The organism is Geodermatophilus obscurus, assembly GCF_900143215.1.
Classification (GTDB): Bacteria; Actinomycetota; Actinomycetes; order Mycobacteriales; family Geodermatophilaceae; genus Geodermatophilus; species Geodermatophilus obscurus_A.
The window spans coordinates 1-44,023 of record NZ_FRDM01000032.1 but is presented as its reverse complement, the minus strand read 5'-3'; the positions used below and the strand labels follow the sequence as shown (position 1 = coordinate 44,023).

The window sequence follows — 44,023 nt, the reverse complement described above, 5'->3', positions numbered from 1 at the left end:
CCGCCTGACGACAGCCGCGGGAGCATCGCAGCGAGCTCTGCGAGCGAGGAGCGGACCGCGGCGCGGAGTCAGGCCAGAGGACTCCGCCTGGAAGAGGACCCGCCTGCCCCCCGCCACTCGCAAGCTCGCGGCGGGACCCTGCAGGGGGGCCGCCGTCCTCCCCACCCCTCGCAGGCTCGCGGCGAGCCTCTGGACGGGGCCGTTCGCAACGCGGCCGCTCGCAACGCGGCCGCTCGGAACGCGGCCGCTCGGAACGGGGCCGCGGCGCGGAGCCGGTCCGGCAGCGGGGCTCACCCGGCCGGGGGACGGACACGGGCACCGGAGCGGGGGCCGCGCACCTGATCGGGTTACCGTTCCGTCGCGGCAGCGTGCCGCGATCGCCAGGACCGAGCCGGGGGGAGCCCGATGGACGCCGCTGGCGCCGTCCGCCCGGAGGTGGACGACGAGGCCGAGGTGACCCCGCGGGACCACCGGTACCCGGTGAGCACCCGCGTCGAGGACGTCACCAGTGGGGCGATCGTGGTCCGCCCCTCGGTCGGCGACTTCGCCGACCAGGAGGTCGTGCGGGTCGGTGACCACGTGCAGGTCATCTGGCGGGACTCCTCCAGCGTGTGGGCGTTGCCCGCGCAGGTGGCCACCGTCGAGCGCGGCGCCGCCCCCCGCTGGCACCTGACCGTCTCCGGGCCCGCGGAACCGATCCAGCGGCGCGAGGCGGTCCGCGCCCGCCTCGCGGTGCCGGTCACCGCGGTGCTCCACTCGGTCGACCTGGGGGGCGGGGTCCTCGACCTCAGCGAGGGCGGCATCCGCGCCGTCCTGGAGGGCTTCGGCCACCCGCCGCTGCCGGGCACCGTCGTTCCGCTGACCGTGCACCTGGAGGACGGCGACGTCACGTCGCGCGCCGAGGTCGTGTGGCACCAGACCCGCGGGACCCGCTGGTGGGTCTCGTTGCGCTTCCTCGACCTGCCCGAGAGGGAGCAGGACCGGGTGCGCCGCCGGGTGTTCCAGGCGATGCGCGAGGAGCGTGCCCGCACCTCCTGAGGGAGGGCGCCCGCCTGCGCGGCTCAAGGTCGGGCGGGATCTGCCGATGTACCAGCGGCGCCTGCTCGGAGACGCCGCAGGCACGGAACCGGGAGGTCCCCATGAGCGACGTCGGCGGCGACCGGCCGACCACAGGCACCGAGGTCCAGCTGACCCCCATCAGGAAGGGGATCTCGCTGACCGGGTCGGTCGAGACCGTCGTGGGCGCCGCGCTGGCCGACTCGAGACTCGTGGTCCGCCCGGACGCGCCCCAGCTCGCGAAGGCGTGGGCCATCAAGGCGGGCGACCGGGTCGAGGTCTTCTGGCGCGAGCTCGGGGTCGGCCTGGCCCTGCCGACCACGGTCGAGGCCGTCCTGTCCGAGGACGACGCCTGCTGGGAGCTGCGGGTCACCGGCCCGGCCGAGCCCAGCCAGCGCCGCCAGGCGGTGCGCGCCGGCGTGCAGCTGCCGATCCGGGTGCACGTCGCCGGCACCGACACGGTGGGGGAGACCGCCGACCTCAGCGAGGCCGGCTGCCGCGTCCTGGTCGACGGGTGGGGGCTGCCCCCCGAGCCCGGCCTGCCCGCGGAGATCGCCCTCGACCTGGAGGACGGCGAGCTGATCGCGCCGGCCCGGATCGTGCGCGTGCTGGTGCGCGGCGCCCGCTGGTGGATCTCCCTGGAGCTCCGGAACCCGTCCGAGCAGACGCGGGACCGGCTGCGGCGGCGGGTGTTCGCGGAGCTGCGCGCCGAGCGCGCCCGGCAGGCCGACGCCGACGAGTGACGTCTCACGGGGGACGGTCCGACTAGAAGCCCGACCAGCGGGATAGTCCCCGGGGTGTGACCGCCCCCGCCCGCCTGCCCGAGGCCCTGACGGCCCTGCGGGACGCCGTCGCGGCCGCTCCGCTCGGCCTGGCCACGCCGGGCAGCGAAGCGGCCCGCCGCGCGGCCCGCGGGGTGGTCGAGCAGGTCGACGACTACCTGCTGCCCCGGCTGCGCGACCTCGACGCCCCGCTGCTCACCGTCGTCGGCGGCTCCACCGGGGCCGGCAAGTCCACCCTGGTCAACAGCCTCGTCGGGGCGCCGGTCACCACTCCGGGCGTGCTGCGGCCGACCACCCGGGCGCCGGTGCTGGTCTGCGCCCGGACCGACGTGGCGGCCTTCGAGGGCGACCGGGTGCTGCCCGGCCTCGCCCGGGTCACCGGCGGGGCCGGCGGTCCCGGCACGCTGCAGCTGGTGCCGCGGGACGACGTCCCGCCCGGCCTGGCGCTGCTCGACGCCCCGGACGTCGACTCGGTGGTGGAGACCAACCGCGAGCTGTCCGCCCAGCTGCTGGCCGCCGCCGACCTGTGGGTCTTCGTCACCACCGCGGCCCGCTACGCCGACGCCGTTCCGTGGGACGTGCTGCGGACGGCGCAGGAGCGCGGCACCGCGCTGGCCGTCGTCCTGGACCGGGTGCCGCCCGGCGCCGCCGGCGAGATCGCGCCCGATCTGGCCGGGATGCTCGACCGCGCGGGCCTGACCGGGGTGCGGCTGTTCGTCGTCGAGGAGCGGCCGCTGGTCGACGGGTTCCTGCCCGAGGACCAGGTCGCCCCGCTGCGCGGCTGGCTGCACGCGCTCGCCGCCGACCAGGAGCAGCGCGCCGCCGTCGTCCGGCAGACGCTGACCGGCGCCCTGGCCAGCCTGGAGGACCGGGTGGCCGGCATCGCCGCCGCGGTCGAGGAGCAGGCGCTGGCCGCGACCGCGCTGCGGGAGGCAGCGGCGGCGGCCTACACGGCGGCCTACGAGGGCATCGACGAGGGCGTGCGCAGCGGCAGCCTGCTGCGCGGCGAGGTGTTGGCCCGGTGGCAGGAGTTCGTCGGCACCGGGGAGTGGATGCGGTCGCTGCAGAGCTCGATCGGCCGGATGCGGGACCGGGTCGCCGCCGCGCTCACCGGCCGCCCCTCGCCGGCGGCCGAGCTGCAGGGCGCGCTGGAGACCAGCGTCGAGACGCTGCTGCGCGCGGAGGCCGACCGCGCCGCCGAGCGCACCGTCACGACCTGGCGCGCGCTGCCCGGCGGGGCACCGCTGCTGGCGGCCGCCGACACCGACCTCGACCGGGTCTCGCCGGACTTCCCCGAGGCCGCCGCGGCGCAGGTCCGCGACTGGCAGGGCTACGTGCTCGACCTGGTCCGCGACCAGGGCGCCGACAAGCGCACCCGCGCCCGGGTGCTCTCCTGGGGCGTCAACGGCGCCGGCGCCGTCGTCATGGTGGCCGTCTTCGCGCACACCGGCGGGCTCACCGGCGGCGAGGTCGCGGTGGCCGGCGGAACGACGGCGCTCGGCCAGCGGCTGCTGGAGGCGGTGTTCGGCGACGCGGCCGTGCGCTCGCTGGCCGCCCGCGCCCGGGAGGACCTGCAGGCCCGCGCCGACGCCCTGCTGCGCTACGAGCAGGACCGGTTCGACGTCCTCGTCGACGAGACCGGGCCCACCCCGGACGCCGCCGCCGACCTGCAGGCCGCCGCGGCCGCGCTGACCGCGGCCCGGGACCGGGCATGAGGGGACGGACGCCGCCGCTGGCCGACCGGCTGGCGGCGTTGCGCGAGGCGGTCGAGGTCGCCGACGGTCGCCTCGAGGTGCCCGAGCTCGGCTCGGCCCGGGGCCTGCTCGCCAAGGCCGGTGCCCGCGAGGCGCTCGGCGACGCCACCGTGGTCGCCCTGGCCGGCGCCACCGGCAGCGGCAAGTCCACGCTGTTCAACGCGCTGTCGGGCAGCGAGGTGAGCACCCCCGGCATCCGCCGGCCGACCACCGGCGTCGCGCACGCCACCGTCTGGGGCGCCGACGACGCGACCGACCGGCTGCTCGACTGGCTGCAGGTGCCCCGCCGGCACCGGCACCCTCCCGAGCCGGCGCTCGACGGCCTGGTGCTGCTGGACCTCCCCGACCACGACAGCGTGCGGCTCGAGCACCGGCTGGAGGTCGACCGGCTGGTGCAGCTGGTCGACGTGCTGGTGTGGGTGCTGGACCCGGAGAAGTACGCCGACGCCGCCGTCCACGAGCGCTACGTGGTGCCGCTGGCCGGGCACGCGGGCGTGCTGCTCGTCGTCCTCAACCAGGTCGACCGGCTCGACGCCGCGGCCGCGCGGGCCTGCCTGGCCGACCTGCGCGGGCTGCTCGACCGCGAGGGCTTGGCGGACACGCCGCTGCTGGCCGTCTCGGCGCGCACCGGCACCGGCCTCGGCGAGCTGCGCGCCGACCTGGCCAAGCGGGTGACGGCCCGGCGGGCGGCGACCGACCGGCTCGCCGCCGACGTCCGGGGGGTCGCCACGGCGCTGGCGGCGCACTGCGCTCCGGACGGCGGGGGAGGTGTGGGCCGGGCGGAGCGGGAGCAGCTCACCGACGCGCTGGCCGACGCGGCCGGGGTGCCCGCGGTCACCGCCGCCGTCGAGCGGTCGGTGCGCCGCAGCGGGACGGCGGCCACCGGCTGGCCGCTGGTGCGCTGGACCCGGAGGCTGCGCCCCGACCCGTTGGAGCGGCTGCACCTGGGACAGGGCACGGGCGACGACGGGGCGGCGGTGGCCCGCACGTCGCTGCCGGCCGCCGGCGCGGTGCAACGGGCCGGGGTGACCCGGGCGGTGCGCGCGGCACGGGATGCCGCCGGCGAGGGCCTGCCGCAGGCGTGGCGGGACGAGCTGCGGCGCACCGTCGAGGTGTCGGAGGAGCAGCTGGCCGACCGGCTCGACCGGGCCGTCGCCGGCACCGACCTCGGCCCGCCGCGCACCCCGCTGTGGCAGCGGGCGGTCGGCGGGTTGCAGTGGCTGCTCACCCTGGTCGCGCTGGCGGGGGCGCTGTGGCTGCTGGCCCTGGTGGTCCTGGGCTTCTTCCAGCTCGACGACGTCGTCCCGCTGCCCCGGGTGGAGGGGCTGCCGTTGCCCACGCTGCTGCTGGTCGGCGGGTTGCTGGCCGGGGCGCTGCTGGCACTGGTCGCCCGGCCCCTGGTCGGGCTGCGCGCGCGGCGGCGGGCGCGGCGGGCCGAGCAGCGGCTGTACGCGGCGGTGGACGTCGTGGTGCAGGAGGAGGTGCTCGCGCCGATGGCGGAGGTGCGCGAGGGCCACCACCGCTACTGCACGGCGGTGACCCGGGCGGGGAGGTGAGTGCCGGAGGGCCGGTGACGGCCGACTCCGGCCTCCGGCGCCGGGCTCCCCGAGCTCAGTCGGTGCTGCGGGGGACCTCGGGTGCCCGCGGCTCGGGCACCCGGTCCTGCACGGGCTCCAGCGGGTGCAGGCCGTTGGGCAGCAGCGCCCAGACGTGCTTGCGGCCGGGACGGCTCTCCCAGCCGTAGGACGTGGAGAGCTGGGCGACCAGGTGCAGGCCCATGCCACCCAGCGCCGGGTCGCGGTCGACGGCGGGCACGGGTGGGCGGTCGGGCGCCTCGTCGCTGAGGTCGAGCAGCCAGCCGTCGGTGCCCGCGACGACGAGCGCGCGCACCGCGCCGCCGCCGTGGCGCAGCGCGTTGGACGCCAGCTCCTCGAAGACCAGCAGCAGCCCGTCTCGCGCGTCGTCGGTCGAGGTCGAGCAGACCGAGGGGTGGGCGATCCTGGCGCGCAGGTCCGCCCGGACCCGGGAGACGACGTGCATCGCCTCGAGCTGCCAGTGCCACACGTCGCCCCCGAGAGACGGCACGGGTGCGTGCGGCCACGGCTCCTGGCCCAAGGCAAACCTCCTCCGCCGTCGCTGGGCGAGTGGGCCGGGTGGAACCCACGGCCGGCCCTCCACCCCATCCTGACCGAAAGGGCCGTTTCCTGCAGCGGCGGACCCCCGAGGCCGGATCCGGCCCCCGGACGGCGCCGGTCGGGAGCACACTGGCCGCGTGCAGGACCTGTGGCGCGACCTGAGCCAGGTGGTGTGGGCCGACCGTCCCCTCGACGACGTCCTGGGGGAGGTGACCGGCATCGCCGCCCGCACCATCCCGGGCGCGGAGTCGACCTCGATCACGCTGGTCCGCGGCGACCGGGCGTTCACCGCCGCGCACACCGGGGAGATGGCCCTGGCCGCCGACGAGATGCAGTACGAGCGCGGCCACGGGCCCTGCATGGACGCCGGTCGCGCCGGCGTCGTGATCCGGATCGACGACATGCGCGCCGAGCAGCGCTACCCCGACTACACCGCCCGGGTCGTCGGCGTCGGCGTCCGGAGCTCGCTGTCGATGCCGCTGCCCTACCAGGGCAGCACGATCGGGGCGCTCAACGTCTACTCGTCGCAGCTGGCCGCCTTCGCCGCGCCGGAGTCGGAGGAGGTGGCGACGGCGGTGGCCGAGGCGGTCGCGGTCGCGGTCGCCAACGCCGACGCGCACCACCGGCTCGCCGACCACGCCCGCAACATGCGGCTGGCGATGGAGTCGCGTGCGGTGATCGAGCAGGCGAAGGGCGTGCTCATGGCGCAGCGGCACGTGGATGCCGACGCGGCGTTCGAGCTCCTGCGGGAGGCCTCGCAGCGCTACAACCGCAAACTGCGGGAGATCGCCCAGGCCATCGTGGACGGCACCCGCGAGGGTCGCGTCCGCTAGCCGGCCGATCGGGTCAGCGCCGCCATGCGGCTGACCAGGAACTCCACCGCCGCGGCGCTGTCGACCGTCTCGGCCACCTCCACCGCGGTGGGGGAGTCCGAGACCGTGCGCCGGTCCACCAGCGTCTGCCCGCGGCCGGCCCCGAGGGTGGTGTCGACCACGACGTCCCGCCGCACCGTGCCCAGCGTGCCCGGCACGATCGCCTCGGTGAGCGCCAGCGCGTCGTGCAGGACGACGCCCGAGGTGCCGTAGCTGGTGCGGGCGTGGTCGACGTACTGCTGCAGGATCGCGGCGGCGGCCTCCCCGACCGGGCCGGCCGCGGCGAACCGGGCGATGCCGTCGTCGTCGAGCACGGTGGGCAGCGTGACGTCCAGCCCGACCAGCACGGCGGGGACGCCGGAGCCCAGCACCCGCTGGGCGGCCTCCGGGTCGGCCCACACGTTGAACTCCGCGGCCGCGGTCACGTTGCCGCCGCGCGCGGCCGAGCCACCCATGAGCACCAGCCGGCCGATCCGCTCGGCGGCCTCGGGGTAGGTGGCCAGCAGCAGCGCGACGTTGGTCCACGGCCCGATCGCGGCCACCGTCACCGGCGCCTCCGCGGCCAGCAGCACCTCGGCCAGCGCGACCACCGCCGGGCGCGGGTCCGGCGCGGCCGGCGAGGGCTCCAGCCGGACGCCGCCCAGGCCGGTCCCGCCGTGCACGTGGCCGGCCCGCTCGGGCTGCCGGTACACCAGCGAGTCGCGGGCCCCGGCGGCCACCGGGACGTCGGAGCGCCCGGCCAGGTGCAGCACCCGCAGGGCGTTGTCGGTGGTCTGCGCCAGCTCGACGTTGCCGTGCACCGTGGTGACCAGGCGCAGGTCCACCTCCGGGCTGGCCAGCGCCAGCAGGATCGCCAGGGCGTCGTCGATGCCGGGGTCGGTGTCGATCACGAGGGGGGTCGCCACGGCTGCCGATCCTGTCAGTCGCGCGGAGCGCCCCCATCCGCGCTCGGACGGCGTCCCAGCAGCATGCTGAAGCCCACGAGGAAGGCGACCAGCGGCTGCCGGAACGCCCGCTCGGCGTACACCGCCGACCCGCCGGCGCGCGGGTACTTCGTGGCCAGCTCCGCGTAGGACGCGGCGGTCAGCAGGGGCCAGGAGCAGCGCGACCAGCAGCGGCACCCAGATCGCCCCGCCGACCTCGGCGGCCACCTCACCGGCCAGCGCGTAGACCCCGGCACCCAGGACGTCGCCGAGGATGAACAGGAGCAGCAGCCCCACCGCGCCCGGCAACTCCGCGTCGACCGGTGCGTCCCGGATCCGACACGCCGGGCGCGTCGGGTCGCGTCCCGGGGTGACCGACGCCCTGGCCAGCACCTTCCACGCTCGGGAGCGGTGATCGTGTCGACAAGGGGTCGCCCGCCGAGGGGGGTCACCGGCCGCCGCGGACGGCCGTCGCAACGGTTCGGTCACGCGCCCTCCGGGAGGTGTCGCAGGAGGCCGTCGCGAGGTGCCGTCGTCCCTACCGTTCTCGTTGTCCGCAGCACCTTCCCCGGCTGCGGCACCACCTCCAGGAGGACGTCATGGCGAACGACCGGGCACCGTCCCCGCGTTCCTCGCGCACGACGGACGACCTGACCCTCGGCGGTCTGCTCGACGTCCTGGACCGGGCCGAACCGCTGCCCGCGCGGCGCGGGCCGCGCCCCCGCCGCGCGGCCGTGCACCGCACCAGCGGCGCCTCCCGGCCGGCCGCCGTCCGGCCGGTCCCCGTGCCGGCCGCGCGCCCCCGGCCGGTGCCCCCGGCCCCGGCTGCGCCGGCCTGGACCGCGCCGGCCTGGACCGCGCCGGCTGCTGCCCCGGCGCCGCGGCCGGGGCTGCGCGCCCGGGTGCGGGGCCTGGTCCGCCGGCTGGCGCTCTGGGGCGCCGGCCCCGACGGCGCCCACCTGGCGTGGGGCCGCCCGGCCGCGACCGCCCCGGCACCCCGCCCCGACGGCCCGGTGGTGCTGACCGAACTGCCGAACACGCCCACGATCCGGCCCGCGGCGCCTTCCCCCGCCGCGGCGCTCCGTCCGGCCCGGTACCCCTGGCCGGCCGCCTCCGCCCGCGTCCCGGTGGTCGCCCCGCTCGCCCGGCAGGTGCCGGCACCGCGGCCCGTCCCCGCACCGAGGACCGCGCAGGGGAGCAGCCCGCCGGGAGCCGCACGGGCCTCCGCCCCGGCCCGGGCGCGCGGTGACCCGCGACCTCCTCCGGCCCGGGGACAGCCATCTGGCTGAGAAAGGGCCCCGTCCTCCGCACCGCCTCCCGGCCACGGCCGCCGCCACCGCCTCCTCCGGTGGCCGCGACCGGAGCCCGGTGGTCCTCGCTCCTCCCGACCGCCCCCGCACCGCCCCTGGCTGTCCCCCGACGGGAGTCCTCCCGCCGCCCAGACGTCCCTGCTCCACCGGTACCCGCCTCGACCCCCCGCCGACTGCGCCCCACGCAGCGCGCGGACCCTCCCGGGAGGCGGCGACCGCGAGCGGCACGGCTGTCCGGCGACGGAGACCGTCCGACGGGACGACAGGTCCGCGCCGGTACCCGTTCCCCCGGGTCTCTGACCGGCACCGACCTGGCCGGGTGCCGTCCGGGGCCGGGTCGCCGGCCGCTCGCCGGTGCCGGGAGTCGACCGCAGGGAACCGCCCGGGCACGCGGCCCGGAGGCAGTGCGCCGCAGGACGAGCTCCGCACGGGACCCCGCCGTCCCCTCCCGCCGACGGCGGGCGCCCCCCGGACCGGGGCGCCCGCCGTCGGCCGTCCCGTGTCTGCTGTGTGCAACACCAGGTGTCACATCTGGCACAACGGGTGGCCCCGAACCCTCGGGCGTGAGACAAAAGGAGTGCGCGTCCCGGTGCACCGACCGGGTAACACGGACGGAGTCCCGTCGTCCGTGCCCGCCCCGAGGATGCGAGTGAGTCGACCGTGAACCTGGATCGGACGGCGGCGGAGACCGGGGACCCCGATCCGGAGGTGGCGGCCACCCGCCTGCGCTTCGACCTGGCCATCGACGCGGCCGGGATCGGCAGCTTCGACTGGGACCTGGTCTCGCGCAGGCTGGCGTGGGACGACCGGCTGCTCCAGATGTTCGGCTACGACCGGGCCGGCTGGCCCGGGACGATCGACGCGTTCGTCGAGCGGCTGCACCCCGACGACGCGCCCCGCACCGTGGCCGCGCTGCAGCACGCGATCGACACCTGCGGGGAGTACGACGCCGAGTTCCGGGTCGTCCTGCCCACCGGGGGGACGCGCTGGGTGCAGGGCCGGGGCCGGGCGCTGGCCGACGAGAGCGGGATCGCCGTCCGCCTGCTCGGCGCGGCGTACGACACGACCGAGCACCGCCGGGCCGACGCCCGGGTGGCCCGGGTGCTCGAGTCGATGAACGCCGCGTTCTTCGCCCTCGACCGGAACTGGCGGTTCACCTACGTCAACGGCGAGGCCGAGCGGGTGCTGCAGCGCTCGCGCGGCGACCTGCTGGACGGCGACATCTGGCAGCTCTTCCCCGCCGCCGTGGGCAGCGACTTCGAGGTGCACTACCGCGGGGCGGCGGCCACCGGGCGCGAGCGCGTGTTCGAGGCCTACTACCCGGCGCCGCTGGACGCCTGGTACGAGGTCCGGGCGTGGCCGGGGCCCGACGGGCTGTCGGTCTACTTCCTCGACGTCACCGAGCGCCGGGCTGCCGAGGAGCGGGCCCGGGTGAGCGCCGCCCGGCTGGCCCTGATCGCCGAGGCGGGCGCGGTGACCGGCGAGAGCCTGGGCTCCGGTGCGGGGGAGGACGCCGCGCTGCAGCGGCTGGCCGAGGCCGTCGTCCCCGTGCTGGGGGACTGGGTGATCGTCAGCCTCACCGGCGAGGACGGCCGGATGCGCGACGTCGGCAGCTGGCACACCGATCCGACGCTGCGGGCGACGGTCGCGCGCTACGCGGAGCTGCGCCTGGCCGCCCTGCAGCCCGACGCCCCGATCCTGCGGGCGCTGGCCTCGGGCCGGACGCTGACCGTCCCCGACGTGGGCGCGGCCGTCGGGCGCACCCTGCCCCCGGGCGAGGTGAGCGACGTGTTCTGGGCCCTCGACCCGCGCACGGCGGTGACGCTGCCGATGGCCGCCCGCGGGCGCACGCTCGGTGCGCTGAGCGTCTACCGCTCCGCCGGCCGGCTCGCCGCGGACGAGGACGACGTCGCCACCGCCCAGGAGGTCGCCGCGCGCGTCGCGCTGGCGCTGGACAACGCCCGTCTCTACGAGCAGCAGCGCCGGCTGGCCGAGGGCCTGCAGCGCAGCCTGCTCAGCGCCCCGCCGACGCCGGACTCCGCCGAGATCGTCGTCCGCTACCGGCCGGCGGTGGAGGTCGCCCAGGTCGGCGGCGACTGGTACGACGCCTTCGTCCAGCCGGCGGGCACGACGATGCTCGTCATCGGGGACGTCGTCGGCCACGACACCGAGGCCGCGGCGTCGATGGGCCAGCTGCGCGGGCTGCTGCGCGGCATCGCCTACCGGGCCGGCGTCGGGCCGGCGCAGGTGCTCAGCGACCTCGACCGCGCCGTGCAGGGGCTCGGCATGCGCACGATGGCGACCGCGGCCGTGGCCCGGGTGGAGCAGACCCCCGAGCAGCGGGACGCCGGGCTCACCACGCTGCGCTGGTCCAACGCCGGGCACCCACCGCCGCTGGTGCTGCACACCGACGGCCGGGTGGAGGCGTTGGGAGCCGAACGGTCGGACCTGATGCTCGGCGTCGACCCGGCGGCGCGGCGCACCGAGAGCGTGGTCACCGTGCGCCGCGGGGCGACCCTGCTGCTCTACACCGACGGCCTGGTGGAGGGCCGCGACCTCCCGCTGGACGAGGGCATCGGCCGGCTGCGCGCCGCACTGGCCGACCTCGGCGACCAGCCGCTGGAGCAGCTGTGCGACGCGCTCATCGAGCGGCTGCGCCCCGAGGGGCTGCAGGACGACATCGCGCTGGTGGCGATCCGCCTGCACCCGCAGGGCTGATCGAGGACCCCCGCCGCTCACGAGCTCAGGGCACGCCGGGGCTACGGGACGGGGCCATCCGCTGGTACGCACCCGCGGTCGACGCGTGGGCACGCCCTCACGCGCGCGGTTCGCGACCGACCGGCTGCCTCGGCTCGTCGAGCAGCGGGGTGGGGGCACGCAGCGGCACGGAGACGGGGGCGGCGGCCGTGACCGACAGCGCGGCACCGTCCACGACGACGGTCACCGGCTCCCCGCCGCGCACCAGCGTGACCGTGGTGCCCTGCCGCGTCGTCTCGACGCGGAGCAGCCTGCCGCGCCAGGTGACGGAGTAGGCGGTGCGGGAGAGCGAGGACGGCAGCAGCGGCGCGAGCTCGAGGTCCTCGTGGTCCTCCCGCAGCCCGCCGAGACCGGCGACGAACGCCAGCCACGCCCCGCCCACCGAGGCCAGGTGCAGCCCCTCGGCGGTTCCGCCCTGGACGTCGCGCAGATCCACGAGGGCGGCCTCCCGCAGGTAGCGCAGGGCGAGGTCGGGGTGCTGCGCCTGGGCGCACACGACCGCCTGCACCGCGGCCGACAGCGAGGAGTCCCGCACGGTGCGCGCCTCGTAGTAGTCGAGGTCGCGCGCCACCTCCTCGGCCGTGAACTCGTCCCGGCACCACCACAGCGCCTGGACGAGGTCGGCCTGCTTGAGCACCTGCCGCCGGTAGAACGCGGCGTAGTGGTGGTGCTGCTGGACGGGGTAGGCGTCCCGCCGGTCCTCGAACGGCCACTCCTCGTAGGCCGTGAAGTTGTCCTTCATCGGGTGCACGCGCAGGCCCTCGTCCCACGGGACGTGGACGGCCTCCGCCGCCGCCCGCCAGGCGGCGGTCTCGGCGGAGTCCACGCCCAGCTCCGCGGCGCGCGCCTGCAGCCGCCGGCACGCGTCGGCGGCGCGCCGGAGGTTGGCCCGGGCCATGAGGTTGGTGAAGACGTTGTCGTCGACGACGCCGGTGTACTCGTCCGGCCCGGTCATGCCGAACAGGTGCCAGCCGCCGGCCGCGTCCTCGTGGCCCAACGACATCCACAACCGCGCCGTCTCGACCAGCACCGCCAGGCCCCCGACCGAGTCGAGGTCCGCCCCCGTGACGTTCTGGTAGAGCCAGAAGGCGCGGGCGACGTCGGCGTTGACGTGCATCGCCGCCGTGCTCGCGGGCCAGTACGCGGAGACCTCACGCCCGGTGATCGTGCGCCACGCGAAGGCCGCGCCCGCCAGGCCCAGCGTCCGGGCGCGCTCCCGGGCGGAGTCGATCGTCTCCGCCCGCCACCGCAGCAGGCGTGCGGCCGCGTCCGGGCGCAGCAGCGTCAGGGCGGGCAGGACGAACCCCTCGACGTCCCAGAACGTGTGGCCGCTGTACCCCATGCCGGTCAGGCCCTTGGCGCCGACGGGGGCATCGGAGATGCAGGCGGCGGAGCAGCAGAGCTGGAAGATGGTGTAGCGCAGCGCCTGCTGGAGCTCGGGGTCGCCGTCGACCTCGACGTCCGCCGTCGCCCACAGCTCGTCGAGCACGGCACGCTGCCCGGCGAGCAGACCCTCCCACGCGAGGTCGAGTGCGGAGCTCACGGCTGCCGACGCCTCCCCGACGACGGAATCCGGTCCGGCGTCGTACGACCAGCTGTACCCGACGAACTTGACGATCGAGACGCTCTCGCCGGCGTGCAGGTCGGCGGCGACCGTGGTGACGACCCGGTGCCGGTCGTCGTGCGTGCTCACCCGCCCGCCGTCGACGTCGTGGCTGACCGCAGCGGCGACCGTGATGCCCGACCGGCGGGTCCGTGACGCGAAGGCGCCACCGCTCGCCTCGCGAGCGGTGGCGAGCGTCTCGAAGGCGGAGTCCAGGGCCTCCGCGACGCGCGGGTCGTCGTTCTCCACGCCCGTGGGCGTGATCTCCCCCGCGACCAGCTCGGACCGCACGACGACGTGCGCGGGCCCGTCCAGGGCGCGGACCTCGTACCGCACCGCGCAGACCGACCGCTCCGCGAGGGACACGACCCGCCGCGAGGACACCTCGATCGTCGTGCCCGACAGCGCCGTCCAGCGCACGCGGCGGTCGAGGGTGCCGGCGCGCAGGTCCAGCGTGCGTTCGTGGACCTGCGGCCGGACCTCGCGCACGTCGAGCGGGATCCCGTCGACCAGCAGGCGCAGCGGCGTGCCGTCGGCGACGGTGAGCAGCGCCTCCCCCACCTCGGGGTGCCCGTAGCCGCCCTCGGGATAGGACAGCGGGTGCGTCTCGTAGACCCCGGACAGGTAGGTGCCACGCATGCCGAAGGGCTCGACCTCGTCGAGGGTCCCCCGGATCCCGAGATAGCCGTTGGAGAGACTGAAGACCGACTCGGTGACGCCGAGCGTCTCGAGGTCCACGTGCGGCTCGCGGACCAGCCACGGTTCGGTGTCGAGGGTCGGGGCGCTCACCTGCGGTCCTCGCCTGCGTCGTCCGGGAACGGGCCGGACGCCGAGGGCCGGCGTCCCGCCCCCTGTCCTACCGGTCAGCACTTCCCGGCGCGATCCGGACGGCGCCAGGAGCCGGTCAGGGCGCGAGCACGGCCCAGACGTGCTTGGCGCCGGCGGTGACGTACCAGCCGTGGTCGGTGGCCAGCTCGGCGATCAGGTAGAGCCCGAGGCCGCCCTCGCTGGGGTCGCGGCCGACGGCGGGGGACGGCGGGGTGCCCGGAGCGCCGTCGCGGACCTCGATCAGCCAGGCGTCGGGGAGGGGACGCACCGAGGCGCGGACGTGGCCCCCGCCGTGCCGCAGTGCGTTGGAGGCCATCTCGTCGAGGGCCAGGACCAGCCGGTCGCGCAGGTCGGCAAGCCCCGGGGCGGAGAGGTGGGCCCGCACCTCGGCGCGGACGACGGGCAGCTCGGCCACGGACCCGAGGTCCCAGGCGAAGCGGTCGGGAGCCGCCGGCGGCCGGGCGGCCGGCCAGAGCGCCCGGGCCGTGTCGCCTGTCACGCCGTGGTCACCTCACGTGCTCGTTCCCGCCCGGAGGCGCACCCTGGCCCTCGCCCGGCGGGCGCGACCGACCGACGGCCCGCGGGCGAGCCGAACACCTGCATATGGGTCTGCCGGGGCGGCCCCAAACATCGTGAGACAGGGGTCACAGGGAGTCGCCACCCGGGCACGGCGGCCGGTGGGCGGTCCGAGCGTCAGGCCAGGGCCGCCAGGTAGTCCCGGGTGATGGACGGGTCGCGCATGACCGGGCCCATGACCGCGACCCCGTGCGCGCCGGCGGCGAGCAGCGCGGGGACGTCGTCCGGGCCGACCCCACCGAGCGCGTACACCGGGGGCCCGAGGGGCTGCAGGCGGGCGAACCCCGCCACGCCGAGGGCCGGGCCGTAGCCGGGCTTGGACGCCGTGGGGAACACGGGGGAGAGGAAGGCCCAGTCGCAGCCCTCCGCGCGGGCCTGCACCAGCTCGGCGGCCGAGTGGCAGGAGCGGCCGACCAGCGCCGGGCGCGGGTCGGGGAACGGCTCGGCCGCGGCCAGGTGGACCGCGCCGTCGCCACCCGCCCCGGCGGTGACCAGCAGGCCGCCCACCGGGTCGAGCACCGACAGCAGCTCCGCGGCGAGGTCGGCGCGCTCGTCGGCGGGCAGGTCCCGGTCCCGCAGGACCACGGCTCGGGCCCCGGCGTCGACGGCGGCGGCCACGACGGCGGCCAGCGGCCCGGCCGCCTGCGTCCGGTCGGTGACGACGAGCAGCCGCGGCAGGCGTGCTGTGCTGTCCGTCGAGCTCGCGAGCTCGCTCACAACTCCGGCAGGCCCTCGAAGGACGTCGATGCCTCGGCGTGCCAGCGGCGCGGGATCCGGCCGGCGAGCTTCGCCAGCCGGCCGCCCTCGACCGCCTGCCGCATGGCCAGTGCCATCCGCTCGGGGTCGCGGGCGCGGGTGACCGCGGAGGCCAGCAGCACCGCGTCGCAGCCCAGCTCCATCGCCAGCGCGGCGTCCGAGGCGGTGCCGATACCGGCGTCCAGCACCACCGGGACGTCGACGCCCTCGCGCAGCAGCGCGATGTTGTGCGGGTTGCGGATGCCCAGCCCGCTGCCGATCGGCGAGCCCAGCGGCATGACCGCGGCGCACCCGGCGTCGGCCAGCCGACGGCCCAGGATCGGGTCGTCGGTGGTGTAGGCGAGCACGGTGAAGCCGTCGGCGACCAGCTGCTCGGCGGCGTCCAGCAGCTCCACGGCGTCGGGCAGCAGGGTGTGCTCGTCTCCGATCACCTCGAGCTTGACCCACGGCGTGCCGAACGCCTCGCGGGCCAGCCGCGCGGTGAGCACGGCCTCGCGGGCGGTGCGGCACCCGGCGGTGTTGGGCAGCAGCCGCACCCCGCAGCGGTCGAGCACCTCGAGCATCGACGCGCTCGACGACGCCTCCACCCGGCGCAGCGCGACCGTCACCAGCTGGGTGCCCGAGGCCCGCACCGCCGCCTCGAGGGTCTCCAGGCTGGGCACGCCGCCGGTGCCCAGCAGCAGCCGGGAGGTGAAGGTCTCGCCGGCGATCCCGAACGGGTCGGCCGCCTCCTCGCGGGCGAGGGCGGGTGCGAGCTCGGACGTGGACATGGTCAGCCTCCTGCGGTGGGCGCGAGGACCTCGAGGGTGTCGCCGGGGGAGAGCCGGGTGGCCGGCCAGCTGCTGCGGGGGACGACGTCGCCGTTGAGCGCCACGGCGACCCGGTCGTGCCCGCCGCGGCGGGTGGCGACCAGGTCGGCCACGGTGGCGTCCTCGGCCAGCTCGGTGTCCTCGCCGTTGACGGTGATCTGCACGACGGCTACCTCCCGAAGCGGTCGGCGGTGAAGGGGACGGCGACCTCGGGCAGGACGCCGGTGGCCAGCAGCTCGGCGGTGACCTCCGCGGTCACCGGGGTGAGCAGCACGCCGTTGCGGTGGTGCCCGGTGGCCAGCACCAGGCCGGGCAGCGGGCCGGGGCCCAGCAGCGGGGCGTTGTCCGGGGTGCCCGGTCGCCACCGGGCCAGCGTCTCGACCAGCTCCAGCTCGCTGATCCCGGGGACGACGTCGATCGCGTCGTGCAGCAGGTCGTGCACCCCGCCGGCGGTGACGGTCGGGTCGAAGCCGCGGTCCTCGGTCGTCGCGCCGACGATCAGCCGGTCGCCCGCGTAGGGCACCAGGTAGACCTGCCGGCCGCGGACCACCGCGCGCACCGTGCCCTCGAGCAGGTCGCCCGCGCCGGCCAGCCGGAGGATCTGGCCCTTGACCGGGCGCACCGGCAGCGGCGGCATCCCGGGCAGCGCGCCGCTGTGCGCGCCGAGCGCCAGGACGACCGTCCCCGCCGCGACGGTGCCGCCGTCGGCCGTCTCCAGCCCCACCGCCCGGCCGCCGTCGACCCGCAGTGCGGTGACCCGGTCGCGTACCAGGCGCACCCCGGCGTCCTGGGCGGCCCGCAGCAGGGCCGCGTGCAGGGCCCGACCGTCGACGGAGTGGTCGCCGGCGACCAGCAGTCCGCCGCGGACCCGCGGGGTCAGCGACGGCTCGCGGCGGCGGGCCTCCCGCGGGGTCAGCCGCTCGGCGTCGAGGCCCAGCTCCCGCTGGTAGGCGTGCAGCGCGGTGAGCTCGCGGACGTCGTCCTCGTCGAAGCCGACGACCAGGGTGCCGGCGGTGCGCAGCCCGACCGGGGTGCCGCCGGCCCGCTCGACGTCCGCGGCGAAGGCCGGCCAGCGCTCGACCGATGCCAGGCCCAGCCGCAGCAGCGCCTCCTCGCGGTAGCCGGCCTCGGTGACCGGGGCGAGCATCCCGGCCGCGGCGGCCGATGCGCCGGTGCCGGGGGAGTCGTCGACGACGGTGACCGACAGGCCGCGCTGGGCCGCCCGCCAGGCGGTGGACAGCCCGATGAGCCCGCCGCCGGCGACCGCGACGTCGCTCACGACCGCCCGCCCCTCAGCACCGCCGGCAGGCGGACCAGCGCGGTGAGGGAGGCCGCGACCGCCAGGCTGACGAGGGACGCCGACCAGCCGTTGGCCGGGTCGATGCCGAGGTCGGCCTGGCGGGCGGTCCACCACGCCGTCCAGCCCGCCCCCGGACCGGAGAAGGAGGTGGGCAGCGTGAGCTGGTAGGCGAGGAAGCCGGCGAACCACGGCAGCAGGAGCAGCGGCCGGGCAGGGGCGGTGTCGGAGGTGTCCCAGGCGCCGCGCGGGGTGAGCGAGTAGGCGACGGCGAAGACGCCGACCAGCGGGACGAAGATCGCGCCGATGAGGAAGAGGAACGGCTCGTAGGCGGCGATGTCGAAGGTCAGCGCCAGCAGCGTGGCGGCGGCACCGACGCACACGGCGAGCAGCCGGCGGTCGGCGCGGGCCACGATGTTCTGCGCCGACACCGCGGTCGAGTAGACGTTGGCGAAGGCCTCGTCCAGCTCGACGGAGACGAGGACCAGCACGGCTCCCGCCCCGAGCGGAACGGCGAGCAGCGCGTCGATGACGTCGAGCCCGGAGCTGCCGTAGGCGGCCAGCGCGAGGACGCCGAGGGTGAACATCGCGACGGTGGCCAGGCCGTAGCCGGCCGCCGCCCCGGTGAAGGCCGCCCGCCCGCTGCGCACGTGCCGGGTGTAGTCGGCGACCAGCGGGAACCACGAGACCGGCAGGGCGATGACGATGTCGGCCGCCGTCCAGAACGACGTCGCCGCGCCCTCGGTGAGCGGCGGCAGCGGCTCGGCCAGCACCTCGACGAACAGGTAGACGACGGCGGCCAGCGCCGCCCAGACGGCGTAGCGGGCCAGCACCCGGGCGACGCCGAGCGGGCGGAGCGCCATCGCGGTGGCCAGTCCGCCGGCGACGAGCACGAACGGCCAGCGCGGCGCGTCGAGGACCCGCGACGCCGCCTCGGCGATGATCACGATCTCGAAGGTGGCCCAGCCGACGCACTGCACGAGGTTCAGCGCGGTGGGCAGCGCGGAGGCGTGCCGCCCGAGCAGCCCGCGCAGCAGCACCATCGTCGGGACCCGCTCCCGGGCACCGGCCGCGGCGGCCAGCCCGAGGAGGACGGCGCCGATCGTGGCGCCGACGACGATCGCGCCGATCGTCGTCGACAGTGGCCGGCCCGGGAGGACGACGAACACCGCGGCGACCGGCAGCAGCAGGCTGACGCCGAGGTTGGCCCACAGGCCGAACGTGTCGCGCAGGCCGAGGGTGGCGGCGGGGGCCTCGGTGAGGGTGAGGGGCGCGTCCCCGGTGGACGTGCTGGTACGGACGTCGCCCGAGGTGCTCATGGTCGCTCCCTACGCCGGCATTACCCGGTCAGGTTCCAGCGGTCGGCGACGCGTCCAGTCGCCCTCTCAGCCCGGTCCGCCCGAGCTCCCGCACATGGCGCTGCCCACCATAGGCGCACCCACCGGTCCACGCTGCGGTCCCTGCAACCCCGCCGCGTACGGTCGCCGCCGTGCCGGTCGCCGACCTCCTGTCCCGTCATCCCGATCTCTGGCGGGGAGCGACCCGCCACCCGTTCCTCGGCGCGGTGCGCGACGGGACGATCCCCGTCGCGGCCTTCGACACCTGGCTGGTGCAGGACGCCCGGTTCGTCGCCGACCTGCTGCGCTTCCAGGCGCGGCTGCTGGCCCGTGCGCCCCGGCCGGCGCAGGCGGTCCTCGCCGGCGGGCTGGTCGCGCTGGTCGACGAGCTGGCCTGGTTCGAGGAGCAGGCCGCCGTCCGCGGGCTGGACCTCGCCGTCCCGGCGCTGCCCGCCACCACTGCCTACGCGGAGCTGCTGGAGCGGCTCGACGCCGCCGACGTCGGGACGGCGCTGACCGCGCTGTGGACCATCGAGCGCACCTACCTCGACGCGTGGTCGCACGCGCGGCCCGGTGCGCCGGAGTACCGCCCCTTCGTCGAGCACTGGACGCTGCCCGGGTTCGCGGGCTACGTGGCCGGCCTGGAGACGGCAGCGGACGGCGTCCCCGCGCCGGACGCCGACGGGGTGTTCACCGAGGTGGTCGCCGCCGAGACGGCCTTCTGGGACATGGCGGTGGCCGCGTGACGCTTTCTGCCGACCTCTGGACGGCCAACGCCGACCTCGCCGCCGAGGCGCTGGCGCACCCGTTCGTCACCGGTATCGGCGACGGGACGCTGCCGCGGGCGGCGTTCGCCGGCTACGTCGCCCAGGACGCGTTCTTCCTCGAGTCCTTCGCCCGCGCCTACGCCGTCGGGATCGCGCACAGCCCCGACCGGGCCACCCTGGACACGTTCGCCGACCTGCTGCTCGGCGTCCGGCAGGAGCTGGCGCTGCACACCGGCTACGCCACCCGGTGGGACATCGACCTCGCGCGGGTCGAGCCGCTCCCGGCGACGCTGGCCTACACCGACTTCCTGCTGTCGACGGCGTTCCTGGGTGGGATCACGCTGACCGCGGCGGCGATGACCCCCTGCATGCGGCTCTACGCGCACCTGGGCCGGTCGCTGTCGCCGGAGTCGGCCGGGGACTACGTCGAGTGGGTCACCACCTACGCCGACCCGGGCTTCGAGGAGCTGGCCGCCACGCTGGAGCGGCTGCTCGACCAGCACGCCTCCGACGTCCCTGCGGTGCGGACGGCGTACCGGCGGGCGATGCAGCTGGAGGTCGGCTTCTTCGACGCCTCCTGGCGCGTTTCACGGGAAACCGGGTGATCATGGCGCCGCGACCACTCGGGATCGCGTCCGGGTGGTCCTGGCGCCATGATCACGGGGCTCAGGACGCCGGGAAGAGGCGGTCGAGCCGGTAGCGGACGACGGCGAGCGCGTCCTCCACGGTGCGCTGCTGCCCCAGCACGCTGCTCACCAGGCCGTTGGTGAGTGCGAGCAGGCTGACCACCTCGATCCGCGGATCCCGATCGCTCGACACCTGTCCGTCCTCGATGGCGCGGGTGAGGACGCCGGTCAGCCACCGCTCGAGCGCATGGGGCGCGTACTGGCCGTCGACGGCGTTCGCCGGGTCGGTCAGCCCGGCGGCGTAGTAGGCGGTCCAGGCCAGCTGGTCGGCGCGGCTGTCGTCGTCCGTGGGCAGGATGGCGCCCAGTACCACCTCCAGCACCGTCCGTGGTGGCAGCCCGCTGCCCAGAGCCGCAGCGCGGTCGCGGACCCTCCGGTCGAGGCGCGCAGTGAGCTCGGCGAGTCCCGAGGCCATGAGGGTGCGCTTGTCGGTGACGTAGTACTGCACCAGGCGCAGTGAGACGCCGGCCTCTGCGGCCACCTCTCGCATCGACGCTGCCTGCAGCCCGCGGGTGCTGGCGATCCGCAGCAGTGCGGCGGTCAGCTCACGCCGCCGTTCCTCGTGGTCGACCCGCCGGGGCACACGCTCTCCTTTCATGGTACAGCTGCACCAGCTTTGTGGTACGACTGTATCTCAACGTTCCACGGGAGGTCGCGTGACCGTCCAGACTGCCCGTTCCGGTGGGCTCGCCATCGCCTACGAGGTCCTCGGCGAGCCCGACGGTGAGCCGCTCCTGCTGGTGATGGGCCTGGGTGCTCAGATGGTCGGCTGGCCGGACGGGTTCTGCACCGAGCTGGTCGCACGCGGCTTCCGCGTCGTCCGGTTCGACAACCGCGACGTCGGCCTCTCGACCCACCTCGACGGCCCCGTGCCGAAGCGGGCCTGGTCGCGCGTTCCGGCCACCTACACGCTGTCGGACATGGCCGGTGACGCGGTCGCGGTGATGGACGCCGTCGGCTGGCCGGCCGCGCACGTGGTCGGTGCCTCGCTGGGCGGGATGATCGCCCAGCTGCTGGCCGTCGAGCACCCCGACCGCGTGCTGTCGCTGACGTCGGTCATGTCGAAGCCCGCGCCGCAGATCGGCCGTATGCGCGCGCGGACGACGATCGCCCTGGTCCGGAGGGCCAAGCGGCTGGCGGAGGAGCACGGCCGCCCGACGACACCGGAGGCGATGGCCGACTTCATGGCGGCCATGCAGGAGGTGACCGGCTCGCCGGCCTACCCGGCGGACCGGGAGGACCACCTGGAGATGCTGCGGGTGGCCATGGGCCGCGACGACCAGGGCGTGACCGGACCGGGGGCCAAGCGGCAGGGCGCGGCCGAGCGGGTCGCCCGCGACCTGCGGGCCGAGCTGGCCTCGGTGCAGGTGCCCACGCTCGTGGTCCACGGCGACAGCGACGTGGTGATCCGGCCCGTGGGTGGCGAGGCGACGGCTGCGGCGGTGCCGGGCGCCCGTCTCGTCGTCCACCCGGGGATGGGCCACGAGCTGCCCCGGGCGCTGTGGCCGCGGATCGCCGATGACATCCGCGCCGTCGCAGGCGCGGCCCGCACCCGAGGAACCGCGGCGTCCCCTCGGGGTCGCGGTGCGCCGGGTACTCCGCGGTCGGCCCGGAGCGCTGGTTGACTGGCCGCATGGTCGCGCCGATCCCTGAGCCGGACCCGAGCATCGATCCCAACGAGCCGGTGCCGGACGATCCGGGTGAGCTGCTCCCCGACGCCCCCGAGCCCCTCCCGCCCCCGCCGATCGAGCCGACCCCCGACGACCCCGGCGGGGATCCGGGCGGCGTGCCGGAACCCGCATGAGATCTCGTGGCTGTCGGCCTCGCTGCAGGGTCCCGCCGCGAGCTTGCGAGGGGCGGGGGGCAGCGAGGTCCTCTCTCAGCCGAGGACGAAGCCCAGCAGCAGGTGGCCGTTCAGGCCGATGATGAGCGCCGCGACCACCGCGCCGGCGACCGTGGTGACCCGCCGGTTCACCCAGCCGCCCATCAGGTCGCGGCGGCTGGTCAGCCACAGCAGCGGCACCAGCGCGAAGGGGATGCCGAAGCTGAGCACCACCTGCGACCAGACCAGCGCGGTCGTCGGGTCGCCGCCCAGCACGAGCACCAGCAGCGCGGGGGCCAGGGTGATCAGCCGGCGGGCCAGCACCGGGATGTGCCGGCGCAGGAAGCCGGCCATCACCACCTGGCCGGCGTGCGTGCCGACCGACGACGAGGCGAACCCCGAGGCCAGCAGCGCGAGCGCGAAGGCCAGCGCCGCTCCGGCGCCGAGCTGGTCGCCGAGCCCGGCGTGCACGCCCTCCAGCGAGCTCGCGTCCTGGCCGCCGGTGAACAGCTGCGCGGCGATGACCAGCATGGCGGCGTTGACCAGCCCGGCCAGCCCCATGGCCAGCAGCACGTCGAGCCGCTGCGCCCGCAGCAGTCGGCGCCGTCCCTCGTGCGTGCGCCCGGCGGTGACCGCGTCGCCGTAGCGGCCGGGGGTGAGCGCGGAGTGCACGTAGATGACGTGCGGCATCACCGTCGCGCCGAGGATGCCGGCGGCCAGCACCAGGCTGTCGGGGCCGGCGAAGGAGGGCACCAGGCCGCCGGCCAGGCCGCCCATGTCGACGCCCGAGCCGACGAGCGTGTAGCCGAAGCCCAGGCCGATGACCAGCAGCAGGCCGGTGATGACCCGCTCGAAGGGCCGGTGTCCGCGGGACTGCGCGGCCAGCAGCACGAAGGCCACGACGGCGGTGATCAGCCCGCCGATGGGCAGCGGGACGCCGAACAGCAGGTTGAGCGCGACCGCGCCGCCGACGATCTCGGCCAGGTCGGTGGCGATCGCGACCGCCTCGGCCTGCAGCCACAGCCCTCGGGTGACCGGTTTTGGCAGCTGCTCGCGGCAGTTGGTGGCCAGGTCCCGGCCGGTGGCCAGCCCCAGCTTGGCGGTGAGGCTCTGGATGAGCATCGCCATCAGGTTGGCCGCGACGATCACCCACAGCAGCGTGTAGCCGAAGGCGGCGCCGCCGGAGAAGTTGGTGGCGAAGTTGCCCGGGTCCACGTAGGCGACCGCGGCCACGAACGCCGGGCCCAGCAGCGGCCAGATCCGGCGCCGGCCGCTGACCTGCGGTGGTCGTCTCGGGGTGCCGACCAGCGTGGTGGGCAGGACGGCGGCCTCGGTCTTGGAGAGGTACACGGCGGCCTCGCAGGAGCGGGTGGTCCCAGCGGGTGGGCGGTCGCTCCTGGACTGCCCACCGGGGGTGTCACGCCGGGGCCAGCCCGTGGCCCGCGGGGGCCGAGGTGAGGCTGGCCTGAGGAGCCGACGCCCGGGGGCGGGCACGCCTGCCCGCGACCCCGGACCACGGTCAGGCGACGACCAGGCCCTGGGTGGCCGAGCGCGCCGTGGTGAACCGCCGGGTGACGTCGGCCCGGTTGACGACGTTCCACCAGGCCGCGATGCAGTCGTTCTTCACGTTCCGGTACTGCAGGTCGAACGCGTGCTCCCACATGTCGAGCATGAGCAGCGGGACCAGGCCGACGGCGAGGTTCCCCGGTGGTCGTCGAGCTGGAAGACGAGCAGCTCCTGGCCGACCGAGTCCCAGGCGAGGATCGACCAGCCCGACCCCTGCACGCCGCCGGCGACAGAGGTGAAGTGCGCCCGGAAGGCGTCGAAGGAGCCGAACTGGTCGTCGATGGCAGCGGCCAGGGCCCGTCCGTGGCCCGGGAGGGCCAGGAGCGGCTCAGCCGCCGACCTGCCGGGTGGCGCGCCCCACGAGCTCCTCGATCCGGCGGGCGTGCGCGCCGTGCCAGTAGACCCGGCCGCACGCCGGGCAGCGGGAGAAGTCGTCGAAGGTCCGGCGGGTGCCCGGGAGCAGCCGGTCGGCGACGTCGGCCTTCGGCACCGGATCGAGCCGGGCGCCGCAGGCGGTGCACCGGGTCAGCGGGGTCAGGGACGGGGCGAACCGGTCGAGGACGTCGGCCAGCTGGTCGTCCGGCCGGCTGCCGCGCACCAGCGCCCCGGGCACCCCGCGCCGCATCAGCAGACCGCGGTCCTGGGTGAGCAGCACCCGCTCCTCGGCGACGGCCCGGGCGGCGAGGTCGGCGTCGTCGGCGTCGTTGGACCAGGCGGCGTCCAGACCGAGCAGCCGCAGCCGGCGGGCCAGCGTGCCCACCCCGACGTCGAGCAGGAAGCCGCCGGGCCGCCCCGGCTGCGGGCGCGGGACCGGGTCGACCGCCAGCACGGCGCCGGGCCGGGTGCGCGCCGACAGCAGCACGGCCGCGCCGTCCACCCGCACCTGACCCACCTCGGTCAGCGGCACGCCGGCGGCCTGCACCAGGTGGGCGACCGTGGCGTCCGGGTCGTGCCCGAGCGGGCGCTCGCCGGCCGCCCGGAACCGCGGGGCCAGCAGCCACCGCAGGTCCGGGTCGAGCCGGACGAGCACCGTCACCCCGCGTCCGCTCCGTCCACGGACGTCCTCCTACCCGGACGGCGACGGCGGATACTTGAAGTCTCAAGCAAAAGAGCGCACACTGGACGGCGTCGTCTTCGTCCCCCAAGGAGCCCGCCGTGCCCGTCCAGCGCCTCAACCACGCCGTCCTCTACGTCCGCGACGTGGAGCGCAGCCTCGCCTTCTACCGCGACGCCCTCGGCTTCCGGGTGACGACCGAGATCCCCGGCGCCGCGGTGTTCCTGCAGGCCGAGGGGTCGACCAACGACCACGACCTGGGCCTGTTCCGGGTGGGCGCCGCGGCCGGCGCCTCCGAGGCCGGCCGGCGCACCGTCGGCCTCTACCACCTGGCCTGGGAGGTCGACACGCTCGCCGAGCTGGCCCGCGTCCGCGACGCGCTGCTGCAGGCCGGCGCGCTGGTCGGGGCCTCGGACCACGTGACCACCAAGGCCCTCTACGCGCAGGACCCCGACCGGCTGGAGTTCGAGGTCTCCTGGCTGGTCCCGGCCGCGCTGATCACCCCGGAGCTCACCGAGGGCGCTCCGATGACCGCCCCGCTGGACCTCGACCGCGAGATCGCCCGGTACGGGGCCGACACCCGCGGCGGCGTGGGGGTCTCCGTTCCGGCTTGATCGTCCGGGGAGCATGGCTTCCCGTGGAACCGGTCGAGCTCGACGTCGGCGCGCTGCGCCTGCGGCCCTGGCGGGAGGACGACGCCGCCGAGGTCCTGGTCGTCCAGCAGGACCCGGAGATCCGGCTGTGGGCCGGAGGCGTGACCTCCCGGGAGGAGGCCGGCGCCCTGCTGCGGCGCCTCATGGGGCAGGAAGGCCGCGTCTCGTGGGCCGTCACCGGCGCCGGTACCGGCGAACTGCTCGGCTCGGTGTCCGTGCACTCGATCAAGCCGGCACAGGGGAACGCGCAGATCGGCTACTGGACCGTTCCCGCCGCCCGCGGCCGCGCGGTCGCCGCCCGGGCCGTGGACGCCGCCTGCCGGTGGGCTTTCGCGACCGTTCCGCTCGAGCGGGTCGAGCTGTGCCACGCCGTCGAGAACGCCGCCTCCGGCCGGGTGGCGGAGAAGGCCGGCTTCACCCTCGAGGGGCGGCTGCGCCGCTCGTACCGGTACGGCGATGGGGTCCGGCACGACGAGCTGCTCTGGGGCCGGCTGGCCGACGACCCGGCGCCCGACCTCGGCAGCCGCAGCTGACCGGCGTCGCTCAGCGTCTCTCGCGCGGGAGGTGCCCGGCGGCCGGCGAGGAGGGCTGCAGCGCGCCGGCCCGGGCTCCGAGCAGGTCGTCCGCCGAGCCGTCGAGGGCGTCCAGCGCGTCGCGGATGCGGCGCTCCTCGAACGAGAAGTGCGACTCCGCGATCGCGGCGAGGCCGTCGAGCTCGCCGGCCAGCGACGGGTCCCCGGAGCCCGCGATCTCCTCCACGCGCGCCACGATCCGGGCGATGGACACGTGGTCCTCGGCCATCTTCTCCAGCAGTGGCGTCAGCTCGGGGAACCGCGCGGCGAGCGCCGGGAAGGCGCCGGCCTCCTCGCCGGTGTGGTGGCGGGTCAGGGCCGCGCAGAACGCCAGGCAGTGCACGGCGAGCGGCCGGCCGGGGTCGCGGACGCCGTCCTGCAACCGGCGCAGCTCGGCGCGCAGGGAGTCGTGGATGCGGACGAGTTCGTCGCCGAGCGCGGTCAGGCGGGCGGGACGGGGAGAGCGGGACACGCAGGACCCCGGGGATCGGGCGCCTCCATGCCTGACGCTGTCCGCCACCGGCACGCGACGCTGCGCCCTGCCTACCGGCCCGGGTCGCGCCGTGGCAAGCCTTGCGCCGCGGCAAGCCTCAGAGCGGAACGGCGAGCTCGCAGCTCTCCAGCGCCGCGCGCAGGTCGCGCCGCCACGGCGCGAGCCCGGCCCCGGCGAGGACGACGTCCCGCACGAACGCGTGCCACACCGGTGCCCGGCGCACCATGCTGTGCCCGCCGGCGATCGTGAACCGGGCGATGTGCGCGCCGGCCTGCTGCGCGCGGACGGCGAAGTCGGCGGACAGCGCGGCCGGTACCCAGCGGTCGCCGCGGCCGTGCAGGACCGCGACGGTCTGCCCGCGCAGGTGCCCGACCGGCTCGCCCGGCGGCGTCCACGGCGCGAGCGCGCAGACCGCGCCCACCGAGGCGTCGTCACCGGCGCGCAGCACCGCGCGGCCGCCCATCGAGTGGCCGACCAGCACCACCGGGACGTCGCCGTGCCGCTCCCGGAGCTCGCGGAGCGTCCACCGGACGTCGGCGTACGCGTCGGCGGCCACCCCGTTCCAGCCGGCCACCCGGTAGCGCAGCAGGTAGGTGCCCAGGCCGCGGTCGCCGGCGGAGGCCCGCACGAACTGCTCGATGGCGCGCATCCGCAGCAACGACAGCGCCCGCTCCTGGGGCGGCTGCACGCTGGCCACGGTGCCGCCGTGGCAGAAGACGGCGAGCGCCCGGGTCGGCCCCGCGGCCGGCTGGTGCTCCAGGCCCGGGCGCTCGCCGCCGGTGGTCACCGGCGGCGACGCCCGCCGCGGAGCGTCGCACGGGCGCGGTCGCCGAGGTCGCCGGCCTTGTACAGCGCGCGGGTCACCTGGGTGGCCCCGGTGCGCCGCTCGAGGACCTGCGCGGCCCGGCGCAGCAGGCCGGTGGCGAGGGGGACGACGACGGTGAGCAGCAGCCAGGTGCGCAACCGGCTGGTGAGGAAGAGCCACATGATCGGCATCCTGCCCGCATCCGGCGCGGGCAACCGTCGGCGAGCCCGGCCGGTTCCTCATCCGCCTCTCATCCTGGTCGGGCACGATCTGCCCGTGTCCCGAGTCCCACGTCGACGGCCCTGGTCGGCGGTGCCCGTCGCGGTGACGCTCCTGCTCGTGGGGGCGAGCGCGCTGCTGGCCCGGGAGGGCTCGCCGCTGACCACCGAGCGCGGGCAGCTGCGCACCTACCTCGACGTCTTCGACGAGACGAACCTGCCGACCTGGTGGGCGGCGAGCGTGCTGGTGGCCGCCGCGCTCGCCTGCGGAGTGGTCGCGGCGCTGTCCGGGCCCGGCGTCGCGCGGCGCCGGTGGTCGCTGCTCGCCGGGCTCACCGCGGCGCTGTCGGTCGACGAGGCGACGGTGCTGCACGAGCGGCTCGACCGCGCCGTCCTGCCCTGGCTGAGCCCCGAGGACTTCCCCTACCTGTGGGTCGTGCCGGGCGCGGTGCTCGGCCTGGCGGTCGTCGTCAGCGTCGTGGGACTCACCCGGGCCGCACCCGCGCCGGCCCGCCGCCGGCTGCTGCTCGGCTTCGGCCTGCTGCTGGGGTCGGCGCTCGGCGGGGAGGTGGTGCAGGGCCTGCTCGTCGCCGAGGGGCTGCTGGGCCGGCCGTTCGTCGTCGCCTACCACCTCGAGGAGCTCGGCGAGACGCTCGGCGCGGTCGCGCTGCTGGCCGGCGCGGTGCGCATGATCGACGTCGTGCGGGAGCCGGCCGGCGTCCGGCTCCGGCTGAGGACCGCCGTCCCGCCGTCCTCAGTCGGGGTCGGGCGCCAGGCGGACGACCATCTTCCCGACGTTGCCCCCGCGTAGCAGGTCCAGGAAGGCGGGCACCGCCTGCTCGATGCCCTCGCGGACGGTCTCCCGGACCACCAGGTCGCCCGAGCGCAGCCAGCCGGTGACCGTCTCGGTGAACTCCGGGCGCAGGTCGGCGTGGTCGCTGACGAGGAAGCCGCGCAGGGTGAGCCGCTTGCCGACCATCAGGCTCATGTTGCGCGGCCCGGGCGGCGGCTCGACGGCGTTGTAACCGGAGATCGAGCCGCAGAGCGCAGCCCGCCCGTGCACCCGGAACGCGCCGATCGCGGCCTCCAGGTGGTCGCCGCCGACGTTGTCGAAGAACAGGTGGATCCCGTCGGGTGCCGCCTCGGCCAGGCCCCGCGCCACCCCGTCGCGGTAGCTGAAGGCGGCGGTGAAGCCCAGCTCCCGCAGCCAGGCCACCTTCTCCGCCGACCCGGCGCTGCCGATGACGCCGGCCGCGCCCCGCAGCCGCGCGAACTGGCCGACCAGGCTGCCGACCGCGCCGGCGGCGCCGGAGACGAACACGTCGTCGCCCTCGCGGAAGGCGCCGATCCGGAACAGCCCGGCGTAGGCGGTCAGGCCCGGCATGCCGAGGACGCCGAGGTACCAGGACGGCGCGACGCCCTCCGCGGCCGGCAGCCGGGTCACCGCGGCGGCGTCCAGGACGGCGGTCTCGCGCCAGGCGGCGTCGGTGAGGACGAGCGACCCCTCCGGCAGCTCCGGTGCCCGCGAGGCGACCACCCGGCCGACGGCGCCGCCCTTCATCACCTCACCGACCTCCCACGGCGCCGCGTAGGACGGCCCCGAGCGCATCCGGCCGCGCATGTACGGGTCGACCGACATCACGACCATGCGGACGACGACCTGGTCCTCGGCCGGCTCGGGGACCGGCACCTCCACCAGCCGGAAGTCCCCGGGGGTCGGCTCCCCGTGCGGCCGGGCCGCCAGGTGCCACTCGCGCGTCGTCGCAGCCATGCGCCGATCCTGCATGCGCCGAGGCCGGCCCGCCCGGTTGATCCACCGGCCTACGCTCGGAGCATGTTCTTCTCCCGGTCCAAGACCCAGCCGGTGGCTCCTGCGGACGCGCTGCCGGGCCGCTCCACGCCGCTGCCGAACGTCCCGGAGCTGCACGCGGTCAACGGCAACCGCATCCAGCCGCCGTTCCCCGACGGCATGCGGACCGCCGTCTTCGGCGCGGGGTGCTTCTGGGGCGTGGAGAAGGTCTTCTGGGAGCAGCCGGGCGTCTACTCGACCGCGGCCGGCTACGCCGGTGGCCACACGCCCAACCCGACCTACGAGGAGGTCTGCTCGGCGCAGACCGGCCACACCGAGGTCGTGCTGGTCGTCTTCGACCCGGCGGTCACCTCCTACGAGCAGCTGCTCAAGGTCTTCTGGGAGGACCACGACCCGACGCAGGGCATGCGCCAGGGCAACGACGTCGGCACCCAGTACCGCTCGGCGATCTACGTCCAGGGCCCGGAGCAGGAGGCCGCCGCCCGTGCCAGCCGCGAGGCGTTCCAGCAGCGGCTGACCGCGGCCGGCTACGGCGAGATCACCACGGAGATCGCGCCGCTCGGCGACTTCTACTACGCCGAGGACTACCACCAGCAGTACCTGTACAAGGTGCCGGGCGGCTACTGCCCGATCCACTCGACCGGCGTCTCCTGCCCGGTGGGCCTCTCCGGCGTCTGACGAGGACCCCCGGCCCCCGCCACTCGCAGGCTCGCGGCGGAACCCTGCAGGGGGCCGATGGCTGATGGTCGATGCTGATGGCGTGAGCGTGCTCGGAGCACTGCGGCGGGAGCCGGACGTCGAGGCGCCGGACCTGGTCGCCGTCGACGCCACCGACCGGCTGCTGCTCGACGAGGCCGCCGGGCTGCTCGCCGCGACCGGCCCCGGTGAGGTCGCCGTCGTCGACGACTCCTACGGCGCGCTGACCCTGGGCGCGGTCGCCGCCGGCGCCCGCGACGTCCGGGTGCACCAGGACCTGCTGGTCGGCGAGCTGGCCCTGGCCCGCAACGCCGAGCGGACCAGGCTGACCGGCACGTACCGCTCGCTGCTGCTGGGGCCCGGGCTGGCGGACGGCGCCCGGCTCGTGCTGGCCAGGGCGCCGAAGTCGCTCGACGCGCTGCGCGAGCTCACCGAGGTGGTCGCCGGGTCGGCCGCGCCCGATGCCACGCTGCTGGTCGGCGGGCGGGTCAAGCACATGACCCACGCGATGAACGACGTGCTGGCGCTCGGGTTCACCGACGTGCACGCGACGCTGGCCCGGCAGAAGTCGCGGGTGCTGGTCGCGCGCGGGCCCCGGCCGGGCGTTCCGTCGTCCTTCCCGCGCCGGCAGCAGCACCCCGACCTGGGGCTCACGGTCTGCGCGCACGGCGCGGCGTTCGCCGGCACGAGGGTGGACGGCGGCACGCGCGCCCTGCTCGCTGTGCTGCCCCGGATGGCCCCCGACGCCCGGACGGCGCTGGACCTCGGTTGCGGCACCGGCGTGCTGGCCGCCGCGCTCGCCCTCGCCCAGCCGGAGCTGACCGTGCTGGCCGGTGACCAGTCCGCGGCGGCGGTGGCCTCGGCGACCGAGACCGCGGCGGTCAACGGGGTGGCCGACCGGGTCCGGGTGGTGCGGGACGACGCGGCGTCGTCCGTGCCCGACGCGAGCGTGGACCTCGTCGTCTGCAACCCGCCCTTCCACCTGGGCGCAGCCGTGGTGACCGGCGCCGCCGACCGGCTGTTCGCCGCGGCGGGCCGGGTGCTGCGGCCCGGCGGTGAGCTGTGGTGCGTCTACAACAACCGGCTGCCGCACCGCGCCGCGCTGCGTCGGCTGGTCGGCCCCACGCAGGTCGCCGCGTCCGACCGGCGCTTCACCGTCGTAGTCTCCACCCGCCGCTGGTGAAGGACCCCGTCCTCCCCACCCTTCGCAAGCCCAGGGCGGGCCCCGGGACGGGGCCCGTGGCGAGCCTCTGGTCGGGGCCGGCTCGCCCGGGCCGGACGGCCCTGGCTGACCGGCCCCGAGCAGGCCACGGTCGGGGGGCATGACGACGACCGAGACCCCGCCCGTCGACGCCACGACCGCCCTGGCCGAGCGCCTCTTCGACGGGGTGATCGCCACCCTGGAGCTGGCCGCGGTGCACCTGGGCAGCGAGCTGGGCTGGTACCGCGCGCTGGCCGAGGCCCCCGTGACCGCGCCCGAGCTGGCCGAGCGCACCGGCACCGCCCCGCGGTACGCCCGCGAGTGGCTGGAGCAGCAGGCCGTGGCAGGCCTCCTCACGGTGGACGACGAGGCCGCCGGACCCGACGAGCGGCGCTACACGCTCCCCGAGGCGCACCGCCCCGTCCTCGTCGACCGCGACGACCTCGCCTTCATGCCGCCGTTCGCCCACGTCGCGATGGCGTTCGCCCACAACGTCCCTCGGCTGCTCGAGGTCTACCGCACCGGCGAGGGGCTCTCCTGGGCCGAGATGGGCGACGCCCGCGGCGCCCAGGCTGCCGGCAACCGCGCCTACTTCCTCGGCCCGATGGCGAGTCAGGACCTCGCCTCGGTGCCCGAGATCGACGCGGCGCTGCGGGCCGGCGGCCGGGTCGCCGACGTGGGCTGCGGCATGGGCTGGTCCGCGATCGGCATCGCCCGCGCGTACCCGCAGGCCCGCGTCGACGGGTACGACATCGACGAGCCCTCCGTCGAGCAGGCCCGGCGCAACGCCGAGGAGGCCCGCGTCGCCGACCGGGTCCGGTTCACCACGGTGGACGCCGCGGCCGCCGGGGAGCAGGGCAGCTACGACCTGGTCACCGCCTTCGAGTGCGTCCACGACCTGGCCGACCCGGTGGCGGTGCTCGCCGCGATGCGCCGGATGGTCCGCCCGGGCGGCACCGTGCTGGTCGTCGACGAGAGGGTGGCCGAGCGGTTCACCGCGCCCGGCGACGAGGTCGAACGGCTGATGTACGGCTTCAGCGTCACCTGCTGCCTGCCCGATGGGCTTTCCACCCGGCCGTCGGCGGCCACCGGCACGGTGATGCGCCCGTCGGTGCTGGAGGGCTACGCCCGCGAGGCCGGGTTCGCCGGGGTCGATGTCCTGCCCATCGAGCACGACGTGTTCCGCTTCTACCGGTTGCGCGCGGAGGCGTGAGCGCGGCCACATTACGGAACCAGAAAGGGCCCGACCCGGGTCCCGTTGCGCTGTAGCGGCTCCAGCACGGTGCCGAACAGGGGACCACGGTGCGCACGGGCGCGCCTCCCTCTCTCGCAGGAGTGCCGGCATGGCGCGCAACGTCTGGTCCGACCGTCCCCTCGGCGTCAAGCTCGCGGCGCTGGTCGCCGCGGGCGCCGTCGTCCTCGCCGTCTTCGCCGTCCTCACGGTGCAGGCGCTGCGCGGCACGGGTGAGCGCACCGAGGAGCTGCTGGCCACCACGCACGCCACCGGGGCGGCGCTGGAGGCGGACATGATGCACGACGCCGTCCGCGGTGACGTGCTGCAGGCGATGCTCGCTGGCGCCGGCCCGGAGTACGCCGCGGCGGTCGCCGACCTGGCCGAGCACGGGCAGACCTTCCGGGACAGCCTGGCGGCGGTGGACGCCGACGAGCTGGGGGGCGACGTGCACGCAGCCGTGGTCGAGGTCGGGCCGGTCGTGGAGGAGTACCTGGCCACGGCGCAACGCGTCGTCACGCTGGCCGGTCAGGACCCGGTCCAGGCGCGCGTCGCCTACTCCGAGTTCGCGGCCGCCTTCTCCGTCCTGGAGGACGCGCTCCCCGCCGTCGGCGACGCCGTCGCCGGCCACGCGGCCGCCGCCGCCGAGCACGCCGCCGACCAGCGGAGGTCGGCGACCACGCTGGCGATCGTCGTGGCAGTCGTCGGGGTCCTCGTGCTGGCCGTGCTCGGCCGGTTGGTCACCCGCTCGGTCGTGCGGCCGCTGCAGCGGGTCGGCGCGGTGCTGACCGCGATGGCCGACGGCGACCTGCGCGGCTCCACCGGCGTGACCAGCCGCGACGAGGTGGGCCGGATGGCGGCTGCGCTGGAGGCCTCGATGGGCAACGTGCGCGCCGTCCTCACCTCGATCGGCGCGACCACCGGGACGCTCGCCTCGGCGACCGAGGAGCTGTCCGCGACCGCCCAGGACATGACCCGGCTGGCCGACGAGTCCTCGGCGCAGAGCGGGATCGTCGCCGACGCGGCGGGCCAGGTGTCGTCCAACGTGCAGACGGTGGCGGCCGGATCGGCGGAGATGGGCGTCTCCATCCGCGAGATCGCCCAGAACGCCAGCGAGGTCGCCCGGGTGGCCGCCCGGGCGGTCGACGTCGCCGGCACCACCAACGCCACCGTCGCCAAGCTGGGGGAGTCCTCGCTGGAGATCGCCGGCGTGGTGAAGACCATCACCGCGATCGCCGAGCAGACCAACCTGCTGGCCCTGAACGCCACCATCGAGGCGGCCCGCGCCGGGGAGGCCGGCAAGGGCTTCGCCGTCGTCGCCAACGAGGTCAAGGAGCTGGCCCAGGAGACGGCCAAGGCGACGCACGACATCACCGCCCGGGTCGAGGCCATCCAGGGCGACACCGAGGGCGCGGTCCGGGCGATCGGGGAGATCGCCCAGATCATCGGGCTGATCAACGACTCGCAGGGCACCATCGCCGCCGCCGTCGAGGAGCAGACCGCGACCACGACCGAGATGAACCGCAACGTGGCCGAGGCGGCGCAGTCCGCCAGGCAGATCGCCGAGAACATCACCGCCGTCGCCGGTGCGGCGAACGCCACGACCCACGCGATGACCGACGCCCGGACGGCGATGGACGAGGTGGCCCGGATGGCCTCGGCGCTCAGCGCAGCGGTGCAGCGCTTCCGGTACTAGGGCCTGCCCTGCGGATCACGTGCGCTGCTGGACATGTCCCGGGGAGCGGCTGGAGGGGACAGTTGCGGGGCTTCGTCGCCGCCGATGTCGTCGTCCCGTCGGCACTGTCCCGGCACCCGCGATGAGTCGCCGTCTCGGACCGAGTCTGATGGGGCATGGCGACCGGAGTCATCGACCCCAGGTACGGCGATGCGTCAGCGACCCCACCACCGTGGGCTGCGATCGAGCGCCTCCTGGTGGACGCGCAGCTCTACTGGATCATCACCGTCCGTGCGGACGGTCGTCCGCACGCGGTACCGCTCGTGGGCGTCTGGCAGGACGGCGCCTTCGCGTTCTGCACGGGCTCCGATGAGCAGAAGCAGCGCAACCTGGACGTCAACGCGCACGTCGCGGTGACGACCGGCAGCACCGGGGCGAACGGCTGGAACAGCGGGAAGGACGTCGTGGTCGAGGGCACTGCGGTGCGCGTGACCGATGCCGAGGCGCTGCGGGCGCTGGCTGCAGCGTGGTTCGCCGAGTACGGCGACGACTGGAGGTTCGACGTCCGCGGCCAGGAGTTCGTGGAGCTGAGCGACTCCGGCGCCAGCACCCGGGGCGGGGCATGGGTGTACCGGGTCGCCCCGGACAAGGTCATCGCCTTCGGCGACGGGCACGGCCAGACGACGTACCGCTGCTGAGTCCACGGCGGGGCGCTCCCGTCCTCTGCCGTGATCAGGAGTCGTCACAGAGCCCCTCCGCCGCTGCGGGCGGACTGGTCGGTGCGGCTTCGGAGATGCAGGTGTCCCGGAGCGGGCCGCTCAGGACCATCCGCGAGGTGTCACTCACCGCCGTCGGGGCGCGTGTCGTCGGGCACGCCCGGCGGGTCCTCGAAGAGGTCGCCGCGATCGAGCGCGCCGCCGAGCAGACCCGCGGCGACGCGCGGATCGGCTACACCTGCGCAGCGCTCGGGCAGCACACCACCGCGGTGCAGCGGCGCCGCACGCCTACGCACCGTCCTGCCGAGGCGCCGGCGCGCATCCGCAACCGGCGGGTGTCGGGAGCGCGGGCCTGGGCACCGGGCGGAACGGCAGGCAGGCTGGCCGCATGAGGACCCCGAGCACCCTGCCGCCCGCCGTCCGCAGGGTGCTGCCCTGGCTGCTGCGCTGGTGGGCGGTGCAGGCCGTGCTCGCCGTCGCCGGCCGGCTGGTGGCCCGGCGCAAGGACGAGGGCGACGAGAGCACCGCCGGCATCCGGCGGGTCGTCGCGCTCGGCGGGGTGGAGCTGCGGCCGGTCAACCCGGAGCTCTCGCGGGTGCGGCTGGACCTGCTGATGGCCGGGGCGCGGCTCGACCTCACCGCCGTCCCCAAGGTCCCCGGCGGGGTGGACCTCACCGTCCGGGCGCTGATGGGCGGGGTCGGGCTGACCGTGCCGGCCGGCTGGAAGGTGTGGTGGGACAGCCGGGGCGTGGGTGGCGTCGGCTTCGCCCAGGACGACGGGCTGGTGCACACCGACGACGAGCGCGGCGCCGACCTGCGGGTGCACGCGATCGTGCTGCTGGGCGGCATCGGCATCGAGGGGGCGCCGCAGGACGACAGCTGGGGCCGCTGACGCCGCCGGTCAGCAGACAGGCTGCTGCTGACGTTCAGGTCCACCAGGGTGTGCCGCGGGCTGCTGCGGTCCACCGAGACCACGCGGACCTCCGCCTTGCCGTGGTGGCGCTCGGCGGCCTCGCGGACGTCGAAGGAGAGCACCACCTCGGGGTAGAAGGTGTCCCGCCCCTGCCCGGCGAACCACGGACCGGCGGCGAAGACCAGCCGGTGGGCGCCCGGCGCGGTCGCCCCCTCGGCCAGCCGGCACCGGCCGTCGGCATCGGTGACCCCCTCGGCCACCAGCTCCTCACCGGCGAACAGCCGGACGGTCATCCCCGCCGCCGGCCGCCCCAGCACGGAGTCCAGCACGTGCGTGGAGACGCTCACGACTGCTCCGGCTCCGTTCCGGACTCGTTCCGCTCCTCGCTCGCTGGCCCTCGCTGCGATGCTCGCTCGTCCGTCACGTTCGCGGACACGAGCTCCCGCACCCGCAGCGCGGTGATCTCGGCCAGCTGACCGGTCACCTCGGTCCGCTCGGTCTCCTCGTCGTTGGCCAGCCTCCGGCGCAGCTCGGCCAGCAGCTCCTCCGGTGAGCGGCCCGCCGCGCGGACGAGGAACACCCGGTCGAAGCGCTCTTCGTACTCCCGGTTGCCCTCGGCCAGCGCGGTCCGCACCGCGTCGTCCGCCGAGCCCACCGCGCTCTGCTCCCGGCGGGACGCCTCCGCCTCGGGCGAGGAGCCCTCGGGCCGGTCGCCGATCCGCGGGTGCACGGCGATCGCCAGCTCGACCTCCTCCCACGGCAGGCCGCGGACGACGTCCTCGGCGCGGGCGACGAGCGCGTCGACATCGGGATAGGGCCGGCCGGCCACCACCTCCGCGGCGAACCGGGGCGCGGCGTTGCACGCCCGCAGGGCCTGGACGGCGCGGTCGGCGGGCTCGGCGTTGAAGTCGTCGAGGGCGGCCATGCGCCGAGGATGGCAGCCCGTCCCGGCGATCGGCGCGGGGATGGCCGGCGTGGCAGGGTCGGGGATGCCGCTGCCGGAGGACGTCTGTGCCGAGCTCGACCGGCGGCTGGCACCGGTCGAGGCCGAGGACGGTCACCGCGGCCCGCCCGCGCGGGAGGACGACGACGTCCGCCGGGCCGCCGCGACCGTGGCCGGGGACCTCGCCGCGGGCGCCGCTCCACCGTCGGTCGGCATCCGGGCCAAGTCGCTGGCGGGCCCCACCCGCCGGCGCGGCGTCCGATCCCTGGACCTCTTCCTCGGCGGCCTTGCCGGCGCGCCCGCGCGGCCGTGACGCTGCCCGAGGTGACCGACGTCGAGCAGGACCGGGTCGACGGCGGCGTCCTCGACGAGCCGGCCACCGCGAAGGCGCTGGCCACCGTCGTGCTGCGGGGCCTGGACTGCGGCGCCCCGGACGACGGCGAGGTGCGGACGGCCACCGGTGTCGAGCGCGCCGGGCCGACGCGACCGGCCGGGCGCAACGCCCGGATCGACACGCCCGCAACCGGCCGTGGCGGCCCGCGACCTACCATCCCCTCGTGACTGACCAGGACCCCGGCACGTCGCTGTTCGCCGGCGGCGGCGAGGTCGGCCGCGCGATGGCCGAGATCGACTGGTCGCAGACCCCGCTCGGCCCGCCGGAGCGGTGGCCCTCCGGGCTGCGGCACACCGTCCGGATCCTGCTCACGTCGCGCTTCGCGATGTGGGCCGGCTGGGGCCCGGAGCTCTTCTTCTTCTACAACGACGCCTACCGGCACGACACGCTGCAGACCAAGCACCCCTGGGCGCTGGGCCGGCCGGCCTCCGAGGTGTGGGCCGAGATCTGGCCGGACATCGCGCCGCGCACCTCGGCGGTGCTCGACGACGGCGCCGCCACCTGGGACGAGGACCTGCTGCTCTTCCTGGAGCGCAGCGGCTACCGGGAGGAGACATACCACACCTTCTCCTACAGCCCCCTGCCCGGCGACGACGGCGGCACCGGCGGCCTGCTCTGCGTGGTCACCGAGACCACCCAGCAGGTCGTGGGCGAGCGGCGGATGGCCACGCTGCGCGACCTCGCCGCGGCGCTTGGGGCCGCCCGGTCCGAGGAGACCGTGCTCGCCGTCGCCGGCGAGCAGCTCGCCCGCAACGACGCCGACCTGCCCTTCAGCGCCGTCTACCTGCTCGACGACGACGGGACCGCCCGGCTGGGCAGCACGGCCGGCATCGAGCCCGGGTCGCCCGCCGTCCCCCGGGTCCTGACCGACGACCACGGGACGTGGCCGCTGGCCCGGTTGCTGGCCGGCGAGGACGTGCTGGTGGAGGACTCCGCCGACCGGTGCCCGGGCCTGCCGACCGGCGCCTGGCAGGAGCCCCCCGTGCAGGCGGTCGCGCTGCCGATCGCCTCGTCGTCGCAGGACCGCGGCCCGGTCGCCGGCTTCCTCGTGGTCGGCCTCAACCCGCACCGGCGCTGGGACGACGCCTATCGCGGCTTCCTCGGCCTGGTGGCCAACCAGGTCTCCGCCGCCCTCACCAACGCCGGCAGCTACGAGGCCGAGCGGCGGCGCGCCGAGGCGCTGGCGGAGCTGGACCGGGCGAAGACCGACTTCTTCAGCAACGTCAGCCACGAGTTCCGCACCCCGCTGACGCTCATCGCCGGCCCGGTCGCCGAGCTGCGCGCCTCGCCGGTGGCCGCGTCGGACCCGCGGGTGCGGGAGGAGCTGGAGGTCATCGAGCGCAACGCGCAGCGGCTGGGCAGGCTGGTCAAGACGCTGCTGGACTTCTCGCGCATCCAGGCCGGCCGCATCGACGCCCGCTTCGAGCCCGTCGACCTCGCCGCCACCACCGCCGAGCTGGCCAGCGTCTTCCGCTCGGCCGTCGCCCGGGCGGGGCTGCAGTTCACCGTCGACTGCGCGCCGCTGGACGAGCCGGTGCACATCGACCGGGACATGTGGGAGAAGGTCGTCCTCAACCTGCTCTCCAACGCGCTGAAGTTCACCTTCAGCGGCGGCATCGCGGTGCGGCTGCGGCAGGACGACGGCAGCGCGCGGCTGACCGTCACCGACACCGGCACCGGCATCCCCGCCGACGAGCTGCCCCGGCTCTTCGAGCGTTTCCACCGGGTGGCCGACGCCCGCGGGCGCTCCGGCGAGGGCAGCGGGATCGGCCTGGCCATGGTGCGCGAACTGGTCGGCCTGCACGGCGGCACGATCGACGTCGACAGCACCCCCGGCGCCGGGACGACGTTCACCATCACCCTGCCGATGGGCACCGCGCACCTGCCCGCCGACCGGCTGGCCGAGCCCGTTCCCGACGCGCCCGCCGTGTCCCCGGCCGCCGTCCCCTTCGTCACCGAGGCGCTGCGCTGGGTGCCGGACGGCCACGCCGCCGAGCCCACGACAGCGGGCCCGGACCCGGCGGTGGTCTCCGGCCGGGTGCTGGTCGCCGACGACAACGCCGACATGCGGGGGTACCTGCTGCGGCTGCTGGGCCCGCGCTACGACGTCCGGGCGGCCGCCGACGGCCGGGAGGCCCTCGACGCGGCGCTGGCCGACCCGCCGGACCTCGTCGTCAGCGACGTGATGATGCCCGAGCTGGACGGCATGGGGCTGCTGGCCGCCTTGCGCGCGGAGCCGCGCACCGCCCGGGTCCCGGTGCTGCTGCTGTCGGCGCGGGCCGGCGAGGAGGCCGCCGTCGAGGGCCTGGCGGCCGGGGCCGACGACTACCTGGTCAAGCCGTTCTCCGCGCAGGAGCTGCTCGCCCGGGTCCGCGCGCACCTGGAGCTCGGCCGGGCCCGGCGGGCCGCGGAGGAGCAGTTCACCGCGATGGCCGACCTGGCGCCGGCCCTCATCTGGGTCACCGACCCCGACGGACGACGGGTGTTCGTCAACCGCGGCTGGACCGAGTTCACCGGCCGCCCGGCCCGCGAGGAGGTCGGCGACGGCTGGGAGCAGGGCCTGCACCCGGAGGACCGGGACCGCTACGCCCAGGTCGTCGCCGCGGCGACCGCGCGCCGGGAGGGCTGGGAGGTCGACGTCCGGCTGCGCCGCGCCGACGGGACCTACCACTGGCTGCTGGAGCGGGCAGTGCCGATCGGGGGGCAGCCGATCGGGGCGGGCGAGACCTCCGCCGGCTACGTGGGCAGCTGCACCGACATCAACGCCCGGACCCGCGAGACGGCGCGGCAGACGCTGCTGGCCGAGGTCGGCACCGCGCTGGACCGGGAGACCACCGTCGACGGGCAGCTCGGTGCGCTGGCCCGGCTGCTCGTCGACCGGCGGCTCGCGGACCTCTGCACGGTCCGCGTGCTCGAGGACGACGGAGGGCTGCGCTTCGCCGGGATCGCCGGACTCCACGGCGCCGCCGAGGCCGCCGTGGCCGCCCTCGACCCCGACTCGGGGCTCGGGCCCGAGGTGGTGGCGACCGGCCGGACCGTGCTGCGGGCGCAGCTGCCCCAGGTGGCTCCCGACCGTCCGGAGTTCGCGGAGGTGCTGGCCGTCGGCTCGGGGATGGCGGTGCCGCTGTCCGTCCGCGGCCGGGTCCTCGCCGTCCTCGGGCTCGCGCGACGTCCGGACGCGCCGCCGTACGACGACGACGACCGGGTGCTCGTCGAGGAGGTCGCCGGCCGCGCCGCCCTGGCGGTGGACAACGCGGTGCTGCTCGCCGACGAGCGGGCGGCCGCGCGACGGCTGGCACTGCTGCAGCGGGCGACCGCCGAGCTGTCCGCGGCGACCACCCCGATGGAGGTCGCCCAGGTCGCCAGCGGCCACGTCCGCGCGCTCACCGGCCCCGACAGCCGCGTCGCGGTCTACGAGGTCGACCCCTCCCACCGGGCGCTGTGCGCGCTGGCCCTCGACGGCGGGAGCCCGGCCGGCCTGGAGTTGTGGCGGACGCTGCCGATGTCGGCCCCGCTGGCGGCTCCCACCGCCGTCGCCGAGCGCCGTCCGGTGTGGGTGGAGGACATCGCCGCGCAGCCGCCGGCCGACCGCGAGTGGGCGCCGGAGCTGGCCGAGTCCGCGGCGGAGTTCGGGCTCGCCGCGGTCGCGGCCCTGCCGCTGTCCGCGGCCGGGCGGGTGGTCGGCGTCCTGGCGATCGCCTGGCCCGAGGTGCAGCGCTTCCCGGCGACCGATCGGGCCATGCTGCTCGCCGTCGCCGAGCAGTGCGCACAGGCCCTCGACCGCGCCCGGCTGTACCGGGCCGAGCGGGGTATCGCCGAGACGCTGCAGCTGAGCCTGCTGCCGGCGCAGCTGCCCGCACTGGAGCGGCTGGCGCTGGCGGCGCACTACCTGCCCGGCGCCGAGGGCACCCAGGCCGGCGGGGACTGGTACGACGTCGTCGAGCTGGCCGACAACCGGGTGGCGATCGCCGTGGGCGACGTCGTCGGGCAGGGCCCGGCCGCTGCCGCGGTCATGGGTCAGCTGCGCAGCGCACTCTCGGCGGCCGTCCTGCAGGGCTGCGGCCCCGCGGAGGCGCTCGAGCTGCTGGACCGCTTCGCCGCCCGGCTGCCCGGCGCGCTGGCCTCCACCGCCGCCTGCCTGGTCGTCGACGGCACGGCCGGTACGGTCCGGTGGGCCCGCGCCGGTCACCCGCCCGCCCTGCTGGTGACCCCCGACGGGGCGCAGCTGCTCGACGGTGCCGGCTCCGGCGCCGTCCTCGGCGCACCCGGCCGGCGCCCGTACACCGAGGGCACGGTCGAGATCACCCCGGGTGCGACGTTGCTGCTCTACACCGACGGGCTGGTCGAGCGCCGCGGCGAGGTGCTCGACGACGGGCTGGAGCGGGTGCGTGCCGCTGCTGCCCGGCACGCCGCGGCCGACCCGGTCGGGCTGACCGGACGGCTGCTCGCCGAGGTCCTCGCCGACGCCGACCAGCCCGACGACGTCGCGCTGATCGCCGCCCGGCTGCTGCCCGCGCCCCTGGCCGCCCGGCTGCCGGCCGACCCGTGGCGGCTGTCCGGGGTCCGGCGGGCCGTGACCGCGTGGACGACGGCGGCCGGACTGCCCGAGGACACCGCCGAGGACCTGCAGCTGGCGCTGGGTGAGGCACTGGCCAACGCGGTCGAGCACGCCTACGCGGCGGCCGCCGGCGAGGGCGAGTGCAGCTACCGGGTGGCCCGTGGGGCCGACGGCAGCGTGCTCGTCGAGGTGTGCGACTCCGGCCTGTGGCGGCCACCGCCGGCCGACCGCGGGTACCGCGGCCGCGGCCTGGAGCTGATCAGCGCGCTGGCCACCGACGTCGAGGTGGTGCACGTCCCGGAGGTCGCGGGCACGACCGTCCGCTTCCGGATCGCCCCCGCCGTCCCGGCCGTCCCCGGCGCTCCCCACGTCGGTCCGCAGCGCGGCACGGCGGGTCCCCCCCTCGACGGGGGCGCGGTGGTGACCGTGCACGACGAGCCGGGCGGGTCGCGCCTGGAGGTGCACGGCGAGGTCGACCTGGCCACCGCCGGTCGGGTGCGGCGGCAGGTGCTCACCCGGCTCGAGCAGCTCGCTCCCGGGTCGGTCGCGACGCTCGACCTCGGGCCGACCGGCTACCTGGCCAGCGCCGGCGTCGGCTTGGTGCTGGAGGCCGTCGCGCGGGCGCGGCGGGCCGGCGTCCACCTCCGGCTGCGGACGCGGCCCGGGACGCCGCCGGCGCGGATACTCACCCTGGCCGGGGTCGGCGAGCCGGTTGCCGGGGTCGGCGAGCCGGCGGCCGAGGTACCGACGGCGGCCGGGGTACCGATGGCGCCGCCCGCATGACGGCACGCACACCCGGGTCCCCGCAGGAGGGGCCGGGGGCACGGGTACGAGGATGGCGCAGCAGTCGGCCGGAGTCCCCGGTCGGGGGAGGACCGGACGAGGTGGACCGAGCGGTGGGCGAGGACGCGGCCCCCCTCGCGCAGCCGTCCAACGGCACCGGAGCGTCCGTCGGGTCGAGGCACGCCGCCGCGGTGGTGCGCGGGGAGGCCGAGCTGCTGGCCGTGGCCCTGCCGTTCCTCGACGCCGGGCTGCGCGCCGGGGACGTCGTCGCGCTGACCTGCCCCCCGGAGGTCGCCGCGCTGCTGTGCGACGAGCTCGGTGAGCGCGCCGGGCAGGTCCGCATCGACCGCGGGCTGAGCCTGCTGGGAGCCCGGGCGCCCGACGCCCTGGCGCGCGCCCGCCGGACCGCCGAACAGGCACCCAGCGGTCAGCTCCGCGTGCTCTCGCTGATCGACTTCGGGCCGTTCCCCGCCGGCTGGCGGGAGGGGCTGCGCTTCGAGTCGGCGTCCAACCGGGTCGTGCAGGACGTGCCGATCGACGCCCTCTGCGTCTACGACCGGCGACGGCTGCCCGCGGCGGTCGTCGAGGCCGCTGCCGCCACCCATCCGTTCCTGGTCCACGGCGGCGCCTGGGCGCCCAGCCCGGGCTACCGCGACCCGGCCGACTACCTGCCCGAGCTGCCCTGGCGGCGGGAGCCGCTCGAGGACACCGCGCCGGTGCTCGCCCTCGACGACGCCCCCAGCCTCGTCGTGCTGCGCCACGAGATCGGGGCGGCCCTCGCCGCCCGGGTGCCCGACCGCGACCAGCGGGAGGACCTGCACCTGGCCGCTGCCGAGGTCGCCGCGAACGCCTTCCGGCACGGCGTCCGCCCGGTGTCGGCGCGGATGTGGACCGACGGCGTGCGGCTGGTGTGCGCGGTCACCGACTCCGGGCACTCCTTCGGCGACCCGCTGGCCGGCTTCCGGCCCGCCCACGGCACCGACCTCGGCCGCGGCGGCATGGGCCTGTGGCTGGCCCGCAAGCTGTGGGACTCCGTCGACCTGATCCCCGGTCCCGAAGGGCTCACCGTCCGGCTCAGCACCCGCCTGAACCCGGCTTGACGCCGTCGATCCCTCACTGCTGAGGTACCGGCGTGGGGGACGCCGTCGACCAGATCCTGGCTCAGTGGGCCCGCGAGCGGCCCGACCTGGACTGCAGCCCGATGGGCGTCGTCGGCCGCATCTCCCAGCTGCAGCGGGAGGTCTTCCTCGCCCAGCGCGCCACCTTCGCCCGCCACGGCCTCGACGTCCCCTCCTTCGACGTGCTGGCCGCGCTGCGCCGGGCCGGTCCCCCCTACCAGCTGACGCCCACCGCGCTGATGCGCACCGCGCTGGTCACCTCCGGTGCCATCACCCAGCGGCTGGACCGGCTGGAGGAGAAGGGGCTGATCACCCGCGAGCGCAGCGAGGCCGACGGCCGGGCCGTCGTCGTCACGCTGACCGAGGCCGGCCGCTCGGCCCTGGACGCCGCGCTGCCCGACCACCTGGAGACCGAGCGCCGGCTGCTGGCCGGGCTCTCCGACGACGACCTGGACGCCCTCGCCGGGCTGCTGCGCCGGCTGCTCGTCGCCCTCGGTCGCGTGCCCTGACATCGCACCGCGACGCCCGCTTCCCCGACGCCCGCTTCCCCGACG

Annotated in this window: 46 protein-coding genes, 1 pseudogene and 1 riboswitch; of the genes and pseudogenes, 26 read left to right on the top strand and 21 right to left on the bottom strand. The window is 76.4% G+C overall.

Annotated features, from left to right (window positions below; translation table 11 throughout):
• Nucleotides 1-405: 405 nt before the first annotated feature.
• The 4 genes from BUB17_RS20270 to BUB17_RS20255 all read left to right on the top strand — a co-directional run bounded on the left by BUB17_RS20270 (nucleotide 406) and on the right by BUB17_RS20255 (nucleotide 5,148).
• A complete protein-coding gene (locus BUB17_RS20270) occupies nucleotides 406-1,038 on the top strand; it encodes a flagellar brake protein (RefSeq protein WP_072920494.1) in 633 nt (210 codons plus the stop codon).
• 101 nt (nucleotides 1,039-1,139) lie between these two features.
• Nucleotides 1,140-1,799 (top strand): PilZ domain-containing protein, encoded by a 660-nt coding sequence (locus BUB17_RS20265; RefSeq protein ID WP_072920493.1) that lies wholly within the window; start codon nucleotides 1,140-1,142, stop codon nucleotides 1,797-1,799.
• Between the two features lie 56 nt (nucleotides 1,800-1,855).
• Nucleotides 1,856-3,553 carry a GTPase family protein gene (locus BUB17_RS20260; RefSeq protein WP_072920492.1) on the top strand — a complete coding sequence of 566 codons (1,698 nt, stop codon included), beginning with the start codon at nucleotides 1,856-1,858 and terminating at the stop codon, nucleotides 3,551-3,553.
• On the top strand, nucleotides 3,550-5,148 hold the full coding sequence (locus BUB17_RS20255; RefSeq protein ID WP_072920491.1) for a GTPase: 1,599 nt from the start codon (nucleotides 3,550-3,552) through the stop codon (nucleotides 5,146-5,148). Before BUB17_RS20260 ends, BUB17_RS20255 begins: the two co-directional genes overlap by 4 nt.
• 55 nt (nucleotides 5,149-5,203) lie before the next feature.
• Here the strand turns inward: BUB17_RS20255 and BUB17_RS20250 are convergent, their stop codons facing one another.
• On the bottom strand, nucleotides 5,204-5,707 hold the full coding sequence (locus tag BUB17_RS20250) for an ATP-binding protein (protein WP_244277394.1): 504 nt from the start codon (nucleotides 5,705-5,707) through the stop codon (nucleotides 5,204-5,206).
• Nucleotides 5,708-5,864: 157 nt separating this feature from the next.
• Here BUB17_RS20250 and BUB17_RS20245 point away from each other — a divergent pair, with 157 nt between their 5' ends.
• A complete protein-coding gene (locus tag BUB17_RS20245; protein WP_072920490.1) occupies nucleotides 5,865-6,560 on the top strand; it encodes a GAF and ANTAR domain-containing protein in 696 nt (231 codons plus the stop codon).
• Here BUB17_RS20245 and BUB17_RS20240 read toward each other — a convergent pair.
• Both BUB17_RS20240 and BUB17_RS20235 read right to left on the bottom strand, forming a co-directional pair.
• Nucleotides 6,557-7,504: a nucleoside hydrolase gene (locus BUB17_RS20240; protein ID WP_072920489.1), complete on the bottom strand. Its 948-nt coding sequence runs from the start codon at nucleotides 7,502-7,504 to the stop codon at nucleotides 6,557-6,559. The genes BUB17_RS20245 and BUB17_RS20240 overlap by 4 nt on opposite strands.
• A 14-nt stretch (nucleotides 7,505-7,518) precedes the next feature.
• Complete coding sequence (locus BUB17_RS20235; protein WP_244277393.1) at nucleotides 7,519-7,755, bottom strand: hypothetical protein; 237 nt, start codon at nucleotides 7,753-7,755, stop codon at nucleotides 7,519-7,521.
• Between the two features lie 366 nt (nucleotides 7,756-8,121).
• On the opposite strand from BUB17_RS20235, the gene BUB17_RS20230 reads away from it, so the two are divergent.
• Nucleotides 8,122-8,811, top strand: coding sequence for a hypothetical protein (locus tag BUB17_RS20230; protein WP_072920488.1), 690 nt, complete (start codon nucleotides 8,122-8,124; stop codon nucleotides 8,809-8,811).
• Between the two features lie 681 nt (nucleotides 8,812-9,492).
• Nucleotides 9,493-11,550, top strand: a complete 2,058-nt coding sequence (locus BUB17_RS20225; protein WP_072920487.1) for a SpoIIE family protein phosphatase — start codon at nucleotides 9,493-9,495, stop codon at nucleotides 11,548-11,550.
• 97 nt (nucleotides 11,551-11,647) lie between these two features.
• Here the strand turns inward: BUB17_RS20225 and BUB17_RS20220 are convergent, their stop codons facing one another.
• The 7 genes from BUB17_RS20220 to BUB17_RS20190 all read right to left on the bottom strand — a co-directional run bounded on the left by BUB17_RS20220 (nucleotide 11,648) and on the right by BUB17_RS20190 (nucleotide 18,777).
• Nucleotides 11,648-13,981 carry a glycoside hydrolase family 65 protein gene (locus BUB17_RS20220; protein WP_072920486.1) on the bottom strand — a complete coding sequence of 778 codons (2,334 nt, stop codon included), beginning with the start codon at nucleotides 13,979-13,981 and terminating at the stop codon, nucleotides 11,648-11,650.
• A 115-nt stretch (nucleotides 13,982-14,096) separates the two neighbouring features.
• Nucleotides 14,097-14,519 carry an ATP-binding protein gene (locus BUB17_RS20215; protein WP_072920485.1) on the bottom strand — a complete coding sequence of 141 codons (423 nt, stop codon included), beginning with the start codon at nucleotides 14,517-14,519 and terminating at the stop codon, nucleotides 14,097-14,099.
• Nucleotides 14,520-14,713: 194 nt separating this feature from the next.
• Complete coding sequence (locus BUB17_RS20210) at nucleotides 14,714-15,313, bottom strand: thiamine phosphate synthase (RefSeq protein ID WP_072920484.1); 600 nt, start codon at nucleotides 15,311-15,313, stop codon at nucleotides 14,714-14,716.
• Nucleotides 15,310-16,122, bottom strand: coding sequence for a thiazole synthase (locus BUB17_RS20205; RefSeq protein WP_072920483.1), 813 nt, complete (start codon nucleotides 16,120-16,122; stop codon nucleotides 15,310-15,312). Before BUB17_RS20205 ends, BUB17_RS20210 begins: the two co-directional genes overlap by 4 nt.
• A gap of 2 nt (nucleotides 16,123-16,124) precedes the next feature.
• On the bottom strand, nucleotides 16,125-16,325 hold the full coding sequence (gene thiS / locus BUB17_RS20200) for a sulfur carrier protein ThiS (protein WP_072920482.1): 201 nt from the start codon (nucleotides 16,323-16,325) through the stop codon (nucleotides 16,125-16,127).
• Nucleotides 16,326-16,330: 5 nt separating this feature from the next.
• Nucleotides 16,331-17,440, bottom strand: a complete 1,110-nt coding sequence (thiO, locus tag BUB17_RS20195; RefSeq protein WP_072920481.1) for a glycine oxidase ThiO — start codon at nucleotides 17,438-17,440, stop codon at nucleotides 16,331-16,333.
• Nucleotides 17,437-18,777 (bottom strand): purine-cytosine permease family protein, encoded by a 1,341-nt coding sequence (locus BUB17_RS20190; protein ID WP_072920480.1) that lies wholly within the window; start codon nucleotides 18,775-18,777, stop codon nucleotides 17,437-17,439. Before BUB17_RS20190 ends, thiO begins: the two co-directional genes overlap by 4 nt.
• A riboswitch (TPP riboswitch) is annotated at nucleotides 18,767-18,879 on the bottom strand. (Overlaps the previous gene by 11 nt.)
• A 68-nt stretch (nucleotides 18,880-18,947) precedes the next feature.
• Between BUB17_RS20190 and BUB17_RS20185 the strand changes: the two genes are divergently transcribed.
• Both BUB17_RS20185 and BUB17_RS20180 read left to right on the top strand, forming a co-directional pair.
• Nucleotides 18,948-19,541, top strand: coding sequence for a thiaminase II/PqqC family protein (locus BUB17_RS20185; RefSeq protein WP_072920479.1), 594 nt, complete (start codon nucleotides 18,948-18,950; stop codon nucleotides 19,539-19,541).
• Nucleotides 19,538-20,167: a TenA family protein gene (locus BUB17_RS20180; protein WP_072920478.1), complete on the top strand. Its 630-nt coding sequence runs from the start codon at nucleotides 19,538-19,540 to the stop codon at nucleotides 20,165-20,167. Before BUB17_RS20185 ends, BUB17_RS20180 begins: the two co-directional genes overlap by 4 nt.
• A 61-nt stretch (nucleotides 20,168-20,228) precedes the next feature.
• Here BUB17_RS20180 and BUB17_RS20175 read toward each other — a convergent pair whose 3' ends face one another.
• Nucleotides 20,229-20,831 carry a TetR/AcrR family transcriptional regulator gene (locus BUB17_RS20175; protein ID WP_072920477.1) on the bottom strand — a complete coding sequence of 201 codons (603 nt, stop codon included), beginning with the start codon at nucleotides 20,829-20,831 and terminating at the stop codon, nucleotides 20,229-20,231.
• Nucleotides 20,832-20,904: 73 nt separating this feature from the next.
• Between BUB17_RS20175 and BUB17_RS20170 the strand changes: the two genes are divergently transcribed.
• Both BUB17_RS20170 and BUB17_RS27490 read left to right on the top strand, forming a co-directional pair.
• Entirely contained in the window at nucleotides 20,905-21,873 is a 969-nt protein-coding gene (locus BUB17_RS20170; RefSeq protein WP_072920476.1) for an alpha/beta fold hydrolase, read from the top strand.
• A gap of 8 nt (nucleotides 21,874-21,881) precedes the next feature.
• Complete coding sequence (locus BUB17_RS27490; protein WP_208983515.1) at nucleotides 21,882-22,052, top strand: hypothetical protein; 171 nt, start codon at nucleotides 21,882-21,884, stop codon at nucleotides 22,050-22,052.
• Nucleotides 22,053-22,127: 75 nt separating this feature from the next.
• Here BUB17_RS27490 and BUB17_RS20165 read toward each other — a convergent pair whose 3' ends face one another.
• The 4 genes from BUB17_RS20165 to BUB17_RS20155 form a co-directional block, all read right to left on the bottom strand.
• Nucleotides 22,128-23,420 carry an Nramp family divalent metal transporter gene (locus BUB17_RS20165; RefSeq protein WP_072920475.1) on the bottom strand — a complete coding sequence of 431 codons (1,293 nt, stop codon included), beginning with the start codon at nucleotides 23,418-23,420 and terminating at the stop codon, nucleotides 22,128-22,130.
• Nucleotides 23,421-23,589: 169 nt separating this feature from the next.
• Nucleotides 23,590-23,757 (bottom strand): Fe-Mn family superoxide dismutase, encoded by a 168-nt coding sequence (locus tag BUB17_RS28330; protein ID WP_348537052.1) that lies wholly within the window; start codon nucleotides 23,755-23,757, stop codon nucleotides 23,590-23,592.
• Nucleotides 23,694-23,930 carry a Fe-Mn family superoxide dismutase gene (locus tag BUB17_RS28620; RefSeq protein WP_432416397.1) on the bottom strand — a complete coding sequence of 79 codons (237 nt, stop codon included), beginning with the start codon at nucleotides 23,928-23,930 and terminating at the stop codon, nucleotides 23,694-23,696. Before BUB17_RS28620 ends, BUB17_RS28330 begins: the two co-directional genes overlap by 64 nt.
• 34 nt (nucleotides 23,931-23,964) lie before the next feature.
• Complete coding sequence (locus BUB17_RS20155) at nucleotides 23,965-24,672, bottom strand: Mut7-C RNAse domain-containing protein (RefSeq protein ID WP_072920474.1); 708 nt, start codon at nucleotides 24,670-24,672, stop codon at nucleotides 23,965-23,967.
• Nucleotides 24,673-24,791: 119 nt separating this feature from the next.
• On the opposite strand from BUB17_RS20155, the gene BUB17_RS20150 reads away from it, so the two are divergent.
• Both BUB17_RS20150 and BUB17_RS20145 read left to right on the top strand, forming a co-directional pair.
• Nucleotides 24,792-25,304, top strand: coding sequence for a VOC family protein (locus tag BUB17_RS20150; RefSeq protein ID WP_072920473.1), 513 nt, complete (start codon nucleotides 24,792-24,794; stop codon nucleotides 25,302-25,304).
• 23 nt (nucleotides 25,305-25,327) lie between these two features.
• Nucleotides 25,328-25,876 (top strand): GNAT family N-acetyltransferase, encoded by a 549-nt coding sequence (locus BUB17_RS20145; protein ID WP_072920472.1) that lies wholly within the window; start codon nucleotides 25,328-25,330, stop codon nucleotides 25,874-25,876.
• 10 nt (nucleotides 25,877-25,886) lie between these two features.
• Here BUB17_RS20145 and BUB17_RS20140 read toward each other — a convergent pair whose 3' ends face one another.
• The 3 genes from BUB17_RS20140 to BUB17_RS20130 form a co-directional block, all read right to left on the bottom strand.
• Nucleotides 25,887-26,387 carry a hemerythrin domain-containing protein gene (locus BUB17_RS20140; protein WP_072920471.1) on the bottom strand — a complete coding sequence of 167 codons (501 nt, stop codon included), beginning with the start codon at nucleotides 26,385-26,387 and terminating at the stop codon, nucleotides 25,887-25,889.
• A gap of 118 nt (nucleotides 26,388-26,505) precedes the next feature.
• Entirely contained in the window at nucleotides 26,506-27,195 is a 690-nt protein-coding gene (locus tag BUB17_RS20135; protein WP_072920470.1) for an alpha/beta fold hydrolase, read from the bottom strand.
• A complete protein-coding gene (locus BUB17_RS20130; RefSeq protein WP_072920469.1) occupies nucleotides 27,192-27,395 on the bottom strand; it encodes a hypothetical protein in 204 nt (67 codons plus the stop codon). Before BUB17_RS20130 ends, BUB17_RS20135 begins: the two co-directional genes overlap by 4 nt.
• A gap of 94 nt (nucleotides 27,396-27,489) precedes the next feature.
• On the opposite strand from BUB17_RS20130, the gene BUB17_RS20125 reads away from it, so the two are divergent.
• Complete coding sequence (locus tag BUB17_RS20125) at nucleotides 27,490-28,242, top strand: hypothetical protein (RefSeq protein WP_141243119.1); 753 nt, start codon at nucleotides 27,490-27,492, stop codon at nucleotides 28,240-28,242.
• On the opposite strand, the gene BUB17_RS20120 is transcribed toward BUB17_RS20125, so the two are convergent.
• Nucleotides 28,186-29,202: an NADP-dependent oxidoreductase gene (locus tag BUB17_RS20120; RefSeq protein WP_072920467.1), complete on the bottom strand. Its 1,017-nt coding sequence runs from the start codon at nucleotides 29,200-29,202 to the stop codon at nucleotides 28,186-28,188. The genes BUB17_RS20125 and BUB17_RS20120 overlap by 57 nt on opposite strands.
• Before the next feature lie 63 nt (nucleotides 29,203-29,265).
• Between BUB17_RS20120 and msrA the strand changes: the two genes are divergently transcribed.
• From msrA to BUB17_RS27025, 7 genes are all read left to right on the top strand, one after another.
• Nucleotides 29,266-29,919 (top strand): peptide-methionine (S)-S-oxide reductase MsrA, encoded by a 654-nt coding sequence (msrA, locus tag BUB17_RS20115; protein ID WP_072920466.1) that lies wholly within the window; start codon nucleotides 29,266-29,268, stop codon nucleotides 29,917-29,919.
• Between the two features lie 82 nt (nucleotides 29,920-30,001).
• Entirely contained in the window at nucleotides 30,002-31,120 is a 1,119-nt protein-coding gene (locus tag BUB17_RS20110) for a class I SAM-dependent methyltransferase (RefSeq protein ID WP_244277392.1), read from the top strand.
• A 139-nt stretch (nucleotides 31,121-31,259) separates the two neighbouring features.
• Complete coding sequence (locus BUB17_RS20105; RefSeq protein WP_072920464.1) at nucleotides 31,260-32,351, top strand: class I SAM-dependent methyltransferase; 1,092 nt, start codon at nucleotides 31,260-31,262, stop codon at nucleotides 32,349-32,351.
• A 130-nt stretch (nucleotides 32,352-32,481) separates the two neighbouring features.
• Entirely contained in the window at nucleotides 32,482-34,065 is a 1,584-nt protein-coding gene (locus BUB17_RS20100) for a methyl-accepting chemotaxis protein (RefSeq protein WP_072920463.1), read from the top strand.
• A 155-nt stretch (nucleotides 34,066-34,220) separates the two neighbouring features.
• A complete protein-coding gene (locus BUB17_RS20095) occupies nucleotides 34,221-34,742 on the top strand; it encodes a pyridoxamine 5'-phosphate oxidase family protein (protein WP_072920462.1) in 522 nt (173 codons plus the stop codon).
• Nucleotides 34,743-34,879: 137 nt separating this feature from the next.
• The gene (locus BUB17_RS27030; protein WP_175561433.1) at nucleotides 34,880-35,152 is read left to right on the top strand and encodes a hypothetical protein; all 273 of its coding nucleotides are present in this window, start codon (nucleotides 34,880-34,882) and stop codon (nucleotides 35,150-35,152) included.
• Nucleotides 35,149-35,652, top strand: a complete 504-nt coding sequence (locus BUB17_RS27025; RefSeq protein ID WP_175561432.1) for a hypothetical protein — start codon at nucleotides 35,149-35,151, stop codon at nucleotides 35,650-35,652. Before BUB17_RS27030 ends, BUB17_RS27025 begins: the two co-directional genes overlap by 4 nt.
• Before the next feature lie 113 nt (nucleotides 35,653-35,765).
• Here the strand turns inward: BUB17_RS27025 and BUB17_RS28325 are convergent.
• Both BUB17_RS28325 and uraD read right to left on the bottom strand, forming a co-directional pair.
• Nucleotides 35,766-36,002, bottom strand: a pseudogene (locus BUB17_RS28325) (hydroxyisourate hydrolase); the annotation flags it as partial.
• Between the two features lie 14 nt (nucleotides 36,003-36,016).
• Nucleotides 36,017-36,598 (bottom strand): 2-oxo-4-hydroxy-4-carboxy-5-ureidoimidazoline decarboxylase, encoded by a 582-nt coding sequence (gene uraD / locus BUB17_RS20085; protein WP_072920461.1) that lies wholly within the window; start codon nucleotides 36,596-36,598, stop codon nucleotides 36,017-36,019.
• Here uraD and BUB17_RS27020 point away from each other — a divergent pair.
• The 5 genes from BUB17_RS27020 to BUB17_RS20060 all read left to right on the top strand — a co-directional run bounded on the left by BUB17_RS27020 (nucleotide 36,597) and on the right by BUB17_RS20060 (nucleotide 43,978).
• Nucleotides 36,597-36,929: a DUF6986 family protein gene (locus BUB17_RS27020; protein WP_175561434.1), complete on the top strand. Its 333-nt coding sequence runs from the start codon at nucleotides 36,597-36,599 to the stop codon at nucleotides 36,927-36,929. The genes uraD and BUB17_RS27020 overlap by 2 nt on opposite strands.
• 11 nt (nucleotides 36,930-36,940) lie before the next feature.
• Complete coding sequence (locus tag BUB17_RS27015; protein WP_072920459.1) at nucleotides 36,941-37,177, top strand: DUF6986 family protein; 237 nt, start codon at nucleotides 36,941-36,943, stop codon at nucleotides 37,175-37,177.
• A complete protein-coding gene (locus tag BUB17_RS20070) occupies nucleotides 37,174-42,351 on the top strand; it encodes a SpoIIE family protein phosphatase (protein WP_072920458.1) in 5,178 nt (1,725 codons plus the stop codon). Before BUB17_RS27015 ends, BUB17_RS20070 begins: the two co-directional genes overlap by 4 nt.
• A 101-nt stretch (nucleotides 42,352-42,452) precedes the next feature.
• Nucleotides 42,453-43,451, top strand: a complete 999-nt coding sequence (locus BUB17_RS20065) for a sensor histidine kinase (RefSeq protein ID WP_072920457.1) — start codon at nucleotides 42,453-42,455, stop codon at nucleotides 43,449-43,451.
• A gap of 32 nt (nucleotides 43,452-43,483) precedes the next feature.
• A complete protein-coding gene (locus tag BUB17_RS20060; protein ID WP_072920456.1) occupies nucleotides 43,484-43,978 on the top strand; it encodes a MarR family winged helix-turn-helix transcriptional regulator in 495 nt (164 codons plus the stop codon).
• Nucleotides 43,979-44,023 lie beyond the last annotated feature (45 nt).

Coding starts and splice junctions, on each gene's coding strand:
- BUB17_RS20270 (WP_072920494.1), top strand. CDS start 406: ATGGACGCCGCTGGCGCCGTCCGCCCGGAGGTGGACGACGAGGCCGAG.
- BUB17_RS20265 (WP_072920493.1), top strand. CDS start 1,140: ATGAGCGACGTCGGCGGCGACCGGCCGACCACAGGCACCGAGGTCCAG.
- BUB17_RS20255 (WP_072920491.1), top strand. CDS start 3,550: ATGAGGGGACGGACGCCGCCGCTGGCCGACCGGCTGGCGGCGTTGCGC.
- BUB17_RS20230 (WP_072920488.1), top strand. CDS start 8,122: ATGGCGAACGACCGGGCACCGTCCCCGCGTTCCTCGCGCACGACGGAC.
- BUB17_RS20205 (WP_072920483.1), bottom strand. CDS start 16,122: ATGTCCACGTCCGAGCTCGCACCCGCCCTCGCCCGCGAGGAGGCGGCC.
- BUB17_RS20190 (WP_072920480.1), bottom strand. CDS start 18,777: ATGAGCACCTCGGGCGACGTCCGTACCAGCACGTCCACCGGGGACGCG.
- BUB17_RS27490 (WP_208983515.1), top strand. CDS start 21,882: ATGGTCGCGCCGATCCCTGAGCCGGACCCGAGCATCGATCCCAACGAG.
- BUB17_RS20130 (WP_072920469.1), bottom strand. CDS start 27,395: ATGTGGCTCTTCCTCACCAGCCGGTTGCGCACCTGGCTGCTGCTCACC.
- BUB17_RS20120 (WP_072920467.1), bottom strand. CDS start 29,202: ATGGCTGCGACGACGCGCGAGTGGCACCTGGCGGCCCGGCCGCACGGG.
- msrA (WP_072920466.1), top strand. CDS start 29,266: ATGTTCTTCTCCCGGTCCAAGACCCAGCCGGTGGCTCCTGCGGACGCG.
- BUB17_RS20105 (WP_072920464.1), top strand. CDS start 31,260: ATGACGACGACCGAGACCCCGCCCGTCGACGCCACGACCGCCCTGGCC.
- BUB17_RS20100 (WP_072920463.1), top strand. CDS start 32,482: ATGGCGCGCAACGTCTGGTCCGACCGTCCCCTCGGCGTCAAGCTCGCG.
- BUB17_RS20095 (WP_072920462.1), top strand. CDS start 34,221: ATGGCGACCGGAGTCATCGACCCCAGGTACGGCGATGCGTCAGCGACC.
- BUB17_RS27025 (WP_175561432.1), top strand. CDS start 35,149: ATGAGGACCCCGAGCACCCTGCCGCCCGCCGTCCGCAGGGTGCTGCCC.
- BUB17_RS27020 (WP_175561434.1), top strand. CDS start 36,597: ATGCGCCGAGGATGGCAGCCCGTCCCGGCGATCGGCGCGGGGATGGCC.
- uraD (WP_072920461.1), bottom strand. CDS start 36,598: ATGGCCGCCCTCGACGACTTCAACGCCGAGCCCGCCGACCGCGCCGTC.